Origin of the sequence: Paenibacillus sp. RC67 (genome assembly GCF_030020805.1) — a bacterium.
GTDB lineage: Bacteria > Bacillota > Bacilli > Paenibacillales > NBRC-103111 > Paenibacillus_S.
In genome coordinates this window covers 7,895,204-7,952,874 of the sequence record NZ_CP125098.1, presented here as the reverse complement: position 1 = coordinate 7,952,874, position 57,671 = coordinate 7,895,204, and the positions used below count along the sequence as shown (strand labels likewise).

Genomic DNA, 57,671 nt, shown 5'->3' with positions numbered 1-57,671 from the left:
CCATTAACCAAAGCCAGCATAATAATACCAAAGTTGGATTGCAATGCTGTGTGCTTATAAAGGTTATTCAATACAACGTTAGGGTTCACATCGCGACGCAGCTCGATAACAATCCGCATACCGTTACGGTCAGATTCATCTCGCAGGTCGGTAATGCCTTCGATTTTTTTCTCGCGGACTAATTCTGCGATTTTCTCAATCAAACGGGCTTTAATAACCTGATATGGCAGCTCATGAACGATAATGCGAGCTTTGTTGTTGTTTTCTTCTATGGTGGCTCTAGCTCTCATAGTCACGGAGCCGCGGCCCGTATTGTAAGCCTGTCGTATACCTTCACGACCTAAAATAAATCCGGCAGTAGGGAAATCCGGGCCTTTAATCGATTGCATCAACTCCATGGGAGTGACGTCTGGATTCTCTATCATTTGCTGTATGCCGTCAATAACTTCTCTTAAGTTATGAGGAGGGATATTCGTAGCCATCCCTACGGCAATACCGGAGCTGCCGTTTACCAATAGGTTAGGAAAACGAGCAGGGAGGACAACCGGTTCCTGCTCCTCGCCATCATAGTTGGGAGCAAAATCAACCGTTTCTTTGTTAATGTCACGCAAAAGCTCCATCGCGATCTTAGACAGCCGAGCCTCGGTATACCGCATGGCTGCAGCGAAGTCGCCGTCGATGGAACCAAAGTTACCGTGACCATCTACAAGCATGTAACGGAGGGAGAAATCTTGCGCCATCCGCACCATTGTTTCATATACGGGAGCATCCCCGTGCGGGTGATACTTACCGATAACTTCACCGACGATTCTCGCCGACTTCTTGTGCGGCTTGTCCGAATACATTCCAAGCTCAGACATGGCGAACAAAATACGGCGATGCACCGGCTTAAGCCCGTCCCTTACATCCGGCAGGGCACGGCTTACGATAATGCTCATTGCATAATCCAAAAAGGATGTACGCATCTCCGAGCTGATATCGATTTCTTTAACTTGTGAGCGCTGTTCGTCGGACATTGTTTACCTCCTGCAAGTTTGCCTTGGCCTAACCACTTCGTAAGCATGAACTACGTTTTTTGCGATTTGCTTACCAAGTGGCTCATGCCATTAAAGACCGTGTAATCTTTGTATAATTAAATTATTCAATGAGTTCGCTTTGACAAAAGGACTGCCTGCGTTGATCCGTGGAATTTGCATCGGATCGGTATCCCGTGAAGCGACTCCACTCACGGTAGTATAAGCGTACTGTATTCCCGATCTGTTCAATAATTCAGCTGATTTGGCATCGTATATCCCAAACGGATAGGCGAAGGAGTCAATTGGCCGGTTGTACAATTCTCCAAGCTTTTTGCGGCATAGCTGTGTATCATCTATGATTCGCTGCTCGAACTGCTGTTCTGTTTCTACTACACCTTGATCATTAGGCAGCTTAGTCGTGAATAATGCACCGCCATTCGGTGCTCGGTCATGCAAGCTGTCCGTATGGCATTGAACGTCTATCCCTGCCATTTCTTGCGTCATTTGTCGGATTTGATCTTTCGATAGGGACGGCAGAAGACTCCTCAATGGCTGATCAATATCCTTCGTAATGACAAAATTAACGGCGGGAATGTTCAATTCCTTCAAAATGGGGTAAGCACGAGTATAAAAGCTCTGATAGCCATCATCAAAAGTGACTAGAACAGCATTAGGAGGGACGGGCCCTCCTGCCAAATAGGCTTTAAATTGTGACAAGCTAATAAATTGATACCCTCGTTGCAGCATATCGGTCAGCTGCTCTCGGAATAATTCCGTCTTGATCGTTACGTCCCCAACAATTTGATCATCTATATGATGATACGCGATAACGGATACCCGATCTTTATATACAATCAGCGGGGCTTGCTGGAATATGCCTGGAGTAAGCCACAGCAAAACGACTACCAGCAGCCATAATCCGGCTCTCTGCATCCAACTCAAAGCTCCTTCAGACTTGCTAAATATCAAGGTTCTTAACGAACTTGGCATGCTGATGAATAAAGTCTCTGCGCGGCTCCACGTTCTCGCCCATCAGTGCGTCGAAAATGGAATCTGCATCAATCGCATCCTGAATATTCACTTGCAATAAGGTACGGCTGTCCGGATCCATCGTAGTCTCCCATAATTGAACAGGGTCCATCTCACCAAGACCTTTATAACGCTGCACATTCACTTTGACGCCTTCACCAAATTCCTGCATAATGACGTCTTTCTGCTTATCGTTATAGGCATAACGTATCGTCTTGCCTCGTTCTAGCTTGTACAGCGGTGGTTGGGCAATATAAATATAACCGGCTTCAACAACCTTGCGCATATACCGGTAAAAGAACGTTAGAAGCAGCGTACGAATGTGAGCGCCATCCACGTCGGCATCCGTCATAATAATGACTTTGTGGTAACGCGCCTTGGAAATATCAAAATCCTCGCCAATTCCTGTACCTAGTGCAGTAATAATCGCCCGGATCTCCAAGCTGGACAAAATTTTATCCAACCTTGCCTTCTCTACGTTCAAGATTTTACCGCGGATAGGCAGGATCGCTTGGAAATGACGATCACGACCCTGTTTGGCCGAACCGCCCGCAGAGTCACCCTCAACAATATATACTTCACTGATAGAGGCATCCTTCGAAGAGCAGTCTGCCAGCTTACCTGGCAAGGAGCTGACCTCGAGGGCGCTTTTGCGCCGTGTCAATTCCCGCGCTTTACGAGCAGCCTCGCGAGCTCGCGCTGCTTGAACGCCTTTTTCAATAATTTTCTTAGCGATGGCAGGATTTTCGTCCAAAAACTCCATCAGCTTTTCAGAGAACAACGATTCTACAATCCCTCTAACTTCACTGTTACCGAGCTTCGTCTTCGTCTGACCCTCAAATTGAGGCTCCGGAATTTTAACGGAAATAATCGCAATCAAGCCTTCACGGACATCGTCCCCCGATAGGTTGGAATCACTGTCCTTAATGGCGTTATATTTACGGGCATAATCATTCAAAATCCGTGTCAGAGCGCTCTTAAAGCCGGATTCATGCGTACCGCCCTCATGCGTGTTAATGTTGTTGGCAAACGAATAAATGTTCTCGGTATAGCTGTCGTTATACTGAAGAGCAATTTCAACCTGAATGAAATCTTTGGAGCCCTCCGTATAAATCGGCGGATGCACAGCTTCACGGTTCCGGTTCAGGTACTCGACAAAGGAGATAATCCCGCCTTCGTACATAAACGTATGCGTGACATCCGTACGTTCGTCGGTCAAGCAAATCTCAATGCCCTTATTCAGAAATGCCAGCTCTCTTATACGGGCTTGCAGCGTATCGTAATCAAATTCCGTTGTTTCCTTAAAAATTTCCTCATCCGGCCAAAAGGTAATGATCGTTCCGGTTTCATCCGTATCTCCCACCACTTGCAGGTCATACTGAGCGGTTCCACGCTGATATTCCTGCTGGTGGATTTTGCCCTCACGTTTGACTTTAACGACCAGCTTTTTGGAAAGAGCATTAACTACAGACACACCAACCCCGTGAAGACCGCCAGACACTTTATAGCCTTCGCCGCCAAATTTACCGCCGGCATGAAGCACAGTCAGAACGACTTCGAGTGTTGATTTTTTTAATTTGGTATTCTCACCGACTGGAATGCCTCGACCATTGTCAATAACCGTAACACTGTTGTCCTTATGCACGATCACTTCGATTTTAGTACAAAAACCGGCCAAAGCTTCGTCAATACTGTTATCGACAACCTCCCACACAAGGTGATGAAGGCCTTTTCCACTGGTTGAACCGATATACATCCCCGGACGTTTCCGAACGGCTTCAAGACCTTCCAGTACCTGTATCTGACTTTCATCGTACGTGTTTTGATTTACAGACATGTTGACACCCACTTTTCCAAGGTAATATCTAGTTTGTTAAAAGATGATGCGCCCGTTTCTTCAAAGTCATGGAGGAGATGGGAGAGTAGTATACTTTCGACTGCGTCACCACAAGCGACTTGCTTTCTTCCTCACCGATAACCTCGACCTTCTTCTCTTTGAGTGCGTAGCTGACGAACTGCTTTGATATTTTTGAAGATTTCTCAATGGATAAATCAAATATAGCAACAAGCTCGGATGCACGAATAATTTTTTCCCCGCCTAAATGGATGAACATCGTCGGCCATCTCCTTATAACGTGAGACTTTTCTATGTTAAGCTTCCATTCCGAACATGAATGACAGAAGCACTTTCCAGCTTGCCAAGATCCACACTTTCGATTCCGGTCGTTGTTATGAAAGTTTGGACCTTATTTTGAAACGTCTCGATAAGCTGCGTTTGTCTATAACGGTCAAGCTCGGATAAGACATCATCCAACAGCAGGATAGGATATTCGCCTACTTCCTCCCGAATTAGTTCAATCTCAGCCAGCTTCAAAGAGAGTGCGGTCGTTCTTTGCTGACCCTGCGAGCCGAACGTTTGCACTTCCTTGTCGTTAATATAAAACAATAAATCATCCCGATGAGGGCCTACCAAAGTCACACCACGCCGCAATTCCTGTTCTTTCACCTGTGATAACTTTATCATAAATTGGTCAAATAAAACAGTTTCATCTTCCAAAGCCGCGGAATCGAACGCTGTAGAATAGGCGATCCGCACCTGTTCGTTACCCCCGGTAATGCCCAAATGAATCTTTTCCGCCCAGGATTGCAGCTTCTTTATAAAGCTTTGACGTTTTTTAATAATTTTAACACCAAAAGTCGCCAATTGTTCATTCCAAACTTCCAGCATACTGGCTTTACTGTCTCGAGATGCGAACAGCTGCTTTAAATAATTGTTCCGCTGCGCCAATATTTTTTGATACTGGGACAAGTCGTACAAATAGGCGGGATGAACCTGACCGATCTCCATATCCAAAAACCGGCGGCGCACGGATGGTGAACCTTTGACAATTTCCAGATCTTCAGGAGCAAACATAACAACGTTCAGAGAACCTATAAAATTACTGAGCTTTTTTTGCTCCAGACCGTTGATTTTCGCTTTTTTCCCTTGCTGCGAAATAGTCAGATCCAACTGGCACGTACCGTACTTTTTGTCCACCTCGGCATGCAGCAGGGTATGAGAGGAATCCCACTGGATGAGTTCCTTATCCTGATGAGTACGATGCGATTTGGTCAACGCCAGCACAAAAATAGACTCCAGCAAGTTCGTTTTCCCCTGTGCGTTAGGGCCTACAATGATATTGACCATATGTCCGGTTTCAAAATAAACCTCGTCATAGTTACGGTAATGCTGTAATGACAGCTTTTTCAATTGCAAAGCATTTCCTCCTACAGGCTCACGCCAAAGGCATGGCCGCTTCGAAACCTCTTAGCTGCGTACAACCTGGAATTCGCCGCATCCTTCGACGCGAACTTGGTCTTGATGTACCAGTTTTTTGCCGCGACGGTTTTCTGGTTCTCCGTTCACATAAATCTCCGCTTCTTGAAGAAAGCTCTTGGCTTGTCCACCTGTGGATATACAGTCCGCCAGCTTCAGAAACTGACCTAACGTAATGTAGTCTGTATGAATTTGGATCATTTTCATGTTGTTGAATGGCTCCTTTTTCCGTGCTTAGCTTGGGTCCCACTGTTTCTATAAGTTAATTGGTTGTCCGATATGGCAAGATGAGCTGCAGCAAGGTTGAAGTTTCTTCAGGACGAATGATAATCGGCTGCATGGCGCCGGTAAATCCGATTCGTATTAGTTCTCCGTCCATGACTTTTAACGCATCCAGCATGTATTTGGAGTTAAACGATATTCTTAGCAATTCACCGGTTAAGGTGGACACTTCCAACTGCTCTGTTACTTTACCGAGCTCGGAGGAGCTGGACGAAATCTCGATCGTATGATCCTCACGCATAATGAGTTTGACGATATTCGTTTTCTCTTCCCTGGACAGCAAGTAGGCACGGTCTATCGCTTCAGCAAGCTGTTGGGCGTTGATGACAAGCTCAGTCTGATAGGACTGGGGAATCAATTTGGAAGTATCAGGATAAGTTCCGTCCAAAATGCGAGTGTAGAACAAGATGGAGCTTAACTTAAACAACACTTGGTTTTCAGCAAAAATGATATCGATCAGCGTATTTTGGTCAGGCAAAATTTTGGACAGCTCGTTCAACGTTTTACCAGATATCGACACGTTATTCAGTTGGAAATCAGCATCCACTTCGATATTGGTTTCACGACTTCCCAAACGGTGACGGTCACAGGCGGTAAATTTAAGCTTGCGATCAGCAATAGTCCACAAGATCCCTGTCAAAATAGGTGTGGATTCGTTCGTTGAAACGGCAAAAGCCGTCTGCTTGATCATCGTCTTTAACAGATCACTCGGCATTTGTATCCGTCTGTTTTCTTCAATGCTTGGAAGGGTAGGGTACTCCTCCGGATCCAAGCCAACGAGTTGAATCTCTGACGAACCCGAACGGATTGTTGTTTGAAAATGGTCTTTAACCTCTATCTCAACGACTTGAGCAGGAAGTTTACGTACGATTTCTACGAAAAACTTGGAAGAAAGGACTACGCTCCCCGGGCGTTCCAATTCTATAATGCTAAGTTCGTTTTTCTCAATAGGTATAAAGCTTTGAATAGAAATATCCGTATCGCTAGCCGTCAATGTCATGCCCGTAGCATCGGCATCTATTTTAATCCCGGTTAAAATGGGAATCGTTGTTTTGTTGGAAATCGCTTTGGATACGTGTTGAATAGATTCATTCAGATGTTCTTTCAAGATTGTTAACTTCATTTTGTCACTCCTATGGTTACGAAAATGATGGAGATGCCATATACATCTATAATACCTTTTTTTTATTAGTAATAGTAGTAGGGGCTCTGGATATGTGGATATGTGGAGAAAAGTAGCAAAGCAAAAGCCTATCCACATGTGAATAGTTTGTGCATAGGCTTATAGTTATACAGATGCGAAAAGTCACCTCCAAAACGAAAAAATTCGTTGGAGATGCTCTCCGTACCACAAAACGATATAAAATTTTGAAAAAACAACAGGCGAGCCCCTTAGGCCGTGATGTTTTTTACTTTCTCCATAAGATTTTGAATAATTTTGGTTAATTCGTGATCGTTTTTCAGTGCCTCTGAAATTTTCTCATGGGCATGAATGACGGTCGTATGGTCACGCCCGCCAAAAGCTTCGCCGATCTTCGGTAATGAAAAATCGGTCATCTCCCTGGCCAGGTACATAGCGATTTGCCGTGGATAAGCAACCATTTTCGTCCGTTTCCTCGCCTTGAAATCCTCCATCTTCAGACCGTAAAACTCCCCGACTTTTTGCTGAATATCTTGAATCGTAATGACTTTAGGCCGGCTGCTTGGGATGATATCCTTCAGAGCTTCAGCTGCCAGGTGAGACGTGATGTCCTCATTGATTAACGAAGAATAGGCAACGACACGAATTAAGGCGCCCTCAAGCTCCCGGATATTCGTATCAATCTGATTGGCTATGTAAACCATGGCCTCATTAGGTATTTCAAGGTTTTCCGCTTTTGCTTTTTTTCGTAAAATAGCAATTCGTGTTTCTAGATCAGGCGGCTGGATATCGGTAATCAAGCCCCATTCGAACCGCGAGCGCAGACGTTCCTCCAAGGTAGGAATCTCCTTAGGGGGACGGTCACTTGAAATAATGATTTGTTTGCGTTCTTCGTGCAATGCGTTAAACGTATGAAAAAATTCTTCCTGCGTTTGTTCTTTTCCGGCAAGAAACTGAATATCATCTATGAGCAGCACGTCGATGTTGCGGTATTTGTTGCGGAAGCTCTCGCCGCGGTTGTCGCGGATCGCATTAATAAATTCATTCGTAAATTTCTCGGAAGAGATGTAAAGCACCTTGGCACTTGGATTATGCTCCAGCACATAATGACCGATGGCATGCATTAAGTGGGTTTTTCCAAGTCCTACGCCCCCGTACAAAAACAGCGGATTATAAGCCTTCGCCGGCGCTTCGGCCACAGCAAGAGAAGCCGCATGAGCAAAACGATTCCCGGATCCGATAACAAACGTATCGAAAGTATATTTCGGGTTCATCATATGGCTGAACGTTTCTTCTGGGACAGCGGACTGGGCTTTCACCGGGATGCTCGGCGTGGAGGAGGGAGTGCTTGCAGCTTTCTCTTCTTCGGATTCAATAATGAATTTCACTTCCGCCGGTTTTCCAATGTAATCGAAGATCGTATCCTTAATCAGCTTGGTGTACCGGTTTTCGAGCCATTCTCTGGCGAAATTGTTCGGTGCACAGATAACGACTTTGGATTCGTTGAAAATAACGGCTCTTGTGGATGTAAACCAGGTCTCGTAGCTTGGTTTACTCAGCCTTGTTTGAATAATGGAAAGGACTTGCTGCCATTGCTCGTTTGGATGGCTTTCCACAATGTATTCACTCCTTCAAAAAAATAAGCGGTGTGGCGTAAGCCATACGGGTGTAGAAAGAAAGCGGGTTGTGTCGCAAAATATCCACAGCATCCCAAGGCATGCGGGAATAGTTTATACAGAGGGGGTGTAAATTGTTCACAAAGATATCCACAGGCTGTTGATAAAATAGTTGATAACCGTTCTCTATCCACAGGATAAGCATTATCATAATATCAAAATATGTTCGGATTATCAATGAATTGTTTCGATTTATCCACATCTTCTATAGCTTGTGTGTAACTTTTATCAACAACACAAGATATTGTTTATAAAATGTTATTAGTTCGACAAAACCTGCGCATAAGCGCTCTTTTTTTATGCACAGGCTAGTTTTTTTCGGCGAAACATAGGGAAACGAAGTTGTGGATACATTTTTTTGACGAAAAATGGACGTCAATTTTCGCTACGGGTGTCAGTAAAAAATAGAAGAGGGATATCCACACTCAATTGAACAGAGAATATGAAGCGAAATTTCTACAAGGCGAATGCCAAAAGTTTGCAAGAGGGGCAAGTTGACTTTTCGTTAATAAAGTGGTTTAATGTTGTAAGGTATTTTTGGGAATGGATTTTCCTCAAGGAGGTGCTAGATTAATGAGACCAACATTCAGACCGAACGTTAGAAAGCATAAGAAAGTACACGGCTTCCGTAAGAGAATGAGTACGAAAAATGGTCGTAAAGTACTCGCTGCTCGTCGTTTAAAAGGAAGAAAAGTATTGAGCGCATAATACAAAAGGCCACTGTCAGGTGGTCTTTTTTGTTTGTATAGGAATTAAGCCAGTCATATGGAAGGTCCATTTGCTCGGTGTTGTAGCCGTACTTATAAGAGTGATGTTATAAAATGACCGGATTTGGCGCACGCTAGTATTGTTTTGGGCGTTTCTGATCGGGGCGAAGATGGAGAGTTCATTGTGGAAAAGAAAAATCGGTTGACGAAAAGAGAATATTTCGACAAGGTGTATCGCGGCGGCAAATCGATGGCGAATCATCAGTTTGTACTATATTATTATCCGCGGCCGCAGCAGGAGTCGTTTCGTTTAGGAATTTCAGTCAGCAAGAAGCTTGGCAATGCCGTCGTCCGCAACCGGATTCGCCGGGTCGTCAAGGAAATTGTCCGCTTGAATAAGCAGCGTTTTGCATGCGGTTACGACTTTATTTTGATTGCGCGCAAACCTGTTGTGGGATTATCTTATCAAGAAACGGAAAAGAGTATCCTCCACGTCTTTAAAAGGGCCTCGCTTTTAAAGCGAAAATAACCCGAATTCATTTCTTTTTTATTAAGAGATATGATATAGTTTATTATTGGAAAAGATAAATCTAGGAGGATATTATTTTGAATCGTCGACTTGCAACCTTTTTGCCGCTTTCATTCCTGTTTCTTCTGCTTGCAGGGTGTACTCCGGCGACAACTCCAATCGACCCGAATAACGGCGTTTGGGACAAGTATTTTGTCGGGCCATTGGCAGAAGTTTTGGACTGGTTTGCGACAGTGCTTTGGGGACAGTACGGTTTGTCCATTTTGGTCGTAACGGTTATTATCCGATTAATTATATTACCGCTTACGCTGAAGCAATATAGAAGCTCGAAGCGGATGCAGGAATTACAGCCTGAATTGAAAAAATTGAAAGAAAAGTACAAGGACGATGCCAAGAAGCAGCAGGAAGAAACAATGAAGCTGTTTCAAACCAATGGTGTCAATCCTCTGGCAGGCTGCCTACCATTGATCGTTCAAATGCCAATTTTGATCGCTTTGTACAATGCTATCATGCGTAATCACCATATTAATGAACATTCGTTCTTATGGATGCAGCTCGGAGCGAAAGATCCGTATTATATTTTACCGCTGTGTGCCGCATTGACCACTTACCTGCAACAAAAAATGATGAAGACCCAGATGAACCCGCAAATGCAAAGCTTGATGTTCATCTTCCCAGTTATGATTTTCGTTATGGCGATGAACTTCGCTTCCGCACTTCCGCTGTACTGGATTTACAGTAACATCTTCACGATCGTTCAGTCATACTTTATTTATGGTGGATCATCTCAAAATAAGGTGGGCCCTACAAAATGAAAAAAATAGTGGTTACGGGTAAATCGATTGAGGAAGCCGTTAGAAATGGCCTTCAGCAATGGAATACCACGGAGGATCGGGTTAAAATACAGGTGTTGGAGCAGCCCTCAAGAGGGCTGTTCGGCATAATCGGCGCCAAAGATGCGAAAGTTGAGCTGGAGCTGATTCCCGATGCTGTTGAAGAAGCCATTCATTTTTTACAAGAAGTTTTCCAAACCATGAGCGTACAAGTACGCATTGAACAAAAGTCTACAAGAGACGGCTTGGAGTTCCATCTATTCGGAACCGAGTTAGGGATGCTGATCGGCAGACGAGGGCAAACCTTGGATGCGCTTCAATACTTGGTCAACATTGTGGCCAATCGCTATTCCAATACGCATATGCGTATTGTATTGGATGCCGAGCAGTTCCGCGAACGCCGAAAAAAAACGCTTGAGGAATTGGCAGCCAGGCTAGCGGATAAGGTGATTCGCTCGAGAAAAGAAGTGGTGCTCGAGCCAATGTCTCCTCATGAACGAAAGGTGATTCATGCGAAGCTGCAAGATCATCCTAAAGTTCGTACGTTCAGCAGAGGCGAAGAGCCGAATCGAAGAGTTGTTATTGTTACCAGATAAACCATTGCTGCAATGATGTCATAGTTATGACTCATTGCTTTTTTTCAATAGAAGATTCATTTTGTAATAGACATGAATAGATAAGAGGTTGAATACAGCTATGATTCAAGATACTATTGCGGCTATTTCCACTCCGCTTGGAGAAGGTGGAATTGCCATCATAAGAGTTAGCGGTGAAGGAGCGGTCGCTGCGGTAGATCATGTTTTTTTCGGAAAAAGCAAGCTATCGGAAGTAGCTTCACATACGGTTCACTACGGGTTTGTTAAAAATCCGGCAACGATGGAGCGAATCGACGAAGTGCTCGTAACGGTCATGCGGGCACCGCGTTCTTTTACAACGGAAGATGTTGTGGAGGTTAGCTGTCACGGTGGATTCATTTCGGTGAAAAAAGTACTCGATCTGTTGTTAGAGTACGATGTTCGCCTAGCTGAACCAGGTGAATTTACCAAGCGTGCTTTTCTTAATGGAAGGATCGATTTGTCCCAGGCTGAAGCCGTTATCGATTTGATTCGCGCGAAGTCGGACCGTGCTTATAGTGTAGCGATGAAGCAATCGGAGGGCAGTCTTTCCAAACGCATTAAGGCGCTGCGTCATGATCTCGTTGAGCTGATGGCTCACATCGAAGTCAATATCGACTATCCAGAGCATGATGTGGAAGAGATGACGAATGCTTTTATTAAAGATAAGTGCTCGATAGCAATGGAACAAATAGAAGAGCTGCTCAGAACCGCACAACAAGGTAAAATTTTAAGAGAAGGTATTGTGACGGCTATTGTCGGAAAACCGAATGTGGGCAAATCTTCTTTATTGAATACTCTGGCGCAGGATAATCGGGCGATTGTCACTGATATCCCAGGCACGACGCGGGATGTCATCGAGGAATACGTCAATGTTAACGGAATTCCACTCAAGCTATTAGATACGGCGGGCATTCGGGAAACTTCGGATATTGTCGAACAAATGGGCGTTGAAAAATCACGCAGCGCATTAGCGGATGCGGATTTAATTCTGTTGGTGTTCAATGGTGCCGAAGTGCTTCAGCCTGATGAGCTCGCTCTAATTGAGCAGCTGAAGGAGAAGCAAACGATTATTATCGTGAATAAGCTGGATTTGCCGCAGAAGATTGAGTTGGATGTGCTGACACAGCAGTTTTCGCCGGAGCGGGTTGTGAAGATGTCGTTGTTAGAGCAGCAGGGCATTACGGATTTGGAAAAAGCTATCGCTAGTATTTTCTTTAGCGGTCAGGTAGAATCAAGTGACCTGACTTATGTGAGCAATGTGCGTCACATTTCTTTGCTGAAAAAAGCAAAAGGTTCTTTAGATGAAGCATTTAGCGCTACAGAGGCGTTCGTTCCTATAGATATGGTTCAGATCGATATTCGCAATGCCTGGGAGCATCTAGGCGAGATCATAGGCGATTCCGTTGGTGATTCATTGATAGATCAAATTTTCTCCCAATTTTGTTTGGGTAAATAATAGGTTGTTAGCGAGGAGGTATTGTGCATTATGAGTTATGTTGCTGGTGAATATGATGTTATTGTAGTCGGTGCCGGCCATGCAGGCTGCGAAGCGGCACTAGCTGCAGCGCGCATGGGTTGCGAAACGCTGATGATTACAATCAATTTGGATATGGTTGCTTTTATGCCGTGCAACCCTTCGATCGGTGGGCCTGCGAAAGGGCATGTGGTACGTGAGATCGACGCGTTGGGTGGAGAAATGGGTCGCAATATCGACAAAACCTACATCCAAATGCGAATGCTGAATACAGGTAAAGGCCCTGCGGTTCATGCTCTTCGCGCGCAAGCGGATAAGTTTTTGTACCAGCATATGATGAAGCAAACAATGGAAAATGAGAAAAAGCTGACGCTTCGTCAAGGCTTGGTAGAAGAGCTGATTGTGGAAGATGGCGTATGTAAAGGGGTCGTCACTAAAACTGGAGCCCGATATATGGGGAAAGCGGTTGTTATTACGACGGGGACTTATCTGCGCGGCAAAATTATTATGGGTGAGTTGATGTATGAAAGTGGACCTAACAATCAACAGCCTGCTGTTAAGCTGTCTCAATCCTTAAAGGATCACGGGCTGGAGCTTGTTCGTTTTAAAACGGGAACACCTCCTCGGGTTCATAAGGATACTATTGATTTCAGCAAAACCGTTATTCAGCCGGGTGATGAGAAGCCTAAGTTCTTCTCGTTCGAGACTACAGAAGAAGTGCCGAATCAGCTGCCTTGCTGGCTCACATATACTTCTGAAGAAACCCATCAAATCATAAATGATAACCTTCACCGTGCTCCAATGTTTTCTGGTGCAATTGAAGGAACGGGGCCGCGTTATTGCCCATCGATTGAAGATAAAATTGTTCGTTTCAGCGATAAACCGAAGCATCAAATTTTCCTGGAGCCGGAAGGTCGCCATACTTCTGAGTATTATGTTCAAGGGCTATCGACCAGTATGCCTGAGGATGTACAGTTAGGTATTCTGCGTTCCATTCCAGGACTGGAAAAAGTGGAGATGATGCGTACCGGATACGCGATTGAATACGATGCTGTCATTCCAACGCAATTAAAGCCGTCTTTGGAGACAAAAGTAGTATCTGGATTGTTCACTGCAGGCCAAATCAACGGTACTTCAGGCTATGAAGAAGCTGCTGGTCAGGGCGTTATGGCTGGAATTAATGCTGCACGCAAAGTGCAAGGCCAAGAAGCCGTTGTACTGGATCGTTCCGAAGGATACATTGGCGTGTTGATTGACGATTTGGTTACCAAAGGTACGAATGAGCCGTATCGTTTGTTAACTTCTCGGGCTGAATATCGGTTGCTGCTGAGACATGACAATGCGGACCAACGCTTAACACCGATCGGACATGATATCGGATTGATTAACGAGGATCGTTACCAACGTTTCCAACTCAAGCAGCAGCGTATTGCTGAAGAGATGGAGCGGCTGAAAGCAACGAAAGTGAAACCGGTCGAGGCTCGAGAAATGCTTAATTCTCTAGATAGTGCTGAGCTGGTGAACTCGGTTGATCTGCTTACATTGCTTCGCCGTCCGGAAGTGACCTATGCTCATATTCATTCGATCTCTCCATCTCCTATTGAACTTTCGGAAGAAGTGATGGAGCAAGTTGAGATTCAAGTGAAGTATACGGGATATATCGAGAAACAGCTGGCGCAAGTTGATCGATTGAAAAAGATGGAGAAAAAGAAAATTCCGGATGATATTCGCTATGAGGACATTCACGGAATTGCAACGGAAGCAAAACAAAAGCTTGCAAAAATTCGTCCTATTTCAATTGGGCAAGCATCTCGTATAGCCGGAGTTACACCTGCGGACATTTCGATCTTGCTTGTGCATTTGGAACATTACAATAAAGTGGTAGCTGCCAGAGGTTAATATGGATCCTATACAAACACAATTTCATGATTGGCTCAAGGAAAAAGGGGTTCATTTATCCGATTATCAGATCTCTCAATTCGAAACCTACTATAAGGTATTGGTAGAGTGGAATGAGAAGATGAACCTGACGGGCATTACGGAAAGAGAGCAAGTTTATATCAAGCATTTTTATGACTCGCTCTCGGTTTCCTTTTTTACAGACATGATGGAAAAACGCAGCATAGCGGATATTGGCTCAGGCGCAGGGTTTCCAAGTATTCCTTTAAAAATAGCCTTTCCACATCTTGAAGTTACCATTGTTGATTCACTGAACAAGCGAATTCAGTTTTTAAACCATCTTGTGTCAGAGCTGAAGCTTACCGGAGTTAACTGCATTCATGGCAGGGCGGAGGATATTGCTCGTCAAAGAGTGCATCGCGATCAATATGACATGGTGACGGCTCGGGCTGTTGCAAGACTTGCGGTGTTAAACGAATTTTGTTTACCTTTCACGAAGGTCCAAGGTAATTTCATTGCGATGAAGGGCAGTGAAGTTGTGGAGGAACTAGAGGAAGCCGCGTTTAGTCTCAAGGAACTAAGAAGCAAGTATTTACATACACACCGATTCGATCTACCAGATCAAGAAGCTTCAAAGAGACATCTTATTGTGATCGAAAAAACGGCAGCAACGCCGTCAAAGTATCCGCGAAAAGCGGGAACTCCTTTAAAAACACCTCTTGTTCGTTAAATTGATTTTCTATAGATGACCGCGTGTTTCACGTGGAACATTATGGAGCGATACACAAATATTTAGTTTGCGGTATGTTTCTGACCTCTTTTAGAGGTTTTCTTTTTTTGTTCACTAATTTCATACAGTTGGGCATCCATTCTTGCAGGAAATTTCATATTTTTGGAGAATTATATCAATATAGCAACTATTTAATGTATCGGTCCATATTTATGGAAAAAGATCGGGTGGTAAATTAATGAAAGAGCAGATCTCAAAGTTGTTTGGATTTACGGAAAAAACTTCAACAGATGAAGTTAAAAATATTCCTGTACGTGATATTGTTCCGAGTCCGTATCAGCCTAGAACGATTTTTGATGATGAACGAATTGATGAACTGTGTCAAACCATTAAAACTCATGGCATCATACAGCCGATCGTTGTACGGGTTAGGGACAATATATATGAATTAATTGCCGGAGAAAGAAGATGGAGAGCGGTTAAGAAGCTGGGTATGGAAACGATACCTGCTATTATTCGCGATTTCAATGATTCTCAAGCAGCCTCTATCGCGCTTATTGAAAATTTGCAGCGGGAAGGCTTGACTGCGATTGAGGAAGCAATAGCTTATCAGCAGCTGATTGATCTTCATTCGCTAACCCAAGAAAGTCTTGCTCAACGTCTTGGCAAAAGCCAATCCACGATTGCTAATAAAATCAGATTGCTGAATTTGAGCGAGCCGGTGAAGCTAGCGTTGATGGAAAGAAAAATTACAGAACGACATGCGCGTGCTCTGCTTTCCCTGGATCAGGAGGAGCTGCAGATCAAAGTTCTGGAGGATATTCTGTCAAAAGAACTGAATGTCAAACAAACAGAAGCAAGAATTCAGCTGTTGAAAGAAGCGGTTAAGCTTAAAAAGTCCAAACGCATCTCTTTTTCGAAGGATGTTCGGTTGGCTTTGAATACGATCCGCCAATCTGTCGATATGGTTACTTCTTCTGGGCTTCAGATTAATACAACAGAACAAGATTACGAAGATCACTATGAAATCGTAATCAAGATACCAAAACGGTAAAAAATATAGTATGATAGAAAAGTAGACATTTTTATATGTTATACAGATAGAAAGCTCCGTTAGGGAGCTTTTATTTCCATCAAATAAATGGGTATTATGCGGATTAACCGCAAAAAACTCAAAGACCTGCGAATACTTTTAATGAAATGGTTTTTCCAACGAGGCTCACTTTCATTTTGGTTTTCAAAGACTCAGACAGTTCTACCATGTCAGAGTGTATTAGAATGGAAAACGATCACTTGCTGAAAAGACGTCGCAAGACGTTTTTTTTCAACGAAACCTTTTATGCTGTGAAGCATAAAAATCAGTACAGGATCGTTCTTCTCAGGCGCAGCCCTACAGCATGCTTTTATCAAAGAATTTGCTTGATGAGGCTAGTCTAATCGTTCATCTTTGTTGCTAAAAACTTAAGCCTATTGTCCCGATGATCTGAAGCGTTTGTTGAGTATAATGACCTGGTTATACTCGTACTTAGTATTTTATTGAGGTGAAATGATTTTGTCTAAGATTATTGCAATAACGAATCAAAAGGGCGGTGTCGGAAAAACGACAACATCCGTGAATTTGGGAGCATCATTAGCAGCCTTAGGTAAAAAAGTACTTCTAGTAGATATTGATCCCCAGGGGAATACAACAAGCGGTATCGGGATTAATAAGGCGGACGTTGTATATTGCATTTATGATGTCATTATTAATGATATTCATCCCAAAGAAGCGATGGTTGATACGGCAATCCCTAATTTGAAGATTATTCCTGCCACCATTCAATTGGCGGGAGCTGAGATCGAGCTTGTTCCAACGATTTCCCGTGAGGTGCGTTTGAAGAAATCGTTGCACTTGGTAAAGCATTTGTTCGATTATATTCTAATCGATTGTCCTCCTTCTTTGGGTATTTTAACCGTCAATTCCTTGACGGCTGCAGACTCTGTCATTATCCCTATTCAATGTGAGTATTACGCTCTGGAGGGCTTGAGCCAATTGCTAAATACAGTTCGCTTAGTCCAGAAGCATCTGAATACAAGCTTGCAAATTGAAGGTGTTCTATTAACGATGTTTGACGCTAGAACGAATCTTGGAATGCAAGTTATTGAAGAAGTGAAAAAGTATTTCCAACAAAAAGTATACCAAACCATTATTCCGCGAAATGTTAGATTGAGTGAGGCACCTAGCCATGGTCAATCGATTATAACTTATGATCCGCGATCAAAGGGAGCCGAAGTCTACATGGAGCTCGCAAAGGAAGTGATCGCACTTTGAGTAAACGTTTAGGAAAAGGACTGGATGCGCTGCTGCCTGCTTTGAGCATCAACGACGATGATAAGGTTGTAGAAATTCCGCTTCCGCAGCTGCGTGCGAATCCGTATCAGCCAAGAAGAACTTTCAATGATGAGTCTATTAATGAATTGGCTGCATCGATCAAAGAACATGGTGTCATTCAACCTATTATCGTAAGAAGCGTGCTGAAGGGGTATGAAATTATTGCGGGGGAACGCCGTTACCGCGCCTCTCAAGTATGTGGATTAGCGACAATTCCAGCTGTGGTTAAGAAATTTTCCGACCAGCAGGTTATGGAAATTGCGTTAATTGAAAACGTACAGCGGGAAGACTTGAATGCAATGGAAATCGCCGTAGCCTATCAGGCGTTGATTGATCAATTTTCATTAACGCAAGAAGAGCTATCTGCGAAAGTAGGTAAGAGCAGATCCCACATTGCTAACTTTCTTCGTTTGATTCATTTGCCTGAAGAAGTGAAGGATTATGTTTCACGTGGAACATTAACAATGGGTCATGCCAAAGCAATTGTTAGTTTAAAGGACGCTAAGATAATCAAAGCTCTGGCTGAACAAGCGATCAAGGAACAGTGGAGTGTTCGTGAGCTTGAAGAAGAAGTGAAACGAATGGAGGAAAAGTCCTCCACTAAAAAGCCAACTGCAAAATCTAAGCGTAAAGATCCTTACATCAATCAGTTGGAGGAAAGCTTGCGTGAAGTATACCGTACAACTGTAAAAATTAAACATAACAACAATAAAGGGAAAATTGAGCTTCTATATTTTTCCAAGGATGATTTGGATCGATTATTGGATCTGCTTCAAGGTAAGATTTCTTAATCGACAAAGGATGTTGAAGACATGGACAGACCGTAGCATACCCTGTTAATGACCCTGAAATAAGGGCAAACTAGGTATGCTACTTTTTGTGAAGGAAGGGAAGGTGGAATTTGTGGAAGTAGCTTATTTTGATCATGCGGCATCATCCTGGCCCAAGCCTCCTGAAGTTCTTGAGGCGATGCAGCAATGTATACTGCATTATGCTGCTAATCCGGGCAGGGGCAGTCATCAAATGGCGGTCAAAGCCAGTCGCACATTATTTGAAACAAGAAAGAGCCTTGCCAAGCTGTTTGCAGTGAAAAACCCTAACGATATCTCGTTTGCGCAAAACACTACGATGGCTTTGAACCAGGCAATCAAAGGTTTTGTGAAAGACGGGGACCATGTTGTATGCACTTCGGTAGAACATAACTCAGTTCGTAGACCGCTGGAATTTTTGAAACGCACAAAAAATGTTGCGATTACCTATGTGTCGACCAATGAGAAGGGCGAATTAAATATCGATGATGTAGCTGCGGCTATTACAGATAAAACAACGCTTCTCGTATGCAGCCATAGCTCCAACTTGCTAGGTAGTATTCTTCCTGTGGAACAAATAGGACAATTGTGCAGACAGAAGGATATCGTACTTTTAGTAGATGCCGCACAATCAGCTGGTACTCTGCACATCGACGTTGAACAGCTGGGGATCCATATGCTCGCATTTCCGGGGCATAAAGGGCTGCTAGGTCCGCAAGGAACAGGAGGATTATATATCCATCCGGATCTTGACCTGGAGCCGCTCCTACATGGAGGAACAGGGAGTCAATCCGAAGCTATTGACCAGCCGGCAGTAAGACCGGATCGTTACGAGTCGGGAACTCAGAACACGCCAGGCATTGCCGGGTTGAATGAGGGTGTGAAGTTCGTCCTTAGGGAAACGGTGGAGAAAATACATAAAAAAGAATGGGATCTAACCCAATACATTATGTCATCTCTAATGGGAATAGATGGTGTGAAGGTGTTGGGGCCAGATTTGGGACAAAATAAAACCGGTATTATTCCTTTCACCGTACATGAGTCTGATTCATCTGAAGTTGCTTTCATCCTGGATCATTCTTTTCAAATTGCGGTTCGATCCGGTTTCCATTGTTCACCTCTGGCACATGAAAGTTCAGGTACGCTGGAACGTGGAGCTGTTAGAGCCAGTGTGGGCTATTTTACGACAAATGAAGAGGCAGAGCGATTGATTCAAGCGGTTAAAGAAATTGCGACTCATCTAAAATAAGGATAGAATATATTAGACAGCGCGCATTTTTACACAGGGGGATTGGAGTATGGGGGAACTGCTTGACTTGCTTGACATGAGGGTAATGCTTATCATCATGACTGCCGTCATTGTTATTTTTTTGATTATGGTAATTGTATTATGGAGCAAGCTGAATAAGCTTCGTAAAACCTACATGAGTATGTTAAACGGAGATAGCGGGTTAAATGTGGAGCAAGCTTTCATTGATCTGCAAAATAGAACGCAAGAGCTGCACGACCAAACGAAACAATCCCAGCAGCAAATTGCCGGGATTGCACAACAAATGAGAAAAATGAAATCCAATTTAGGTGTTTACCGCTATAATGCCTTTGCTCAAAATGGAAGTGACTTGAGCTTTTCCATCGCTTTGCTTGATGATGAATTGGATGGAGTCGTATTAACGGGGATTCATAACCGCGAGGAAACCTACGTCTATGCTAAACCGGTAACCCAAGGCCAATCCCAATATGTCCTATCACCAGAAGAAAAGGAAGCTATCCATCGAGTCGGGCAAAAGAAGTAGAGGCGGTTAAGCGTGATAGGTTGCTAATAGCGATTTGAAACGATTTTGCGATGACTTCGGACATGCTCATGACAATACTTAAACGAGTATTTTGCAAAACGAAGTATTCCATAAAGCCACCGACATTAACGATACCTGTAATGTGCATGTTACCAACAGGAGGCAAATCCTTGTTCACGCCTGCACCCGGTTTTACAGGTCCATTGCCTACTTGAATGCAGCCAACGCTTGTTAGCTGTCCTAGGCATGCATCGATAGCTATGATGAACGGGCTATTGAACTGATCCTGGATAGACGAGAGCGTATCTTTCAAGTTCATGGCATGCACCGGTTGGTCCAAAGTACCATAGAGATGAATACCGTTTAAATGACATTTTTTAAGTTGGGTTCCAACAAGAGGACCTAAGGAATCTCCAGTGGAACGGTCTGTTCCTACGCAAATGATAATAATAGGCTGATGCGTCGGAATTTGCCCGAGAATGGAAAATAGCTTTTCAGATAATAGCTCGATAATATTGCCTTCCGTATGCTGTACTTTAAACGTGTCGACGATTTCGGCTTTCTCGGGTTCTGGAGCATTGACCTTGTCTCTATGAAAAGGCAGTTTCATATAATAACCCTCCATTTACTAGGAGTATATAAACATTTTTACTAGTATACGGAAAGAGATTGTGAATTATACGTCAGAATGGAAATAAAATAGAGGAGGCGTAGGCCGTGCTGTTAATGGCGTTCGATTCGACCCAGCAGGCTCTGCGTGCGGAAATGCTGTTGGAGTATGCTGACATTGAAAATGACATGTGTCCAACACCGAAGCAGATTACGGCTGGCTGCGCATTGTCGCTTGAATTTCCTGAGGAAGCCTTCGAAGAAGTGAAGCGTATTGTAAAGGAAGAACGAGTGGAGATACGCGGCATCTATTCCAAAATAGGCGATCAGTATGTTAACATGGAACTATAAGGTGGTGTAAAGCATGGATCAGTGGTTTCATCTGTTCCTTGCTGACGAGAAGGCAGGAGCTGTCATGACAACCTGGGAGCAATTTCAGGAGCAGATAATGGGTTACATCTCGAATCCTGCGGTTTGGACTAATTTCTTATTTACAACGATTAAAATTGTATTGATCTACGTCATTGGGCGAGTCATTATCAAAGTCGCCAATAAGGCACTAGAGCACATGCTGGTTGAACGTGAAAAAAGTCCTTTGAAATTCGACACCAGAAGGACTCGGACGATTGGCAAGCTTATGGGCAACATAGTCAAGTACGCCGTTAATTTTACGATGGTGCTCATGATTCTGAATCAATTCGGCATTCGTTTGGAGCCGCTGCTAGCAGGAGCTGGGGTGGTTGGTTTGGCGGTTGGTTTTGGAGCACAGAGTCTGGTTAAGGATGTTATTACCGGATTTTTCATTATTTTCGAAGATCAATTCGCAGTAGGCGACGTTATTCAGACCGGTAACTTCAAAGGTACCGTCGAGGAAATCGGCTTGAGGGTTACACGCATTAAGAGCTGGACCGGTGAAGTACATATCATCCCGAACGGAACCATCACACAGGTTACGAATTTCTCCGTGAACAACTCCATTGCCGTTGTCGATGTATCCATTGCTTACGAGGAAGACACGGATAAAGCAATCGACATCATGAGACAAACGGTTAATAAAAACTATGAAACGAATGTCAACATGGTGAAGGAGCCGGAGGTTTTGGGTGTCCAAGCGTTGGTTGGAGCCAATGTAACGCTGCGGGCCACCGTAGAATGTAAGCCTAATATGCAATTTGCTGTAGCGAGAGAGCTGTATGCTGATATCAAAAAAGCATTCGATTCTCGCGGCATAGAAATTCCTTATCCGAGGGTCGTTAATTATCATAAGAATGAAAAGGGGGAGTGAGCATGGAACGCAAGCAGTATGAATTGGGCGATATCGTTGAAATGAAAAAGCCTCACCCCTGCGGTGTTAACGAAATGGAAATCATTCGTCTTGGCATGGATATCCGGATTAAATGTGTGGGGTGCAAGCACAGCGTGCTAGTGCCAAGAGCCAAGTTTGAAAGCAAGCTGAAAAAAGTACTGCGTTCAAACCCGAATTTTAAAGTTGAATAAAAGGCTTGCCATACAGGTATTGGTTATGATAGAATAACACTTGTCCCTTTTAAATGCGGAAAGGTACCCAAGAGGCCCAAGGGGGCTGACTCGAAATCAGCTAGGCGGCGCAAGCCGTGCGTGGGTTCGAATCCCACTCTTTCCGCCACCTAGTATACAAACGACAACGACTCTGAGAAGAGTCGTTTTTTTGTTGCTTGAGGGTTGGATATAAACTCAGATAAAATAATCGTTAATGAGAAAATAAAGTCAATGTAAGAATTAGTTCAATCGTAAGGATTGTACTTGTTCTAGATCGGATAATATAGAAGGTACAGGCATGAACAGGAAATGTGGTGAATCGAATCCACCTTGGGGATAAACAGAAGGGTGAAGGAAATCACATGTTGTGGATAAATTCAATACTCAAAGTGGATAAGTTGCGGTGTTGAGTTATTCACATGTGGATGAAAAATAAAAAACCTCCTTTGCATGAGAATGTGCATAAGGAGGTTTTTGGGCTAAGAGTGGCTTTTTCTGCGAACGGAGTAGAGATCAACGAAATATCCGATCACCGCCCAAGATAAAATAGTTAGCGTATAGAGCAGTACTGGATTTACATTCGTGGTACCTGCTATAGGATAAAACCATGCGGGTACGCTTAAGCAATAAAATAAAATGTAAATCGGCTCTGAATCATGACCGAAGTAATGAACCAGACTTAGTGCAGCTCCGATTGCGGCAAAAAGCAGGGTAACAGTATATTTCATGGATAGAGGCTCCTTTGATGATTTTTGGCCCCCTCTGAACGTTGGTAGAACCCATCCAGAGGGAGGAGTGACTAGTACTTACGTTTCCATTTGCGGTTGTGGTTGCTTGTGTCCGGGAACGTATCGCCTTTTTTCATCGTAATGATTTTAGGGTTGTTAATGCCCATATGAAAGGCGTTCTCCCCGATCTCCATATACTCGCCATCATTGGGAGCAGTGTCTCCAGGACTGAATTGGCTCCATTCGCCCATAGCTGGTCAGTCACCTCCTGTGCGAAGTGTAATGCTAGTTTTTCCAAGACAAAGGGATTACATAAGACTAAAAATTTACCAAGCTGTTTTGGCCTATAAGATGTAGGGAAATGGTCAGCTTCGAAAATAAACTTGTCATTAGGCTGTGATTTTGCTATAGTATTATGGTGCGAGTTTTGATAGTAATTGAAATTCTCGCTCCTTGCTCCTCATTAGAGGGGCCGTTAGTCCAAAAGGAGGTGAAACCATGCGCAAATATGAAGTGATGTACATCATTCGTCCGGACATCGAGCAAGAGGTTGTTCAATCTACGGTTGAGAAGTTTCAAAACATCATCAACAACGGTGGCGAAGTTACGAAACACGATGTAATGGGTAAACGCCGTCTTGCGTATGAGATCAACAAGTTCCGCGATGGTCACTACGTGTTAGTTCATTTCAATGCTAACAACGAAGTTATTGCTGAGCTTGACCGTGTGATGAAGATTTCTGATGAAGTCATTCGTTACCTGATCACTAAAGACGTAGCGTAAGACAAGGCATCCGTGCCGTAATTGACATGCTGGGAGGGTTTTAGATTGCTAAATCGTGTGATTCTGATCGGAAGGCTGACTCGTGACCCCGAATTGCGCTATACCCCGTCAGGCGTTGCTGTAACGACATTTACGCTAGCAGTGGATCGTCCTTTTACGAACCAACAACGTGAGCGTGAAGCGGACTTTATCAGTGTTGTAACATGGCGTCAGCTTGCTGAAACATGTGCCAATTATTTGCGTAAAGGCCGTCTAGCAGCAGTGGAAGGCAGACTTCAGGTACGTAATTACGATAATAACGAAGGTCGACGTGTATATGTAACCGAAGTTATTGCCGATAACGTTCGTTTCTTGGAATCTTCCAATAGCGGTGCAAATCGTGAAGAGGGTATGGGTGGCGGAGGCTACAGTCAAGGGCAGCAAGGCCAAGGACAGAGCCAAAGTCAACAGCGCTACGGCGGACCACGTGATAATCAAGATCCATTCCAGGATGATGGAAAACCGATTGATATTTCTGATGATGATTTGCCATTCTAACGTAGAAAGGACTGAATTCGATGAGTTTCCAAAGAAGAGACAACGGCGGCGAAGAGCGCGGCGAGCGTAAATTCGGCGGTCGTGGTGGAAAAAAGGCGGCAAACGCCGTAAAGTGTGTTACTTTACAGTAAACAAAATTAAACACATTGACTATAAAGACATCGAAACGCTGAAGAAGTTTATCAGCGAGCGCGGTAAAATTCTTCCGCGTCGTGTCACTGGTACTTCCGCTAAGTATCAACGTATGTTGACGATTGCGATCAAACGCTCCCGTCAAGTAGCGTTGCTTCCATACACAACGGAGTAGGCTTTGTATCGAAAAAGACAGTTGGGAAACCAGCTGTCTTTTTTGACGTACAAGAATATATAAGTTTCGAGGTCCCCGCAAAGTCCTGAATGGACTTCGAAGCTAAGAGCTCCACTCTGTGAGGTTATTTTGCTAGGTCATACAGCTTTAACCAATGCCGAAATCTGGATGAGTGGATAGATGAAGCCGGTCTGAACTTTTGGTAAAATAGAGGAAGATCTCCAAAAGATCGTTGTATATCTTCCTTCTGAATCATAGTGTATGATAATGAGTATGGCACCAAGGAAGTTTAGATTGGAAAGGGTGGCTTCAAGTGAACATCGCTTTTTTTCTACTGCCAAAAGACGACGTTATTTATTTATCCCCGAATTCTACGATGCGTCAGGCATTGGAACGAATGGAGTACCACCGCTATTCAGCGGTTCCGCTGGTGGATGAGGGCGGGAAATATGTAGGCAACATTACAGAGGGAGACTTGCTGTGGAAGCTGAAGCATTCCCCAGAGGTCGGGTTTGAAAATACGCATAAAGTCCAACTGAAGGATGTTCCACAGCATATGAACATTAAACCGGTTCGGATTGATCAGCAAATGCAGGATCTGATTACACTTGCAACTAACCAAAACTACGTTCCCGTCATCGACGATAACGAGGTATTTATTGGTATTATACGCAGAAGAGAGATTATCGATTATTGCTTCAAACTGTGGCAGGCCGAACAAAAGGTATAGAATTGTGGTATAATTAACTAAAGTGTCACGTTAAAAGAGGGGCAGTTGTCCATGATGGATCGGGAGATGGATTTGGCAAAGCGGGCCAAGATCATTGAATGGCTCAAAACGGAGATTGTCGATCAAGTGGCACACTTGTTAAAGGGCATATGGGAAGGCAGCCATCACAAAATGGTAGACGGCCTAGCAAGTCTGGTTGCCTACTGCTACATTCTCGGAAGACGTCTCGGCATCTCATTGCACAGTTTAGACGAAGCGGTTTTGGAGAAAATGAAGAAGCATAGGCAAGATGGACATCAGTTAGAGGAATGGTACGGGGATATATCCGCTTTGGAAGAACATTTGCGTAAGAGGTGAAGGTGTTGGGGAAAGGTTCCGTACGAATGCTCGGCTGGAGCGTAGCGACGATCTTATTGCTCCTTTCGGTGATTACACCGCTTAGTATCATTACATTTTGTTTATTGATGATCCCGGTGATTGTACAGTTCGTTAAGCTGGATACGAAGCGGTTTCTGCTGCATTACGGCGTGAGCCTTGCGATTGTGTATGTGTTGACCTCCTCGGTATTAGGTGGGTGGGCAGGTATTCTTTTGGTATCCATGTCGCTGTTCTTTTTGCCTCCTGTTATTCAAATGGGGAATTTGTATAAAAAGAGGGCACCTGCACGCTCGGTAGTGACCGTAGGTACAGTGACCTTGCTGGCGGAGCTGCTGTTAAGCTTGATCGTCAGTTACATGTTTGGACTTAATTTGATTGATAAAATCAAGCAATTCATGCAGGAGAGCATCAATACGCTGCCGGAGCAGCTTAAAGGTATGATCGCTTTGGATCAAGATATGTTGATTCAATTGATGAGCCAAATGCTGCCGCTCTATATGATTGGCATGTCCTTGGTGCTCGTGGTCATTGCCCATTGGTTGTCCAGAAAACTATTGAACCGTTCTGGCGAGGCTATTCCGGCCTTTAAACCGATGCGGGAGTGGATGCTGCCGCGTTCTTTTGTCTGGTACTATATGATTGCTTTGTTTATGGAGTTTTTCGTCAAGGATACGAACTCCATATTTTTCACCATATTGATTAATTTGCTTCCCTTGCTGACAGCAGCTTTTGCAATTCAAGCTCTGGCGTTTTTGTTTTTCGTGGCTCATACGAATCGCTGGAATCGGACATTGCCCATAGCCGGCATTGTGCTGCTGCTTATTTTTTGGCCAGCTTATTTTATTTTCAGCATGCTCGGGGTTTTTGATGTAGCGTTTCCGATCCGTGAACGTATGACGCGAAAATAATGAAGGATTAGGGGCGAGTGGAATGCCAAAGTTCCTGTTAAAGCGATGGCACGGCTTGCATATCGTATGGATATTTGCTCTTTTGATCGTTTTAACTTTCATTTTGATGATTTACCAATGGGTGATCGGTGTGATCGCCTTGTTTATATGTGCTATATTAGCCTACTACACACTGCAGGCGGAACAGGCGTTTCGCAAAGATTTTAATCATTATGTGACCACACTGTCCCACCGGATTAAAAAGGCGGGCAATGAGGTAGTTCATGAGCTGCCGATAGGGATTCTGCTCTATAACGAAGATAAGATTGTGGAGTGGCACAATCCATTCGTAGCAAAAATGCTCAGCAAAGAAACTTTGATCGGCGAGTCGGTCAACGAATTGTTTCCTTCTTTAAAGACACGCAAGGACAAGGATCTGAGGCTGGAAATAACGGTCGGTAAGTGCATTTACCTTGTGCAGGTCAAGCCGGATGAAAGACTGCTTTATTTCACCGATATTACCGATTACAAGACGTTGTCGGCTCGGTACGAGGAAGAGCGGCTCGCTATTGGGATTGTCATGATGGACAATCTGGATGAAGCAACACAAGGAATGGACGACCAAACGCGCAGCATCATGATGGCGAGGGTCACCGGCGAGATTACGGAATGGGCACAAAAAAATAACGTTCATCTTCGGCGTACCGCGTCAGACCGTTATTTGATATTAATGAATCAAAAAGGATTAAAATCGTTGGAGCAGTCCCGGTTTGAAATATTGGACGAGGTTCGGGATTTAACGATCGAGAACAAACTGCCTTTAACGCTTAGCATAGGGATTGCCTCTGGCATAGATTCGCTAACAGAGCTTGGACAGCTCGCTCAGACGAGCTTGGATATGGCATTGGGACGTGGTGGTGACCAGGTCGCCGTTAAGGTAGGGGAGAGGCTCTCTTTTTACGGTGGGCGTTCCAATGCAATTGAAAAACGTACTCGCGTTAGGGCCAGAGTCATATCTCATGCCCTAAGGGATTTGATTAAGGAATGCGATAAGGTCATCATCATGGGCCATCGCTATCCGGATATGGATGCCATCGGTGCGGCGATAGGGGTACTGAAGGCTGTTCACGTAAGCAATAAGGAAGGCTATATCGTCCTGGAAGGTGTGAATCCTTCGATTCAAAAGCTGATGGATACGATCTATGAGGACGAGAAGCTGAACCGCTGGTTTATTACACCGGAGCAGGCGATGCAGATCACTAATGGACGTACGCTGGCTGTTGTCGTAGACACGCACAAGGCCTCTATGGTAGCGGAGCCGAAGCTGCTGCAGCAGACGCAACGGAAATTCGTTGTCGATCATCACCGCCGCGGTGAGGAGTTCATCCAAGATGCGACGTTGGTGTATATGGAGCCTTATGCATCTTCCACGTGCGAGCTTGTGACGGAGCTGCTTCAGTATTTTAACGACCGTCTGACGATGGGGGTGCTGGAAGCTACCGCACTACTGGCCGGGATTGTCGTTGATACGAAGAGCTTCAGTCTTCGTACGGGAGCCAGGACGTTCGAGGCTGCATCTTTCCTTCGCCGGAATGGAGCGGATTCGTCGTTGATCCAACGGCTGCTGAAAGAGGATTTGGACGCGTTTATTCAGAGGTCGGAGGTCATTAAAAATGCGGTCATCCTGTATGACCACATCGCTCTGGCCGTGACAGAGCCAAATCGCAAATATTCTCAGTTGCTCATTGCTCAAGCAGCTGATACATTGTTAACTATGACGGGTGTAATGGCTTCTTTTGTCATAAGCGAACGTCCGGACGGATTGATCGGCATCAGTGCGAGATCACTTGGACAAATGAACGTTCAGGTTGTCATGGAACGAATGGGCGGCGGAGGTCATTTGACTAACGCAGCGACCCAATTGGAAAGCACCATTGGTGAAGCAAAAGAAAGATTAAAACAAATTTTAAGTGACATAGAAGCAGAGGAGGGGCTTTTCGAATGAAAGTGATATTGCTGAAGGACGTAAAAGGCCAAGGAAAAAAAGGGGAAGTTAAAAACGTATCCGAAGGGTATGCAAATAACTTTTTGTTTCCGCAGCAGCTTGCTGCACCTGCCAACGATTCATCCATGAAAGTATTGGAGACTCAGAAAAAAGCGGAGCAGCGCAAGAAGGATCAGGAGAAGGCCGACGCTGTGGAGTTGGGTAAAAAGCTGGAGTCTCTAACTGTAGAATTGAAAGCAAAATCCGGTAAGGACGGCCGTCTGTTCGGGGCTATTACAAGCAAGCAAGTAGCAGAAGAGATGGAAAAGCAGCACAAAATCAAGCTGGACAAGCGTAAAATCATTATGGATGAGCCGATCCGTACGTTAGGTGTAACCGAGATAGCGGTTAAGCTTCATCCAGAAGTTACTTCCAAGCTGAAGGTTCATGCAGCGGAAGAATAAGTTGTTAAGTCGATTAGTTGAGGCGCTGATCCCTTGTGGTTCGGCGCTTATGAGTTAAGTTTTCCCCAAGGAAATGTTTAGGAGGAGACGAACTTGAACGAAGGTATGTTTATGGATCGAATCCCTCCGCAAAATTTGGAAGCCGAGCAGGCCGTGCTCGGCGCTATTTTGCTTGACAGTGATTCGTTAGTCACTGCGATGGAACGCATCACGAACGATGACTTCTATCGCACCTCGCATCAACGCATCTATGAGGCAATGATCGAGCTGGCGGAGGGGAATGAGCCGATAGACTTGATCACACTCACCGCGCTGCTGCAAAACAAACAGCAGCTCGAGGAGATTGGCGGGATCAAGTACTTGTCGGAGCTTGCGAATGCAGTGCCGACAGCGGCGAACATCGACTACTATGCGCAGATCGTAGAAGAGAAGTCGATGCTGCGGCGGTTGATTCGCGCAGCAACGAATATTGTAACTGAAGGCTATGCTGCCACAGATGATGTAGGCGACTTACTGAGCGATGCAGAGAAGCGGATCCTTGAGATTTCACAGCGCCGCTCGAGTACAGGCTTCATCGCCATACGTGATGTTCTGATGGAAGTGTTTGATAAGGTCGAGTTCCTTTATAACAATAAAGGGGGAACGACCGGTGTCAAATCAGGATTCCAAGATTTGGACAAGATGACGTCCGGCTTTCAACGGTCGGATTTAATTATTGTAGCGGCCCGTCCTTCTGTAGGTAAGACGGCGTTCGCATTGAATATCGCGCAAAACGTAGGTGTGCGCGAGAAGGAGACCGTCGCTATCTTCAGTTTGGAGATGGGTGCCGCCCAGCTCGTTCAGCGTATGATTTGTGCCGAGGCTAATGTGGATGCAGGACGTATGCGGACAGGCTTCCTCGAGTCGGATGACTGGGAGAAGCTGACGATGGCGATCGGCGCTTTGTCTGAGGCCAACATTTATATCGACGATTCCCCGTCGGTTACTGTTGCCGATATTCGCGCTAAATGCCGTAGGCTGAAGCAGGAGAGGGGACTTGGTATGATTCTGATAGACTATCTCCAGCTCATCCACGGTCGCGGTAAAGGTGACAACCGTCAGCAGGAAGTATCAGAGATTTCACGTACGCTTAAGCAAATCGCCCGTGAGCTTGACGTTCCAGTTATCGCTCTGTCCCAGCTTAGCCGTGGCGTAGAGCAGCGTCAGGACAAACGTCCGATGATGTCTGACTTGCGGGAATCCGGTTCGATCGAGCAAGATGCCGATATCGTCGCTTTCTTGTATCGCGACGATTACTACGATAAAGAATCCGAGAAGAAAAATATTATTGAGATTATTATCGCTAAACAGCGGAATGGTCCCGTTGGAACCGTAGAGCTTGCCTTCTTGAAAAACTTCAATAAGTTCGTCGGGCTGGATAGAACCCATCAGGAGTCTGCCAGCTAAAAGCACCATGTTGCACGGGGAACATATGAAACTAGCATATATGAATGATTTCCGAACAATGCTACAAGCCCCTGTAGCATTGTTCGTTTTTTGTTGACTTTGCACTAGCAGACTGATAAAATATTCATGGTGCTTAAGGCCTTTTGGCCAATTATAGGTGAAGGTGAAACTCACCTGATGGGGGTTATGTGCATGTCTACGGTAGTGGTTGTAGGAACCCAATGGGGCGATGAAGGAAAAGGGAAGATTACAGATTTCCTTGCTGAATCTGCTGAAGTGGTAGCACGTTACCAAGGCGGTAACAATGCTGGCCATACGATTTTAATTGACGAAAAGAAATATAAATTGACGATGATTCCATCGGGCATTTTCTACAATGATAAAGTATGCGTTATTGGTAACGGTATGGTTATTAATCCAGGCGCATTGCTCGAAGAAATCGCATATATTCACGAGAACGGCTTTACGACAGACAACCTGAAAATCAGCGATCGTGCACATGTTATTATGCCGTATCATTTGCTGTTGGACGGACTGGAAGAAGAGCGTAAAGGCGATAATAAAATCGGAACGACACGCAAGGGGATCGGCCCTTGCTATATGGATAAAGCGGCAAGAAACGGTATTCGTATTGCCGACCTGATGGATGCGAAGGAATTCGAACGTAAAGTTCGCCATCTGGTTGCTGAGAAGAACGTTCTGATCGAACAAGTATACAATGGCGAAGGCTTGGATGCTGAAGCTATTATCACCGAATACCTTGGCTACGCTGAACGTATTCGTCATTACGTTACGGATACTTCGGTTGTGCTGAATGATCTGATCGACGACGGTAAAAAGGTGCTGTTCGAAGGCGCACAAGGCGTTATGCTGGATATCGACCAAGGAACGTACCCGTATGTTACATCTTCGAACCCTTCTGCTGGCGGCGTATGTATCGGTTCCGGAGTAGGTCCGACGAAAATTAAGCAAATCATCGGTGTTGCCAAATCCTATACCACTCGTGTCGGCGATGGTCCTTTCCCTACAGAGCTGCATAACGAAACAGGGAACTGGATTCGTGAAAAAGGCCACGAGTACGGTACAGTGACAGGCAGACCACGTCGTGTCGGCTGGTTCGACAGCGTTGTTGTACGTCATGCTCGCCGCGTAAGCGGAATTACAGGATTGTCCTTGAACTCATTGGACGTTCTGGCTGGACTGGAAACGGTAAAAATTTGTACCTCTTATAAATTCCGTGGTGAAGTGATCGAGCATTACCCTGCGAGCCTGAATATGCTGGCAGAATGCGAAGCTGTATATGAAGAGCTTCCAGGCTGGAGTGAAGACATTACAGGCGTTCGCAAGCTGGAGGATTTGCCGGCTAATGCTAGACGTTATGTTGAGCGCGTATCCGAGCTGACAGGTATTCCGATTGCTATCTTCTCTGTAGGTCGTAACCGTGAGCAAACGAACCTCGTAAAATCTATCTACTAAGATTAACTATACGAACCTCTGAAGTCTTGTATCTAAGGCTTCAGAGGTTTTTTGTTTTTGAACCGTAAAGTTTCCTTATCCTATGGTTGTTTTTAACTAATGTCGTCAATACTGAATGAGGGAGATGCATAATAGTCTGACGGGAGAAGTGGAATATGAAAGGAATACAATGGTTGCTGAAGCTGGTTTTGAGCGCGCTGATTACGTCTACGGTCTGTATCGCCTCTACCTTTTGGGCTGTGAGCACTTATGCGGATATGTTGTTGGAGCAGTATAATCTAAAGTCGGCTGTAAGCGCGACACCTAATTGGTCTCAGTTCGTAGGCCAAATGAGTAAACAAATGGCGGGTTTATTCGCTCCAAATTCAGTCGCCCCCTCTCAACGTAAAGTGGCTTCTACCGCTACAAAAAGTAATTCTCCGGTTGATGTTCCTGCATCAGGATCTGTTGCCGATGGAGGTTCCACGAGTTCTACTGCCTCTAACGGTTCTGGAACGACGGACGGGAATTCTTCCGATACTTCCTCATCCTCGACAAAAGGAGGCGGCTCGACGACCAAGAAACCGCCTGAGGACGCAATTGCCGTGTTTGGCCAACAGAGCGGTCAAGCCTCAACAGATAAGTCAGGAAGCGGGATACCAGGTGTCGAGGATAATAAGAAGATTGTTGTTTCGAGTGAGGAGTTTACCAAGAAGAAAGAACAGCTGTCCAATGAAGAGAAAAATAAAATTTTCAATATGCTCGTAACCCGTGTGCCTCAGAATGAAATGCAGACCATCTCGTCATTAATGGAAGATGGAATTACAGCTGGAGAATTGAAGCAAATCGAGAGCATACTGCAGAAATATTTGAAGCCTGATGAATACGCGCAGCTGCTTGCTATGATAAAAGTAGATCCATAGATCTGAAATTTGATTGCTAACGTCTATGTTGGATTGTGAGTAAATGAAAATGCCCTGGCACTCCATGTGCCGGGGCTTGTTTATGTTCGTCCATCCTTTTAACGCTGTCCTCCAAAAGAAGCTAAAGTATCCTCCGCCTGCCGATAGCGGGACGATTCGACGACAACTTGCATCACATAGCCGAAGATTTCCTCGTTATTTTCCTGGCTGGATTGGAGAAGTGACAGCATGCTTAATGAATCTGAAGCAGCGTTTTCCCCCGAATGCAGCTGGATATCTATGGCTCCTTGCTCACGCAGTGCCTCCGCCGCTAGATTCATATCCGAGCTATTTTTGAAAAATGCCGTTATGTTTTCCATTGTTTTACTTCACACCCCTGCCACGAAACTGTGGATTTGACTCACAGACCCGTGAATATTGTTGAAAAAAGAAGACGAATTGTGGTAAATTGATAAAAGGAGTCATCTTATATGGTTATTGTGCCTAGTTTTAGGTTTATTTATGTATTTTTCGTAGAAAACGGCTTAAAAGGAGTAGATTATGACAGTTTTCAAGGGAATGAGTTGGATCAAGGAGAAATTGGACAAGTCCAAGCAGAAGCTCTCTTCCATTCAATTGCGCAACTTGACTGCCAAGACGAGAGTCGAGCCAACAACGGAAGATCAAATAGAGCCAGTTGCTCAACAAACGAATAATAATTCTTTTTTACATAAATGGACTTTGGTTAAGACCATCTCTGTATTGGGCGTAGTTACCGCAGTAGTATGGGGTGGCAATACATTTGTACATGCAGGATTGAAAAATGTGTACCACGTTTCTATTGATGGGGAAGACGTCGGAACCGTCGAGAATACGACAGAAGTAGAAGAAGCTAAGCAAGCGAAGACGCAAGAGCTGACGAATAATTCGTTTGTTCGGATGAAGGTCAAGGAGCCTGAGGTCACATTCCAGGTTGAAAGGGTTTTCATGCCGGAGACGAATGATCAAAAGGTATTGGAAAAAGTAGCTGATTCGGTTACAGCCTATCCGGTTGGAACCGAGCTTGTTGTTGATGGAAACCCGATGGGTGTCCTCAAGGATGAACAGACGGCGGACCAGTTGTTGGAGGATATTAAGAGCACAGCGCTAGAGAAGAAGAAAGACTCCGGGAAAGTCAGAGTTCTATCGGCGTCACCAGCAGCACCTGCTGAAGTAGAATTACAAAAGGTAGAGTTCGTACAAAAGGTAGAGTTGAAAGAAATCAAGATTCAACCACAGGATGTCATGAGTCCGGAGGAGCTTAAGAAAAAGCTGGAGACCGGGGACGTGCAGCCGACCAAGTATACAGTTGAAAAGGGCGATTGCGTATCCTGCATAGCTAAGAAGCTCGATATTCCAAAGCAGGTCATCTATCAGAATAACCCTAACATTAGCGATGATATGATTAAAGTAGGCCAACAGCTCGACTTAACCGTATTGCAGCCAAAGCTTGCTGTACGAACAGTGGAGAAATTTGCCGAGTCCCAAGAGATTCAGTATGATACGGAATATCAGACGGACGATAGCATGCGTGCAGGGACTACACAAGTTATTAAACAAGGCCAGAATGGAATGAAACAGGTCATGATCCAGGTTACGAAAGTAAACGGATTGATGACAGATGAAACGGTGCTGAGCGAGCAAGTGACTCAAGAACCGATCAAAGCTGTTGTACGTAAAGGAACGAAGGTCATTAAGGGTGAAGGCTCGGGGAAATTCGCTTGGCCGGTCCTATCTTCCACCATTACGAGTACATTCGGTACCCGGTGGGGCGTGTTCCACAAAGGAGTCGACTTAACGTCTCCTAACAAAAATATTATGGCATCCGATAACGGTAAAGTCATCTTTGCCGGCGTAAAAAGCGGTTACGGCAATTGCATCATCATTGACCATATGAACGGTTATAAGACGCTTTATGGGCATTTGAGTCAGATCTATACAAGTGTCGGCAAAATCGTCGAGAAGGGCGAAAAAATCGGTTATATGGGCAGTACAGGCGATTCCACTGGAGTTCACTTGCATTTTGAAGTTCAGCAAAGTGATTCACCGCAAAATCCTTTGAAATATCTGAGTCGTTAAGCACTCATTCATCGTTTATATAAGAGATACTATTTGCAGAAAAAGAGGCATGGAAAAAGCAGGGAAACCTGCTTGACCATGTCTCTTTTTGCATCAAGGTGTGGTAAGATAGGAATACAGTTATTTGGGTAAAGAAGGTCATTTAGGTTAAGTTTGTTCATAGGCGGTGATCGAAAGAAATGGCGAAAATACTCGTTGTCGATGATGAACAACCGATTGCGGATATATTGAAGTTTAACTTGGAAAAGGAAGGGCATGACGTCATCTGTGCTTACGATGGAGGGACGGCGGTTGAGCTTGCCTTCAAGGAAGAGCCGGATCTGATTCTGCTCGACCTCATGCTTCCGGTGAAAGACGGGATGGATGTATGCCGTGAAGTGCGTGTTCGGCTCAATACACCCATCATTATGCTGACAGCCAAGGATAATGAAATTGATAAAGTGCTTGGGTTAGAGCTTGGGGCTGACGATTATGTGACCAAGCCCTTTGGAACACGCGAGCTGCTGGCTCGTGTGAAAGCGCATTTGCGGCGGCAAACGAAAGCGCAGAATGCCCCACAGGCGGAAGCTGAAGCAAGGCAAGGCTTTCGTATTCAAGGCTTGTTTATCGATACCGATATGTATGTCGTATATAAGGATGAAGCTGCGTTGGATCTGACGCATCGGGAGTTCGAGCTGGTGCAGTACTTGGCTAAAAACAGCGGTAAAGTGATGACCCGGGAGCATTTGTTGCAGGCAGTCTGGGGTTTCGAATATTACGGTGACGTCAGAACGGTCGATGTAACGATTCGCCGGCTTAGGGAAAAAATCGAGGATGATCCGAGCCGTCCTGAATATATACTGACCCGCAGAGGGCTGGGATATATGATGAGAAATCCGAAAAACGGAGGCTTCTGACGCCATGAAAGGAATTCGTTTCTTTCAATCCATTCAAGCGAAGATCATCATTATCTATGTGCTGTTGATCCTTATAGCGATGCAGCTGATCGGGGTTTATTTTGTCAGGACGCTGGAAAGCTATTTTAAAAACGATTTTATTGAATCTCATAATATCCAGGCAGCATTGCTAACTCAGTGGGTGGAGAAGTACTTAAACGAGGAGACCCCGCAAGGAGATACTAAGAAGAATGCCGAGATGAACGATGTGGTGAACAAGCTGTTCGCTAACAGCGGATCGGAGATTCAGGTCATTGACCAGAACGGATTTGTTCTGACCACTTCGATGGTAACGCATCAGGCTATTATAGGACAAAAGAATACGCAGCCCGAGGTCACTCGCGCTCTGCAGGGAATCAAGGACAATCAGCGGATGTTCACCGATTTTGACGGCGCTCGCAAAATGATTATAACGAAGCCCGTCGCTTCGGGAGTTAAAGTCAACGGCGCAGTTTACATCATTGCCTCAATGGAAGAGCTGTATAATACGATCAACCGGATTAATCAATTTCTTATTACGGGTACTATTATTGCTCTTGGTTTGACGGCTGCCTTGGGCATCATGCTCTCCGCTACGATTACCAGCCCAATTAAAGCGATAACCCGGCAGGCTACAGCTGTTGCTGAGGGACGATTTAATGACAAAGTTCCTGTGCTGGGTAAGGACGAGATCGGACAGCTTGGGCAAACGTTCAATTTTATGATGGAGCGGCTTAAGGATGCCTTGTCGTTGAATGAAGAGGAAAAAGAGAAGCTGGCTTCCATCTTGACCAACATGAATGATGGGCTGATTGCAACCGACGATGATGGAAGAGTGATGGTCATCAACCGGAGAGCGAAGCAAATTCTTCAGTTGAATGAAGATACGACGCTGGGACGACCACTTCCGGAGGTACTCGGTATAACTAGAGAAACGATGAGGGAGCATCAAACGGTCGAGGATTCGACGATGATGCTGCAGTTTTTTCATGAAGTTGAAGAGGAGCATTTGTCCGTTAGAGTTAGCTTTACGACGGTTTACAGTAAGGAAAAGGGTTCGGCAAGCACCATTGCGATGCTTCAGGACGTAACGGATCAGGAGAAGCTGGAGGAATCCCGGCGGGAGTTCGTTGCTAACGTCTCACACGAGCTCAGAACCCCGTTGACGACGATAAAGAGCTATCTGGAGGCATTGGAGGACGGAGCGTTAGAAGAGCCCAAGCTGGCAGGCAAATTCGTCAGTGTAACGCGCAATGAAACCGAACGAATGATTCGCCTTGTAACGGACTTATTGCAGCTGTCACGCCTCGATTCGAAGCAGGCTATTATAAGCAGAGAATTGACGGATGTTGAAGAGATGCTGGAAGAAGTGGCAGACCGCTTCTCATTCCAAATGGAGCATCGTGGCATTGAGATAGAAATGGATGTAGAGCCTTCTGTAGATGAAATAATGCTGGATCGGGATCGTATCGATCAAGTGCTCGACAATCTGGTTTCTAATGCGATCAAGTATACGCCGGATGGGGGGCATATCTCGATTCGTGCTCACCGTCCTGAGCCCAATCTGCTGGAAGTTAATGTGCAGGATACGGGCATCGGTATTCCTAAGAAGGACTTGAACCGTATTTTTGAACGGTTTTATAGGGTGGACAAGGCAAGATCGCGCAGTATGGGAGGCACTGGACTAGGTCTATCGATTGCCCGGGAAATAGTAAGGGCACATGGAGGAACGATTTTGCTTGAGTCCGAATTGGGACAAGGAACGAAGGTCACCTTCACGCTTCCTTACACAATGGAGGAGGCTGCGATATGATCGATAAGCTGAAAACATGGCTGCTGGTGCTCCTTGTCGGGCTTAGCTTGGTACAAACGTACTACCTGTCCTATAGCTCTCCGAAGTTTGATCCTCTTGTTCAACAAGACTATGTAAAAACAGACCCAATTGGCACGCAGGCCAAGCTGGAAGACTTATTGTTCGCGGATCAAGTTGTTCTTCATATGGGGAATCAGGTGCATACGGTGCTGTATCCGAATACGGCCGCTTACAATCAAGTGCTGGATAGTGTGAAGCAGAGGACACTTTCGGGATTTCGCAAAACAACGGTCTCCGCCTTAAACATGAATCTGGATGAGGTTCGGGGTAAACAGCAGGGGATTGAGCTGTTTTTCCGCGATGGAGTGCCGATTAATATTTTACAACGCATTATGCAGCTGAAAGGCGATTTGCCTACGGATAACGATATTATTACGCGGATTTGGATTATCGCCAGAGAAGCGAAGGACGAGGTTCGTACAATATTGTTCACGGATACGGCCAGCACGGTGTATGAGGTGCAGAAGGCGGATATTTCCGCTAAAGATATTGAACGCTTGATGGCAGTGGAAGGCACGGTTCCGTATAAAGTCGACAGTGATTTTTATTTGCCGACCAAGCCGATCACATTCCCCAGCTACAAACTTACCTACACTCAATTTACAGGCGATCAGCTGAAGCGGACGTTCTTCGTGGACCCAGCTATAACAAGGAACTTGTCGGAATGGGACGGTACGGAGATTTATACCGATGCGAAGCGGGGATTGCAGTTGAAAAACGACCAGCATTGGCTTATTTACTCTGACCCGGTCGCACCGGCTGACAGTAAGATCGATGTGCAGGAGAATTTAATTTCGGCGGTGCAGTTCGTCAATCAGCACGGAGGCTGGAATGGCCAGTTTGGGGTGCAAAAGGTGCCGCAGCGGTTACTTCCTGTGAACCAGGCTTTCATTTTCAGGCAGTATTACGGATCACTCCCGATTATAAATCAACACAGTGAAAATATTGGATTTATAAAGATGGTGCTGCAAAAGGGCATCGTTTCAAGCTATGAGCGATCAACGATTATTCCGGACTCTCAAGGGGTTATGAGCAAAGAAGTATCGCTAAGCTATGGCGAAGTGCTCGATGCCAAGCTGAACCAATATCCGAAGAAAAATGCGGTGATCTCCATATTTCCGGGATATCGCCCGATCGTAGGGGAACAAAAGATGGAATTAGTGCCTGCATGGACGGTGGAGCTAAGAGACGGCACGTATGAGTTTTTGGAATAAGAATGAAGGAGGGAACCCATGGACTGGAGTCGAGCTAAAACTATATTGATCCTTTCGTTTTTTTTACTGAATTTGGTGCTCGGCTACCAGCTGTGGACGACCCGTTCGGACCTTCTGGAGTTCGATCCCTCTACAGCAAGCTCAACAGAAGAGATTCAGCGGCTAATGAAGAGCAAGAATATTCAGATTAATGCAGAAATGCCTAAGGAAGTACCGCGTATGAAGGAGATTGTCGTTCAATTCGATGAGAAGCTGACGATGGACAAACCGGTTCCGCTGGAGATGCCGTTTAAATACAGTCCTCTGCTAAGCAAAGGGACATCTAAGGATGCCGCTGCGCGGGCTGCTATTCCGAATATGGATAAATATTTATATGACCCGGTTCTAAGTGCTAATGGAACCTATGTATTTCATGAGCTGTACGGAGCGTACCCGATGTTCGAAGTAAGGCTTGAGCTTACGGAACAAAACGGGATGATCGTAGCCTATCGTCAAGAATACGCGGACGTTAAGCAGGAGGGGGATCAGAAGGAACAGAAGGTCATTTCCCCTTACACGGTGCTTGGCAGTCTGATTGAAAATTATTTCCCGAGCGGAACGGTCGTCAGCAGCATCAAGCTGGGGTACCATGGGCAGACGTTTAATTCCCAAACCATGTTTTTGGTGCCTTACTGGCGGGTTGTCGGCAATGGGGAAATCTATTATGTTCATGCTTTGAACGGGGCGGTTGATCCGCCGCAAAAAAACAAAAAGTAGCTTTTGCAGGTTGTAGGATGGGAGTTTAGAGTTATGGGGATGCGCTTTACAGTATTGTCCAGCGGTTCTACAGGGAATGCGCTGGTGGTTGCGACAGATGAGGGTAAAGTATTAATCGATGCAGGGCTCAGCGCCAAGAAGATCGATCAGCTGCTGAAGGAGAAAGACATGGCTGCCTCAGAGCTGGATGCGATTCTGGTGACGCATGAGCATGCGGACCATATTAAAGGCTTAGGCGCTGTAGCGCGAAAATACGATTTGCCAGTATACGCGAATGAGAAGACTTGGGAAGAGCTGAATAAGCATATCGGTGAGATTGCTGATGACAAGCGATGTGTGATGGAAACTGGAGAGGTGCGCAATTTTGGCTCCCTGCAGGTGGAATCGTACGGCATCTCTCATGACGCAGCGGAACCGGTGGGGTACTGCTTCTATCATGAGGATCAAAAGCTGAGCTTGGCTACCGATTTAGGATATATGAGCTCCAAGGTGAAAGAGAAAATTCAAGACAGCGACGCGCTGATATTGGAGTCCAATCATGATATCGAGATGCTGCGGATGGGGAAATATCCATGGAATATTAAGCGGCGTATCCTAAGTGACTTGGGGCATTTATCCAATGAAGCTGCTGGGATCGGTCTTGTCGATATCATGACTTCCAGAACAAAAAGAGTCTATCTGGCTCACTTGAGTCGGGATCATAACATGATGGATTTGGCCAGGCTGACGGTGAATAGTGTAGTAGAAGAGCGACTCGCTGCTGACGACCACCGCGCCCGGCTGATGGATACATATTATGACCGCGCTACGGAGTGGGATCGCTTGGATGAGGAGTAAGCTCCGGTTCGGGAGTAAAAGCTGCGTCTAATTGTTTGGACATCGATGCAATGTCCTGAGCGGTGATAATTCCTTTTTCTACGAGTACTTCGATCAAGGCGCTGACTAGCAGTGCGTTCTGGTAATGGGCGTTCTTCAAGTCGGCTACCTTGGCAATCAAATCTACTTGTTCTAAATGGTTGGAAATACGATTCATAGGGTTCGGCATCCTTTCCGGAAAACGAGTTTTGGGCGCTCCCCTTGAAGCAACAGAGTTTACGGCCGGGTGTGCTTCTGTAGGATTGCTACCGGGTTCATACTCTTATTCTAGTCTTACGATGGGTAAAACATTCCTATTATTTCGTAAAAGTTTGAAAGATTACTAGAATGGCGGCTCTGCATTGAGGCAGAGAAGGGAGCGGGTTGCGATGAGTCTGTTCGATGATGATTTTTATTCCACTAAGGTTTCGCGATGGAATGGGTGGACGCCACCAGGCAAGCAAGGCGGAAACCGGTCAAAAGTGCTTAACGCCCCTTGGCTGCTGCCTGCGCTTGGTGGAGCGGCTGTGATGCTGGCGCTGGTACTCCTATTCGGAACAGGGGGCAAGACCACGGATCAGGCTTTTCCGGCTGTTGCTTCTACAGATGCTGGTAAGTCGAGCAGCTCGGCGGGTGCACTAGATGAGCAGCAGCTCGCAAGCGATTCCGTTGTTCGTGCGGCAGCTAAAGTGAGTCCTACCGTCATTAGCGTCGTTGCATCCAACAAGGAAAGCGACAAAAGTGTTATGTCGGGAGCTGTAGGACTCGGTTCCGGCATCCTCTTTCAAAAGGCGGGAGATAAGGTCCGTATCGTGACGAACAATCACGTAGTGGAGGGCTTCAATCAGTTAGAGGTAGTGACATCGACCGGGGAACGGAAGACGGCTACTCTTCTAGGTCGAGATCAAATGACCGACTTGGCGGTGCTGGAGATGGACGGAAGCGGGATTAAGCAGGTAGCTGAATTCGGGGATTCTGATGCATTGAAAGCTGGAGAAACGGCGATTGCGGTAGGCAACCCTTTAGGTCTGGGCTTTGCTCCAAGTGTAACTAGAGGGATTATTAGCTGGCCTAAACGCACGATACCGGTTTCCCTAGGCCAACAAGGAGAGTATGATTGGGAGATGGATGTTATCCAGACAGATGCGGCCATTAATCAGGGAAACAGCGGCGGAGCCTTGGTGAATTTGGAAGGTAAGGTCGTTGGAATCAATACATTGAAGGTAGCGGACATGGGAGTCGAAGGGCTTGGCTTCGCTATTCCTATCAATTCAGTCAAACCGGTTCTGGATACGTTGATTAAAGATCATAAGATTAAAAGGCCCTATATCGGTGTTGTGACGCAAAATTTGCAATCTTTTAAAGGGACCGAAGTATTAAAGCTGCCTGCGAATGTGAAAACTGGTATTATCATTATTGATGCGACCGGACCAGCGAAGGATGCCGGCTTGAAAACCAATGATGTTATCGTCGAGCTGGACGGTAAGCCGGTAGACAGTACGCTTGCGCTGCGCAAGTACATTTACAGCCAGAAAAAGATCGGTGATAAAATCAGCATTACCTATTACCGTGCCGGTAAAAAAGCAACGGCTACGGTCACGATGGCTGAGCTGACTGACCGGTAACAGAGGAAGTACACAGAGAAGAATGGGGTCTTATTATGTATGTAGTGTGTAAAGAACATTTGGAATTAGCTATTGATCAATTTGTCGATGAATACGAGGATGCTCCAGATATTGTCGACCTGGATGAAACACGCTTTCCGGCTTGGGAGCCTCCGGCGCATTGTGAGCGCTGCATGGAGCGTGCAAGGTTCTTGGTCGTATAGCGGTGGCAGGATAAGCAAGTATGTTGGAGGAGGTCCTACGTTCGGATGAAGACGGGGCCTTCTTTTTATTTTGCTGGCGATAATTGCGATTTAAAGAAACTGATAACAAAAGAGAGAAAAGGATGTTGTGGGTTATGCAAATACAGATTGTCGCAGTAGGTAAGCTGAAAGAATCGTATCTGGTGCAGGGCATTGCAGAGTATGTCAAGCGCCTTGGGCCGTATGCCAAGGTGCAGATCAGCGAGGTACCTGATGAGAAGGCACCGGAGAACATGAGCGCCGCGGAGGAGGCGCTCGTACGTCAACGCGAGGGCGAACGCATCCTCGCGCAGATCAAGAGCGACGCCTACGTCGTGGCGCTCGCTCTTGACGGCAAGCCGCTATCGAGCGATGAGCTCGCGCGGCATGTGGAGGGCCTGGCCACGTATGGGCGCAGCCACGTGGCCTTCGTCATTGGGGGCTCGCTAGGGCTAGCCCCCGCGGTGCTGGCACGCGCCGAACTGAAGCTGTCGTTCGGGCGCATGACCCTGCCGCACCAGCTGATGCGGCTGGTGCTGGTGGAGCAGATTTATAGGGCGTTTAAGATTATGCGGGGGGAACCGTATCATAAGTGACACAAATTTTAATACGGGGAAACAACGGGGTTTATCATATCCCAGACGTGAACGTTTATATTGAATTATTTTTGGTATAATATTTGGTAGACAAGAAGATAATGAAATTTCTATTTTTGGGAAATAGTTGAGAGGAAACGGGGAATGAAAATGTCGTATATCGTTGATTTTAAAAATGTGTCTACGGTTGGTTTAGAGTCTTCACCTGTAGTAGAAGCGCTTGCTGGTTTACGTGCTAATGAAGCCCGTTACTTTATGACCAAATACAAGCATGAATTTACGGTTGTACCAGCTAGCGATAGTCAGGAGAGCCTTGATTATGTAAACCGAATTTTGAAAGAAGAACGAAATATTGCGTTTGCGGCCAAACCTTTAGAAACATCGCGTTTTCAAGTGGAAAATATAAAATTTACCTACGTCTTTTATGAGGACGGGCTTGCGGTGAATGTCATGTATACGGTTGATGACCCTAAGAAGCGGGCCGTTGGTTTTAAGCTTTCTGAGGGGATGGACGTACCAAAGGAGCTAGAAGAGAAGTTTAAGTTTGCTAGGCAGAAATCTAAACTAGCCGGAACCATTCGGGGTTCGTATTTTGTAATTAAAGGACAATATTAAAGCAAGCAAAGGTGCAAATGGAGGAATCTAGCCATTGTGGTCTGTCAGAAGGCTTGGAAAGGCGCATTGCAGGGCATGGGCTTGGAATAGGCCACGCTCGGCGGGCAAGTTGGCGCAATCGGGCTTTTTGCGGCAGGATATAAAGATGCTGCGAATAGATTTTTTAAGGCAGATGGGAGAGGTAATAATGGGAAATACGGATAAGTTTGAAATGATAGCAAATATATATGACACTTCTGAAAGAATTCATATTGCAAAGGTATCATCAGATGCCATCCGTGAATATTTAGTTGACGCTAAAAGTAAGAATGCTATTGATTTTGGGTGTGGAACGGGTCTAGTCGGAATGAACTTGTTAAACGAGTTTAATTCTATGCTTTTTCTGGATACATCACAAAATATGATTAATCAAATAAAGCAAAAAATCTCTGAATTTAATATTCAGAATGTAGATACATTATGCTTTGATTTTGAAAAGGAAGGTCTACAGGATTTACATGCTGACTATATTTTTATGGCTCAGGTCCTCCTCCATATTAATGATGTTGAATTGGTATTATCAAGATTATTCGATGTTCTAAATGAAGGAGGACATTTACTAATCGTAGATTTTAATGAAAATGAAAACATAGTTTCAGATATCGTTCATAACGGATTTAATCAAGAAAAGCTAACTGACATTATGACTAAAATAGGGTACAGGGATATTCAATCCAAAATTTTTTATAATGGAAGTAAAATATTCATGGGGCAAGATGCATCTATGTTTATTCTTGATTCTCAAAAATAAGCTTTTTATGCAGAAATTATCCCGTTAGTAGATTTGGGCACCCACAAGGGTGTCCTTATTTTTTTGCCGTTAGACGCGAAATTCAGCGAATGGATATTCCAAGTTCCTCCGTTGCACTGGAATAAATATTCTGATATTATCTAGATATCTAATAATTAGATATCTAACAATTAGACATAGAAATATCGAGCATACTCTAGTTATGAGTTTCTATAAGAAAGGAGCCTACTAATGGAGAGAATGAAAGACAAGGTGGCGCTTATCACTGGAGGGGCTTCAGGCATAGGCTTATCCACGGCTAACCTAATGGCAAAAGCAGGAGCTAAAGTAGTCATTGCGGATTTTAATACGAATGGTGCAATAGAAGCCGCTGAGAATATTAAAGCCCAAGGTGGCGAAGCAGTGGGCGTATTTCTTGATGCGGGAGATGGAGATTCGATCAAGGAAGCTGTTGAATTTACGGTACAACAATATGGTAAAATAACGAGCCTATTCAACAATGTGGGTTCGACCAACCTCAGGAAGGACCTAGATATTCTTAACGTTGATCTTGATGAGTGGGACCGGCTCATGAATGTTAATTTAAAGAGCGTATTATTGGGATGCAGATTCGCTATCCCTCATATGATGAATACTGGTGGAGGCTCGATCATCAATACAGCTTCCATGGCGGGCTTTACTGGAGATGCTGTTCGGGTTGCATACGGGGCATCGAAGGCAGCTGTCGTAAATCTTACTAAATATATTGCTACCCAATATGGGAAGAATAACATTCGTTGTAATGCAGTCGCGCCTGGATTGATTCTGACGCCGGCCGCCAAGAATAATATGCCTTCGGAGGTATTGGATACCTTCGCGAAATATAACGCGCTGCCTTATCACGGAGAACCGGATGATATTGGACATACTGTTCTGTTCCTGGCTTCAGATGAATCCAAGTTTATTACTGGACAAACCATACAAGTAGAGGGCGGACATTATATTGCCAACCCAACCGTCCCTGATTTCGAATCATTTATGAAAATGGCAGAGCGTTAATAGCAGCTGAAACCTACAACCGAAAATTGAAGCGAAAAGCATAATGAGCCACTACAAGAGGAAAATGACTGACAACGTTCAACCACACCATTAGGGTGGACGGCGGTTCAATCAAATTACGTTAGGAGCATGTACTATGGGGAGATTAGACAATAAAGTAGCTATTATTACTGGCGGAGCTTCGGGTATTGGCGAAAGCATGGGTGATCTGTTTGCACAAGAAGGCGCCATTGTTATCGCCGCAGATATTAATGAGGCAGCACTTGAGAAAGTAAGTCAGAAACAGAACATTTACGGAATGAAATTAAATGTCGCTTCGGATGAAGATTGGCAGGCGCTGGCCAAGGAAGTCCATGATCGTTTTGGCAAAATTGATATTCTTGTCAACAATGCAGGCATCTCTTCGGAGAAACCATTTGAGGAAATCAATGCTGAGGATTGGCAGAAAATGCTTTCGATAAATGGCTTTGGTCCATTCGCAGGCATGAAGCATGTTGCTCCTTATATGGCAGCCCAAAAGAAAGGCTCCATCATCAATATTTCTTCGTACACGGCTTTGATCGGACAAGGCTTTAATCACTACTCGGCATCTAAGGGCGCGGTACGCGCTTTATCTAAAGCGGCTGCTACAACCTTTGGCCGTCAAGGCATTCGGGTAAACGCTCTATTCCCTGGGATCATTGAAACGCCAATGACTCAAGCTTTAAGTACCTCAAAGGACTTGCTGGGCCGATTAATCCAGGCAACGCCTCTGCAGCGTTTAGGCCAAGCCATTGATATTGCCCAAGCAGCGCTGTTCCTGGCTTCAGATGAATCCTCGTACATTACAGGTTCAGAAATAGTCATAGATGGTGGATACTCAGCTCAATAACGTGTAAGATTATAGGATAGCCCTTAATATTAATTAAGGGCTATCGTTTATTTTACCCAGGAGGATTTTATGGAAGAACAGACCCTTTTCGAACTCATACACAATATGGATAAGTTCACCAATCAAATGATTATCCAGTGGAACAAAACATTCAATGAGGACCTCGGTATCTCTCATGTTCTTGTGCTCGGCCATCTTAAGAACAACGGAAAGAGCCGGCCCTCGGACATTGCAAAAATATTAGGACTTACCCCCCTACGCTCAGTTATTTATCGGAAAAGCTTGTCGCTAAGGAATTAGCCGTTAGAATGGTGGATGAGTCTGATCGTCGAATTATTTATTTGGGCATTACCGATAAAGGTACCGATGTCCTTAAAAGAGCATCACTCGAGGGGCAAAGGCTGCGTAAAGATTTATTCGAAAAGTTAACGGAACAGGAGCGGACCCAGCTAGCAAATCTTTATAAAAAGCTGAATAGTGAATAGGAGAACATTACGCTAAGTAAGCGGAATTATAAAAGATGTTAGACTTGAATAAAAGGAGTAACCGAAGGCAAAATGAGCAATAACTATTCTTTAAAAGACGCTTATAACCACACAAAATATCCGCTTGCTGGCCATGGAAAAAGAACCGTTCAAGTGCTGAAGGAAGCTTTGGACGGATTTGATGGCTCGACGGATAGCGATATGTATGGAACCGGGCAAATCATAGAAGGATTTCAAAACAAAATGGCAGATTACCTAGGCAAAGCGTCAGCTGTCTTTTTTCCTAGCGGTACCATGGCCCAGCAAATTGCCTTGCGTATATGGTGCGATGAAAAGCAGCTTAAAAAAGTAGCCTACCATCCATTATGTCATCTGGAGATTCACGAGGAGGATGGGTTGAAGGCACTGCATCATATTGAACCTGTCTTACTCGCGGATAAAGAAAGAACGATCGAGTTGAATGACGTTCTGCAGATGAAGGAAGAGATAGCCTGTTTATTGCTAGAGCTGCCTCAGCGTGAGATCGGTGGACAGCTGCCGGCGTATGAGGATTTGGTAGCCATAGCTGCCCATTGCCGAGATAAAGGGATTAGGCTGCATCTCGATGGTGCGAGGCTGTACGAGATCTTGCCATACTATAAAAAAACGGCTGCCGAGATTTGCAGCTTATTTGATAGTGTTTATGTCTCCTTGTATAAAGGAATTGGCGGGGTAGCGGGTGCGATTCTTGCGGGGGACGAGGCATTTGTGAGTCAATCGAAAGTGTGGAAAAGACGCCACGGCGGTGATTTAATCAGCTTATATCCATATATCGTCAGCGCAGATAAGTACCTTCAGGATAGATTGTCCAAAATGGATCAGTACTATCATGAAGCAATGGAGCTGGCTTCGTTCTATAACGAATGCGATGCGCTTACGACGAGACCTATTATACCTGTATCCAATATGTTTCATGTTCATGCTGCCATGCCGAAAGAGGCTATGGAAGCTATCTTAATTGCCGTTTACGAAGAGACCGGGGTTGGATTGACCTCTAATGTGAAAGCAACGAGCGAGACGACTTGCTATTATGAGGTCAGTATCGGAGATAGGTACGCAGAACTTCCAAAAGAAAAGTTGCGGAACGTCTTTCAAATGCTGAATGAGAAAATGAAAGCCAATCTAAACCTATAGAATGCTAATACTAGGAGCTCCACAGGCATAAGCCCTTCTGTAATCTCAATCAGAAGGGTCTTTTTGCTGCCCAGATCAAGCAGCCGCCTATATAGTACAGACCACAAAAGATATTTTTTCATTGAGGACATATGTCCTTCTCAAACCACCTGAATCTATCCTTTAATAATAGAGAAGTCTTAAGTGAGGGGTGAGACTATGAAAGGGAGTCTGTTCGCGTGTCTAGGAGGGGCTTTTATAGCTCTGCAAGGAGTAGCTAACTCCCGGATTAGTCAGGGGATTGGCACTTGGCAGACAGCCGCTATGACTCAATTGACTGGATTCATTGTGGCTTTGCTAATTACGATCCTGGTCAGGGATGGACAGTGGAGAAAGCTTAAAGAAGTAAAACCGTTGTATCTGATCGGCGGCGCCTTTGGAGCCGTCATTGTCTATAGCAATGTCACAGCAATCCAGCAGATTGGCGTTACTCTGACCCTATCTATTGTATTGATTGCTCAACTAAGTCTGACCTTTATCATCGATATTAACGGATGGTTTGGCATGGTTAAGCAGAGGATGAAGCTGCCGCAGTTCATTGGCATCGGGATAATGGTAGCTGGCGTGGTGATACTAGGTCTATAATTGCAATTGCATAATCTTCCGCTAGATTAATGTTAAAGGCTGGAGGTGAAACCGAGTCATGAAAGAAATTAAAGATCGTGAGCAGCTCGATCATTTTTTGCAACTTCATCAAATTGAATCTATTTTTAATGAGCATGTAATGCCCCATTTGTCGCTTTACAGCTTCAATCAAGGAGAGGTGATCTGCACCTGTGGTGAGACTTCACAGTATTTGTATGTGCTGGTTAAAGGGAAGATTAAAATCTATACCACCTCTTCAGAAGGCAAAACGCTAATTCTCTCTTTTAAAAAACCGTTGGATGCAGTTGGAGATATTGAATACGTTCAGGGTACGGATATTCTTAATACGGTTGAGGCCGTCTCCTCCGTCTATATGATCGGTATCCATTACCGCTGGCTGAAGAAATACGCGTCAGATTACTCACCCTTGCTGCAATTTTTGTTGAAAATTATTTCACAAAAGTTTTTCATTAAATCCAACTCATTGAGCTTTAATCTGATGTATCCAGTAGAGGTGCGGTTGGCCAGTTACTTATTATCTGTTTCTTTTGATGAATCCGACTCTCAATTTCAAGGGCAGCTAAGCACAGCCAGTCTAGGAGATGCGGCGAACTTGATTGGAACCAGCTACAGGCATTTGAATCGGGTGATTCAGCAATTTTGTACGGAGGGTCTGGTTGAGCGGAATAAAGGATTTATTCTAGTTAAGAACAGAGAGGGACTAAATGCGCGGGCGAATCGCAATATTTACGAATAGGGATGCCCGATTTAGATGGGGAGAGCAACATATGGCAGTATACAACGTTCAAAAGCGGGGGAGTGAAGTAATGTTTCCAGGACTGTTATTGGCATTGATCGCAGGTGCGCTAATTGGTTTGCAAAATATGTTTAACAGCAAGGTAAATGAACGTGCAGGGTCTTGGGCAACAACCGCAATGGTATTAGGTATGGGCTCCTTGACTTCACTAATTCTTGGTTTGATGATAGAAGGAAAGCAAATGCTGGACTTGCAAAATATGAAGCCTTGGTATTGGATCAGCGGCTTGATCGGAGTCGGTGTGGTAATCTGTTTGATGGAGGGAATAAGACGACTAGGCCCAACCTTTGCCATCTCTATCGTTATGATATCTCAACTCGGGTTTGCCCTATTGTGGGACTCGCAAGGGTGGTTAGGTCTGGATAAGGTTCCGTTTACTCCTAAACAGTTGATAGGTGTGCTGGTCATAGTCGGGGGTATTATTGTTTTTAAATTTGGCGGGAGACGCAGAGGTCGAGTGTCCTCTTATATGAATTAGATTAGTTGTTCGAGTATGATAATAAGAAAAATGGGGAGATCTTTATGAAAGAATATCAGACTTTATTATTTGATGTAGATGACACTTTATTGGATTTTGGAGCAGCCGAAAAATTAGCGTTACGCTTGCTATTCGAGGATCAACAGGTTCCTTTAACCGCGGCAATCGAAGCTCATTATAAACAAATAAATCAAGGTCTATGGAAGTCCTTTGAAGAAGGCAAGATAGATCGTGAGGAAGTACTGAATACTCGTCATTCCTTGCTATTTAGGGAATATGGACATGAGGTTGATGGTATTATGTTGGAGCAGAAATATCGCAGTTATTTGGAAGAGGGGCACGAGCATGTTCTTGGAGCTTTTGAATTAATATCTGCCCTTCAAGATAAATACGATTTATATATTGTGACTAATGGTGTCTCCAAGACACAGATTAAACGCCTGCGTGATTCTGGATTGTATCCTTTGTTTAAAAATGTTTTTGTGTCAGAGGACACGGGTTATCAGAAGCCGATGAAGGAATACTTTGATCATGTTTTTGCCAGAATTCCAGGGTTTGCGGTGGATAAGGGATTAATTATTGGTGATTCCTTAAGCGCGGATATTAAAGGCGGACAGCTAGCGGGTCTAGATACCTGTTGGTTCAATCCAGCCAAGAAACCTAATGACACGGAAATAGCTCCAATTTATGAAATACAAAAGTTAGATGAATTGTATCGAATTTTGAACGTGGAGCGGGTATAGAGTACGCTTCCAAAGCTGCATCCGTGATTTATGCGGATAGCAGCTTTTTTGTGTTGAGATGTTGGATTTGACAACAACGGATTACACTTGTAATATTATTAATGTATTACATATGTAATCAATAAGTGTCAGGAGGCAAAAGGATGAACCATATTCCCCAAATTTCGGACGCGGAATGGGAAGTAATGAAGATTCTCTGGTCTAAATCACCCAGTACGGCCAATGAGGTCATTGAAGCTTTAGAAGATCAAACGGATTGGAAACCCAAGACCATAAGAACGCTTTTAAACAGACTTGTCCAAAAACAAGCTATTTCCTACTCGCAAGAAGGTAAGGTATATGCCTATTTTCCATTAGTGTCTGAAGATGAGTGTGTAAAATCCGAAACTGCATCCTTCTTGAAAAGAATTTACGGCGGCGCATTTAAGCCTTTACTGGTCAACTTTTTGAAAGAAGAGCAGCTATCTCCGGAAGAGATAAAAGAATTGAAAAATATTCTGGATGACAAAACCAAAGGATAGAGCTGATGTGTGTGTTTGCACCATGCCTGCTGTTATCTCATCGACTTGATTAAGGAAAGGGTAGGGTGAATGTGAATCAATTAACAGAACCCCTTGTGAGTCTCTTCGATTGGGTTTGCTCTGTCTCGATCATGGCAACCGTTTTGGTTGCGCTGATTCTGGTGATGCAGCGAGTACTGAAGAATCGGTTGAAACCAAGATGGCTTTATTTAATGTGGCTGCTGGTTATTTTACGGCTAATTCTGCCATGGGGCCCGGAGAGCGAATTCAGTATTTATAATTGGATCGGTTATACCCACTCTGTTAACTCGGATGTACCAATGAATCAGGAAGTAATGCTTCCAGGAGTTGATGTACAGGAAACGACCGCTCAGTCTGTTTACCGTAATCTATTTGTTGTTATATGGCTGATTGGTGTGTGCTTATTGGGGATTTACACAGTTTGGGTCAACAGGAAGTTCGCCAAAAAGATGAAAAAAGAGAAGGTGCCAATTACAGATGTAAGAATGCTCGAACTGTTCAAGCAATGTAAAAACATGATGGCGGTTAATAAGCCTATCGCGCTTGTTGAATCGCGCCATCTGGCAACACCGACACTTTTTGGCTTTATAGCACCTCAGTTGATCTTGCCACGTAATATTTCAAGCAGTTTGAACGACGATCAATTGCGTCATGTGTTTCTACATGAACTGGCTCATAGCAAGCGAAATGACATTGGGGTCAATTGGTTCATGCATGTACTGCTTATTATTCATTGGTTTAATCCGGTTCTGTGGTATGGTTATCGCCGAATGCGGGATGACCAGGAAATTGCGAGCGACGCTCTAGCGCTTAGCTGCCTGACTCCTGACAAACGCCAAGACTATGGGTACACTCTCATCCAACTGTTGGAAAGCTTCTCGCAGCCTGCTCGAGCTATTGGAAACGTTAATCTTATGGGAAGCAAAAAACAATTGCAAAGGAGAATTAGAATGATCAAACAATTTAAATCGAATTCATACCGCTGGTCGTTTCTTGGAATCGCGACTATAGTTTTCATAAGCGGTTGTACATTAACGAATCCCAAGGTCAGTCCGACATCGTCACCATTGGCTAGTTCAACAGTCTCCGAAGGAAAATCAGCTGGAGCCGATTCCGTAGAACAGCAGTCAAAGGTCTCGGATGACACATCAAAACAGACAGCCTCAGGAGAGCAGCAGACAGTACAGGATGATGCAACAAAACAGGTAGCTTCCACGGGGCAAGCGGGTTCCGATAATAAGCTGGAGCCAAAGACTTCTCCAGCACCACTACCAGTTGCTCCGAGTGACACGTTGAAACCGGCACCTTCTGCGGGGGTTCAAGCAACAGCATCAGAAGAGAAGCCTAGACCTGTACCTGCGGTAAAGGAACAAGTATCAGCACCGGCAGAGCAGCCGATACTAGTGCCCTCTGAAGGTGTACGGACAACAGTATCGGAAGAGAAGCCTAGACCTGTGCCCTCGGTAAGGGAGCAAGGGTCAGCACCCGCAGTACAACCAAGTCTTGTGCCTTCTGAAGGCCGAGGCTCAGCAGCAGCGGAGGAGAAGGCAAGACCAGCTCAAGCGTCCGATGGAAGCTTTTTTAAAGAGGATACTGCAGTAAAAGACCCAGGCTGAGCTCTACCTCAAACGACAGCAGAACAACTTTGGAAATCTAACGGATTCCTCTAGCATTTCCAGCATAGAACATGGTTTTAGGTCAAGTTATGTGATAAGATTTACTTCTAAATAGAAGAAAGAAGTGAACCATACCTTGATAAATATTACAATTCCAGCAGCGGATGTTTCCATTGACAAACAGATTAACCCCGAGCTCAGCAACATTTACGGATTTACGGATTTTCACCTGATTTCTAGGGAAAAAGGCGGCATTTTTATGTTTTACAATGCCAAGGATGAGCTGTTGTTTGTTGGGAAGGCTAGGAAGCTAAGACCAAGAATTAAGAAGCATTTCGAAGATACGGTGTCTCCAATGAAGGATCATAGGAATGAAGTAACTAAAATTGATGTTTGTATTGTTGAGGACCCCGTTGATAGAGAAATTTACGAGACCTATATCATCAATAAATTAAAAGCAAAGTACAATATTGAGAAAGTGCTGTACAAATAAAAGGATACTTAAAAGGCAATAAGTGAAGTCCCGCGGAGGGAGGATCTTATTGTTTTTTTGTATGGCTTGCTGTTTAGTCCATGGATTGACTCTAGGCTAATGACAACGCCAAAAGTATAAAAAAGTAAGTTGAACAAGTGGAGCTGTTATTATGATAATGGAGCGTAACGCATGCTGATTTCAAGCCATTTCCCAATGTATAAACCAGCGATACTTTCCCTCCCTAAGGACACGGCTCTATCCAAAGAAGAGCTGTTGGTAGACAAGTTTTTAATGGAACGTAGCGGGAAACTCGAAATGTACTATGCACCGCACAATGAGTATATGAATCCTTCTGCCAAGGTGGTCATTGTCGGGCTAACACCTGGTTGGGCTCAAATGAGAATAGCCATTCAAGAGGCAAGAAGGGGCCTAGAAGAGGGTCTTTTGGATGAGGAAATATGCAGAAAAGCAAAAGAGGCAGCAAGATTCGCGGGTACAATGAGGAATGAATTGATCCGTATGCTGGATGCTCTTGATCTGCATCGGCATTTGAACATACCGTCCTGCGGGACATTGTTTCAGGAGGAGCATAAAATACTGCTGCATACTACCTCTTTGTTGCGATATCCGGTTTTTGTTGAGAAGAAAAATTATAGCGGGACTCATCCTAATCTGTTATCAAGCGAATTCCTTATGAAACATGCGTTATCATCATCTGTACAGGATGAGCTTGAAATTATGAAGCATACGCTCATCATACCGTTAGGAAAAAGGGTAGAGGATATTCTTCAGCTTCTCGTAAGTGAAGGCAGGCTGACTGCCGAACAATGTCTATGGGGGTTCCCACACCCGTCTGGGGCCAATGGGCATAGACACAAGCAGTTTGCCTACCATCAAGAATCTATGCAAAAGAGGATAAAGACTTTTCTCTAGTTCTGCCGCGCGAAGTAAAGCCGATTACAGCTATTTTACAGGTAATGTAAATTCAAGCTCAGGAATGTACTCTTTGGATATATTCGTAAGCTCTACTCTTCCGACTGCACCGGCGGGTGCTTCTCCATCTGATAGCATCAGGTAAGGCTTTATGGTTACAGATTTAGGCATTGTCTTGAAAGGCTCGAATCGTAAAAGCATAGATTCTACTCTAAAAGCCGAGCCGCCAAGAGGCTTGAGATAAACGCCTTGATCATCCACTACATCGTAGTGAAGGGCTATGAAACTGCCGCTTTCATGCTTATATTTGGCTGGAACGGAGGCAAGCATATCGTTGATATTTTGCCCTGGCTTGGTTGTATAGCTAATATCCAATTGAGTTGTGAGTGGTGTCATCTCAAGCTTGTTAATCTTCAAGTTGATGTTATCGAAAGACTTGGTCTCTTTGGATGTTAATACTGTGTTCTGGGTTGTCTGGATTACCGGCACGACGAGCTGAAAGGGTTTCTCATAACCTTTTAGTTTTACATTCATGGTCAAATCAAATCGTTTCGGAAATGAAACCCGCTTTAATGCAGAGCTGTCATCGGGACTTTGCTCAAGAAGGGTTCCAGATACTTCCATGAGTAAATGATTGGAGCTTTCCATATCCAGAGTTCCGTAATCGACTGCGAGAAGCTGTCCCTTGTAGAGAGCTTCGATCTTTTCAACAGATCCTTTCGTCGAAGGAGAGTCTACTGCTGTAGGATCAACATATAATCGATTGCCCGGAGTATTTAATTCCATTACAACGCGGGTGCCATCAAAAACGGAGGTTGAAATATTCATCGTCAAACCGCCCTGCGTCACACTTTTGTTGACGTTGGTAAAGTAGTTGTCAGCCTGTTGAATTCCCGGATCTCCATTATTTTGCCCCCATAAATTAAAAATGCTGCTTAAAATCGGGATTTGTTTTAAAGCTTCAGCCATGACTGGCGATACGAAGCCGGATCCAATAGTGACGGTTCCTAATACTGCTGCAGCAGCTGCGGACAGTCCGGCTTTCTTAAGCAAACTCATTTTATTCCTTACGGGCTCCTGCTTGCCCCTTACAGGCAGCTCCATTTGCTTAATCATTTCGTAAGTTTCGTCCAATTTGGAACGTACAATTGGCGGCATTGGGTCAGGCAGCATGTCCTGAGCCTCTTTGAGTTTATCGTCTAAAGAACTATTCACCGTGCCTCAGCTCCATTTCTTGATGGATTTGAAAAAAAATGCTGCAATTTCTTCCTCGCCCTATGCAGACGGGTCTTGACTGCTTCTGCTGAAATATCAAGCACTTCTCCAACCTGACTAAGGGGCATGTCCTGAAAATAATGAAGAACTATGACGATACGCTGACCTTCCTCCAGGTGGCTGACCGCTTCCCACAAATCAATTTTTTCATAATCGGCTGATACGGTCGGAACATCAGGAAGTTCACCATACGGTACGGATCGTGCCTTTTTTTTCAACATCTTGTTACACTCGTTTATAAGAATTCGGAATACCCATGTTTTGAAAAATGCGGGTTCTCTTAAAGAATGTATAGACTTGAAAGCATTCAGCATTGTCTCCTGCAGGGCATCCGCGCAGTCTTCTTCTTGTTTCAGAATCGACCGTGCCGTTCGATATAATGGCGATTCCAGTTCCCTCATGAGTTGAATGAATGCTTCCCGGTCACCAGCTTGGGCTTTTACAACGATGTCCACATGCGAATCCAGGTTAATCACCTTCTTTTTTTGTAAATGTGCTCTTGTTTTTTGTTTACATGTATTAGAACTTGCAGGCTACAGAAAGGTTACATGGAAATAAATGCAACAATCCAACCCTGTAAAATGGTATCTTCTTGACAGTGGTGGCATGTGTTACAATAGGATAAATAATCGCCAGAATGCGCTTCCACCGGTTGAACAAGACAAAGGGTGAACACACAGTACATGAAGAAGCAGCCGAACCGTTATTATGTGAGATGGGTATTATTATGCTTTATTATTACCACGATGCCAGTCGTGCTGCTTGGTTTATTTTCCTATATCAAGTCTTCTGGTGTCGTACTGGAGAAAATGAATAAAGAAACGGCGCTAAGCCTTCAGCAAACGCAGATGAACGTGGAGCATTCCTTGAAGGTAGTAGATCAGGCGACAACTCACTTCCTTGGCTCCAAAATTATTCAAACGGCACTCAATGAGCCGCTAAATCCAGATCAATTCCAACTGTATACCCAGGTGAAAACAGAGCTTAGCAGTCTTCAGCGTCTCGATACAGGGATAGATGATATCCAGATATGGAGTACGGCCGGCAACTGGCTTATTAAAAATGACGGCCTATATCGGCTGGATGCCTGGATAAAAGGAAACACATCGGCCATGCCTAATCCGGCCGCGCCCTCCGTCTGGGAAATTGGAAGTTCCAAAGCTTCATCCGGTTCAAAAGACGCTAGCATCCCAACGGCTATGCCGTCAGCCAACCAGGTTGATGAAAGCGCTATCCGATCATCCTTGGTGAACAACTGTCAGACGAATGTCAATTTGCTGAAAAAGCTTCCTCTTACGGCTTACAGGAGCCTCGGAACCGCAATGATTCAAATTCCGGCCTGTAGCTTGAGCCAATTGATCTCCGTCAATGCAGATCATGAAGCCGTACTGTTGTTTGATCAAGACAGACGCTTATTTGTACATAAGGGTGTAACTCTGGAAGGTCTGGACGAATCGCTGCGGCAATCCGTAAGGCAGCTCCCCGAGGAGCGGACAGGCCAGTATAACATGAACATAGATCACCAATCCTTTATGGTTACGTACCGCAAATCGGATTATAACGGTTGGACGTATGTGTCCGTCGTTACACTGGATCAACTAACCCGTTCATCTCGGGAGATCGGTTGGTTCACCTTGTATATTTGCATCGGACTGTTATTGCTGTCCATTATTGCGATCTTGCTGTGGACGAAGCGATTGTACCGACCTATTGCCCAAATATACAATGAGGTTTTGTCCCAAATGGGCATGACAGCCTCCAAGAAATCGTTGGATGAAATTCAAGTGATAGGGGAGCAGGTTCATACGTTATTTGATACGAAAAGACGCTTAGAAAGCAGGCTGGAGGGCCAGACCGAGCTGCTGCGTACGTTTTTGATGGTCAAGCTGTTCTTGTTTGGCATGAAGGAGGGGGAGATTGTCGAACGGATGGAAAGCCTCGGCATGCGCCAGGATTTCTCGCGCTTCTATGTGCTGGCCCTACAAATCGGCAGTCTGGAGAATACCCGATTTTCGGAAAAGGATATCGATCTGCTGCTATTTGCAGTTAACAATATGGTCGAGGAGCTCATTGG

64 protein-coding genes, 1 tRNA gene and 1 pseudogene (2 of these 66 running past the window's edge) are annotated in these 57,671 nt (G+C 44.7%); 51 read left to right on the top strand and 15 right to left on the bottom strand.

The genetic code is table 11. The features are described from left to right. The 8 genes from gyrA to dnaA form a co-directional block, all read right to left on the bottom strand. On the bottom strand, positions 1-1,016 hold the 5' end (the start) of the coding sequence (gyrA, locus tag QMA13_RS36265; protein ID WP_282938699.1) for a DNA gyrase subunit A. Its footprint begins 1,480 nt before the window's first position; 1,016 of the gene's 2,496 nt are visible here — the first part of the coding sequence; the start codon lies at positions 1,014-1,016; its stop codon lies off the left edge, out of view. Positions 1,017-1,106: 90 nt separating this feature from the next. Beyond that, positions 1,107-1,949 (bottom strand): polysaccharide deacetylase family protein, encoded by an 843-nt coding sequence (locus tag QMA13_RS36260; protein ID WP_282938697.1) that lies wholly within the window; start codon positions 1,947-1,949, stop codon positions 1,107-1,109. 25 nt (positions 1,950-1,974) lie between these two features. Next, complete coding sequence (gene gyrB, locus QMA13_RS36255; RefSeq protein WP_282938695.1) at positions 1,975-3,882, bottom strand: DNA topoisomerase (ATP-hydrolyzing) subunit B; 1,908 nt, start codon at positions 3,880-3,882, stop codon at positions 1,975-1,977. A 28-nt stretch (positions 3,883-3,910) separates the two neighbouring features. Beyond that, positions 3,911-4,159, bottom strand: coding sequence for an extracellular matrix regulator RemB (gene remB / locus QMA13_RS36250; protein ID WP_282938694.1), 249 nt, complete (start codon positions 4,157-4,159; stop codon positions 3,911-3,913). Positions 4,160-4,191: 32 nt separating this feature from the next. Continuing rightward, positions 4,192-5,301, bottom strand: coding sequence for a DNA replication/repair protein RecF (recF, locus tag QMA13_RS36245; RefSeq protein ID WP_282938693.1), 1,110 nt, complete (start codon positions 5,299-5,301; stop codon positions 4,192-4,194). Between the two features lie 51 nt (positions 5,302-5,352). Then, the gene (gene yaaA, locus QMA13_RS36240; RefSeq protein WP_282938692.1) at positions 5,353-5,568 is read right to left on the bottom strand and encodes a S4 domain-containing protein YaaA; all 216 of its coding nucleotides are present in this window, start codon (positions 5,566-5,568) and stop codon (positions 5,353-5,355) included. A 55-nt stretch (positions 5,569-5,623) separates the two neighbouring features. Next, positions 5,624-6,766, bottom strand: a complete 1,143-nt coding sequence (dnaN, locus tag QMA13_RS36235) for a DNA polymerase III subunit beta (protein ID WP_282938690.1) — start codon at positions 6,764-6,766, stop codon at positions 5,624-5,626. A gap of 269 nt (positions 6,767-7,035) precedes the next feature. Beyond that, positions 7,036-8,400, bottom strand: a complete 1,365-nt coding sequence (gene dnaA / locus QMA13_RS36230) for a chromosomal replication initiator protein DnaA (protein WP_282938688.1) — start codon at positions 8,398-8,400, stop codon at positions 7,036-7,038. A gap of 633 nt (positions 8,401-9,033) precedes the next feature. Here dnaA and rpmH point away from each other — a divergent pair. From rpmH to QMA13_RS36170, 12 genes are all read left to right on the top strand, one after another. Then, positions 9,034-9,168 carry a 50S ribosomal protein L34 gene (gene rpmH / locus QMA13_RS36225; RefSeq protein WP_282938687.1) on the top strand — a complete coding sequence of 45 codons (135 nt, stop codon included), beginning with the start codon at positions 9,034-9,036 and terminating at the stop codon, positions 9,166-9,168. Positions 9,169-9,351: 183 nt separating this feature from the next. Next, a complete protein-coding gene (rnpA, locus tag QMA13_RS36220) occupies positions 9,352-9,696 on the top strand; it encodes a ribonuclease P protein component (RefSeq protein ID WP_282938685.1) in 345 nt (114 codons plus the stop codon). A gap of 77 nt (positions 9,697-9,773) precedes the next feature. Next, positions 9,774-10,511: a membrane protein insertase YidC gene (gene yidC, locus QMA13_RS36215; protein WP_282938684.1), complete on the top strand. Its 738-nt coding sequence runs from the start codon at positions 9,774-9,776 to the stop codon at positions 10,509-10,511. Then, positions 10,508-11,125 (top strand): RNA-binding cell elongation regulator Jag/EloR, encoded by a 618-nt coding sequence (gene jag / locus QMA13_RS36210; protein ID WP_282938682.1) that lies wholly within the window; start codon positions 10,508-10,510, stop codon positions 11,123-11,125. The genes yidC and jag overlap by 4 nt, the downstream gene beginning before the upstream one ends. A 100-nt stretch (positions 11,126-11,225) precedes the next feature. Next, positions 11,226-12,602 carry a tRNA uridine-5-carboxymethylaminomethyl(34) synthesis GTPase MnmE gene (gene mnmE / locus QMA13_RS36205; protein WP_282938680.1) on the top strand — a complete coding sequence of 459 codons (1,377 nt, stop codon included), beginning with the start codon at positions 11,226-11,228 and terminating at the stop codon, positions 12,600-12,602. A 30-nt stretch (positions 12,603-12,632) separates the two neighbouring features. Further along, on the top strand, positions 12,633-14,519 hold the full coding sequence (mnmG, locus tag QMA13_RS36200) for a tRNA uridine-5-carboxymethylaminomethyl(34) synthesis enzyme MnmG (protein ID WP_282938678.1): 1,887 nt from the start codon (positions 12,633-12,635) through the stop codon (positions 14,517-14,519). Position 14,520: 1 nt separating this feature from the next. Then, a complete protein-coding gene (rsmG, locus tag QMA13_RS36195) occupies positions 14,521-15,249 on the top strand; it encodes a 16S rRNA (guanine(527)-N(7))-methyltransferase RsmG (protein ID WP_282938676.1) in 729 nt (242 codons plus the stop codon). Between the two features lie 238 nt (positions 15,250-15,487). After that, positions 15,488-16,303 (top strand): nucleoid occlusion protein, encoded by an 816-nt coding sequence (noc, locus tag QMA13_RS36190; RefSeq protein WP_282938675.1) that lies wholly within the window; start codon positions 15,488-15,490, stop codon positions 16,301-16,303. Positions 16,304-16,801: 498 nt separating this feature from the next. Next, complete coding sequence (locus QMA13_RS36185; RefSeq protein WP_192703193.1) at positions 16,802-17,560, top strand: ParA family protein; 759 nt, start codon at positions 16,802-16,804, stop codon at positions 17,558-17,560. Next, entirely contained in the window at positions 17,557-18,411 is an 855-nt protein-coding gene (locus QMA13_RS36180; RefSeq protein ID WP_282938673.1) for a ParB/RepB/Spo0J family partition protein, read from the top strand. Before QMA13_RS36185 ends, QMA13_RS36180 begins: the two co-directional genes overlap by 4 nt. A 112-nt stretch (positions 18,412-18,523) precedes the next feature. Continuing rightward, the gene (locus tag QMA13_RS36175; protein ID WP_282943705.1) at positions 18,524-19,678 is read left to right on the top strand and encodes an aminotransferase class V-fold PLP-dependent enzyme; all 1,155 of its coding nucleotides are present in this window, start codon (positions 18,524-18,526) and stop codon (positions 19,676-19,678) included. 49 nt (positions 19,679-19,727) lie between these two features. Continuing rightward, positions 19,728-20,222, top strand: coding sequence for a DUF4446 family protein (locus QMA13_RS36170; protein ID WP_282938672.1), 495 nt, complete (start codon positions 19,728-19,730; stop codon positions 20,220-20,222). Here the strand turns inward: QMA13_RS36170 and yyaC are convergent. Continuing rightward, positions 20,194-20,832: a spore protease YyaC gene (yyaC, locus tag QMA13_RS36165; RefSeq protein ID WP_282938671.1), complete on the bottom strand. Its 639-nt coding sequence runs from the start codon at positions 20,830-20,832 to the stop codon at positions 20,194-20,196. The genes QMA13_RS36170 and yyaC overlap by 29 nt on opposite strands. A 107-nt stretch (positions 20,833-20,939) precedes the next feature. Here yyaC and QMA13_RS36160 point away from each other — a divergent pair, with 107 nt between their 5' ends. From QMA13_RS36160 to QMA13_RS36145, 4 genes are all read left to right on the top strand, one after another. After that, positions 20,940-21,182, top strand: a complete 243-nt coding sequence (locus tag QMA13_RS36160) for a putative Se/S carrier protein (RefSeq protein ID WP_282938669.1) — start codon at positions 20,940-20,942, stop codon at positions 21,180-21,182. A 13-nt stretch (positions 21,183-21,195) separates the two neighbouring features. Then, positions 21,196-22,116 (top strand): mechanosensitive ion channel family protein, encoded by a 921-nt coding sequence (locus tag QMA13_RS36155; protein ID WP_282938668.1) that lies wholly within the window; start codon positions 21,196-21,198, stop codon positions 22,114-22,116. A 2-nt stretch (positions 22,117-22,118) separates the two neighbouring features. Next, positions 22,119-22,328 (top strand): DUF951 domain-containing protein, encoded by a 210-nt coding sequence (locus QMA13_RS36150; protein WP_028550646.1) that lies wholly within the window; start codon positions 22,119-22,121, stop codon positions 22,326-22,328. Between the two features lie 57 nt (positions 22,329-22,385). After that, positions 22,386-22,476 (top strand) — tRNA-Ser (locus tag QMA13_RS36145). Positions 22,477-22,828: 352 nt separating this feature from the next. Here QMA13_RS36145 and QMA13_RS36140 read toward each other — a convergent pair. Continuing rightward, positions 22,829-23,077 (bottom strand): hypothetical protein, encoded by a 249-nt coding sequence (locus QMA13_RS36140; protein WP_282938666.1) that lies wholly within the window; start codon positions 23,075-23,077, stop codon positions 22,829-22,831. Positions 23,078-23,148: 71 nt separating this feature from the next. Further along, the gene (locus QMA13_RS36135; RefSeq protein ID WP_282938664.1) at positions 23,149-23,328 is read right to left on the bottom strand and encodes a YjzC family protein; all 180 of its coding nucleotides are present in this window, start codon (positions 23,326-23,328) and stop codon (positions 23,149-23,151) included. Between the two features lie 247 nt (positions 23,329-23,575). Between QMA13_RS36135 and rpsF the strand changes: the two genes are divergently transcribed. The 11 genes and pseudogenes from rpsF to QMA13_RS36080 all read left to right on the top strand — a co-directional run bounded on the left by rpsF (position 23,576) and on the right by QMA13_RS36080 (position 32,971). Next, on the top strand, positions 23,576-23,860 hold the full coding sequence (gene rpsF / locus QMA13_RS36130; protein WP_282938662.1) for a 30S ribosomal protein S6: 285 nt from the start codon (positions 23,576-23,578) through the stop codon (positions 23,858-23,860). 45 nt (positions 23,861-23,905) lie between these two features. Beyond that, positions 23,906-24,397, top strand: a complete 492-nt coding sequence (ssb, locus tag QMA13_RS36125; protein WP_282938660.1) for a single-stranded DNA-binding protein — start codon at positions 23,906-23,908, stop codon at positions 24,395-24,397. Positions 24,398-24,417: 20 nt separating this feature from the next. Beyond that, positions 24,418-24,704 (top strand): annotated as a pseudogene (gene rpsR / locus QMA13_RS36120) (30S ribosomal protein S18). 313 nt (positions 24,705-25,017) lie between these two features. Further along, on the top strand, positions 25,018-25,434 hold the full coding sequence (locus QMA13_RS36115; protein WP_282938658.1) for a CBS domain-containing protein: 417 nt from the start codon (positions 25,018-25,020) through the stop codon (positions 25,432-25,434). 54 nt (positions 25,435-25,488) lie between these two features. Next, positions 25,489-25,791 (top strand): MazG-like family protein, encoded by a 303-nt coding sequence (locus tag QMA13_RS36110; protein WP_282943704.1) that lies wholly within the window; start codon positions 25,489-25,491, stop codon positions 25,789-25,791. 5 nt (positions 25,792-25,796) lie between these two features. Beyond that, positions 25,797-26,720, top strand: coding sequence for a DUF2232 domain-containing protein (locus QMA13_RS36105; RefSeq protein WP_282938656.1), 924 nt, complete (start codon positions 25,797-25,799; stop codon positions 26,718-26,720). Positions 26,721-26,742: 22 nt separating this feature from the next. After that, positions 26,743-28,704, top strand: coding sequence for a DHH family phosphoesterase (locus QMA13_RS36100; RefSeq protein ID WP_282938655.1), 1,962 nt, complete (start codon positions 26,743-26,745; stop codon positions 28,702-28,704). Further along, positions 28,701-29,147, top strand: a complete 447-nt coding sequence (gene rplI, locus QMA13_RS36095; RefSeq protein WP_282938654.1) for a 50S ribosomal protein L9 — start codon at positions 28,701-28,703, stop codon at positions 29,145-29,147. Before QMA13_RS36100 ends, rplI begins: the two co-directional genes overlap by 4 nt. A 105-nt stretch (positions 29,148-29,252) precedes the next feature. Beyond that, entirely contained in the window at positions 29,253-30,593 is a 1,341-nt protein-coding gene (gene dnaB / locus QMA13_RS36090; protein ID WP_481858270.1) for a replicative DNA helicase, read from the top strand. Between the two features lie 192 nt (positions 30,594-30,785). Beyond that, on the top strand, positions 30,786-32,069 hold the full coding sequence (locus QMA13_RS36085) for an adenylosuccinate synthase (RefSeq protein WP_282938650.1): 1,284 nt from the start codon (positions 30,786-30,788) through the stop codon (positions 32,067-32,069). A gap of 155 nt (positions 32,070-32,224) precedes the next feature. After that, positions 32,225-32,971, top strand: coding sequence for a hypothetical protein (locus QMA13_RS36080; protein ID WP_282938648.1), 747 nt, complete (start codon positions 32,225-32,227; stop codon positions 32,969-32,971). 98 nt (positions 32,972-33,069) lie between these two features. Here QMA13_RS36080 and QMA13_RS36075 read toward each other — a convergent pair whose 3' ends face one another. Continuing rightward, the gene (locus QMA13_RS36075; RefSeq protein WP_282938646.1) at positions 33,070-33,330 is read right to left on the bottom strand and encodes a hypothetical protein; all 261 of its coding nucleotides are present in this window, start codon (positions 33,328-33,330) and stop codon (positions 33,070-33,072) included. Positions 33,331-33,511: 181 nt separating this feature from the next. On the opposite strand from QMA13_RS36075, the gene QMA13_RS36070 reads away from it, so the two are divergent. The 6 genes from QMA13_RS36070 to QMA13_RS36045 all read left to right on the top strand — a co-directional run bounded on the left by QMA13_RS36070 (position 33,512) and on the right by QMA13_RS36045 (position 40,662). Further along, on the top strand, positions 33,512-35,068 hold the full coding sequence (locus QMA13_RS36070; protein ID WP_282938644.1) for a peptidoglycan DD-metalloendopeptidase family protein: 1,557 nt from the start codon (positions 33,512-33,514) through the stop codon (positions 35,066-35,068). Positions 35,069-35,247: 179 nt separating this feature from the next. Next, entirely contained in the window at positions 35,248-35,964 is a 717-nt protein-coding gene (gene yycF, locus QMA13_RS36065; protein ID WP_282938642.1) for a response regulator YycF, read from the top strand. Positions 35,965-35,968: 4 nt separating this feature from the next. Beyond that, positions 35,969-37,795, top strand: a complete 1,827-nt coding sequence (gene walK / locus QMA13_RS36060; protein ID WP_282938640.1) for a cell wall metabolism sensor histidine kinase WalK — start codon at positions 35,969-35,971, stop codon at positions 37,793-37,795. Next, entirely contained in the window at positions 37,792-39,069 is a 1,278-nt protein-coding gene (locus tag QMA13_RS36055; RefSeq protein WP_282938638.1) for a YycH family regulatory protein, read from the top strand. The genes walK and QMA13_RS36055 overlap by 4 nt, the downstream gene beginning before the upstream one ends. An 18-nt stretch (positions 39,070-39,087) precedes the next feature. Beyond that, positions 39,088-39,825, top strand: a complete 738-nt coding sequence (gene yycI, locus QMA13_RS36050; protein ID WP_282938636.1) for a two-component system regulatory protein YycI — start codon at positions 39,088-39,090, stop codon at positions 39,823-39,825. A 33-nt stretch (positions 39,826-39,858) separates the two neighbouring features. After that, positions 39,859-40,662, top strand: a complete 804-nt coding sequence (locus QMA13_RS36045) for an MBL fold metallo-hydrolase (RefSeq protein ID WP_282938634.1) — start codon at positions 39,859-39,861, stop codon at positions 40,660-40,662. Here QMA13_RS36045 and QMA13_RS36040 read toward each other — a convergent pair. Further along, a complete protein-coding gene (locus QMA13_RS36040; RefSeq protein ID WP_282938633.1) occupies positions 40,631-40,858 on the bottom strand; it encodes a hypothetical protein in 228 nt (75 codons plus the stop codon). The genes QMA13_RS36045 and QMA13_RS36040 overlap by 32 nt on opposite strands. Positions 40,859-41,069: 211 nt before the next feature. Between QMA13_RS36040 and QMA13_RS36035 the strand changes: the two genes are divergently transcribed. The 17 genes from QMA13_RS36035 (at position 41,070) to QMA13_RS35955 (ending at position 54,322) form a co-directional block, all read left to right on the top strand. Further along, complete coding sequence (locus QMA13_RS36035; RefSeq protein ID WP_282938631.1) at positions 41,070-42,305, top strand: S1C family serine protease; 1,236 nt, start codon at positions 41,070-41,072, stop codon at positions 42,303-42,305. A 35-nt stretch (positions 42,306-42,340) separates the two neighbouring features. After that, on the top strand, positions 42,341-42,508 hold the full coding sequence (locus tag QMA13_RS36030) for a CxxH/CxxC protein (protein ID WP_282938629.1): 168 nt from the start codon (positions 42,341-42,343) through the stop codon (positions 42,506-42,508). A gap of 134 nt (positions 42,509-42,642) precedes the next feature. Next, positions 42,643-43,122 (top strand): 23S rRNA (pseudouridine(1915)-N(3))-methyltransferase RlmH, encoded by a 480-nt coding sequence (gene rlmH, locus QMA13_RS36025; RefSeq protein ID WP_028550624.1) that lies wholly within the window; start codon positions 42,643-42,645, stop codon positions 43,120-43,122. Positions 43,123-43,272: 150 nt separating this feature from the next. Beyond that, positions 43,273-43,737, top strand: a complete 465-nt coding sequence (locus QMA13_RS36020; RefSeq protein WP_282943703.1) for a phage tail protein — start codon at positions 43,273-43,275, stop codon at positions 43,735-43,737. Positions 43,738-43,924: 187 nt separating this feature from the next. Further along, positions 43,925-44,527, top strand: coding sequence for a class I SAM-dependent methyltransferase (locus tag QMA13_RS36015; RefSeq protein WP_282938626.1), 603 nt, complete (start codon positions 43,925-43,927; stop codon positions 44,525-44,527). Positions 44,528-44,758: 231 nt separating this feature from the next. Continuing rightward, complete coding sequence (locus tag QMA13_RS36010) at positions 44,759-45,565, top strand: SDR family NAD(P)-dependent oxidoreductase (protein WP_282938624.1); 807 nt, start codon at positions 44,759-44,761, stop codon at positions 45,563-45,565. Positions 45,566-45,701: 136 nt separating this feature from the next. Next, a complete protein-coding gene (locus QMA13_RS36005; RefSeq protein ID WP_282938622.1) occupies positions 45,702-46,436 on the top strand; it encodes an SDR family NAD(P)-dependent oxidoreductase in 735 nt (244 codons plus the stop codon). A gap of 308 nt (positions 46,437-46,744) precedes the next feature. Further along, positions 46,745-46,921: a helix-turn-helix domain-containing protein gene (locus QMA13_RS36000; RefSeq protein ID WP_282938621.1), complete on the top strand. Its 177-nt coding sequence runs from the start codon at positions 46,745-46,747 to the stop codon at positions 46,919-46,921. 72 nt (positions 46,922-46,993) lie between these two features. Beyond that, positions 46,994-48,094: a threonine aldolase family protein gene (locus QMA13_RS35995; protein WP_282938619.1), complete on the top strand. Its 1,101-nt coding sequence runs from the start codon at positions 46,994-46,996 to the stop codon at positions 48,092-48,094. A 198-nt stretch (positions 48,095-48,292) separates the two neighbouring features. Beyond that, complete coding sequence (locus QMA13_RS35990) at positions 48,293-48,718, top strand: DMT family transporter (protein WP_282938618.1); 426 nt, start codon at positions 48,293-48,295, stop codon at positions 48,716-48,718. Between the two features lie 58 nt (positions 48,719-48,776). After that, positions 48,777-49,475, top strand: coding sequence for a Crp/Fnr family transcriptional regulator (locus QMA13_RS35985; protein ID WP_282938617.1), 699 nt, complete (start codon positions 48,777-48,779; stop codon positions 49,473-49,475). Positions 49,476-49,545: 70 nt separating this feature from the next. Further along, positions 49,546-50,013 carry a DMT family transporter gene (locus tag QMA13_RS35980; RefSeq protein WP_282943702.1) on the top strand — a complete coding sequence of 156 codons (468 nt, stop codon included), beginning with the start codon at positions 49,546-49,548 and terminating at the stop codon, positions 50,011-50,013. Positions 50,014-50,057: 44 nt separating this feature from the next. Next, positions 50,058-50,756 (top strand): YjjG family noncanonical pyrimidine nucleotidase, encoded by a 699-nt coding sequence (locus tag QMA13_RS35975; RefSeq protein WP_282938615.1) that lies wholly within the window; start codon positions 50,058-50,060, stop codon positions 50,754-50,756. Positions 50,757-50,899: 143 nt separating this feature from the next. Continuing rightward, positions 50,900-51,277 carry a penicillinase repressor BlaI gene (blaI, locus tag QMA13_RS35970; RefSeq protein ID WP_282938613.1) on the top strand — a complete coding sequence of 126 codons (378 nt, stop codon included), beginning with the start codon at positions 50,900-50,902 and terminating at the stop codon, positions 51,275-51,277. A 71-nt stretch (positions 51,278-51,348) separates the two neighbouring features. Further along, on the top strand, positions 51,349-52,914 hold the full coding sequence (locus QMA13_RS35965) for a M56 family metallopeptidase (RefSeq protein ID WP_282938611.1): 1,566 nt from the start codon (positions 51,349-51,351) through the stop codon (positions 52,912-52,914). 136 nt (positions 52,915-53,050) lie between these two features. Continuing rightward, entirely contained in the window at positions 53,051-53,407 is a 357-nt protein-coding gene (locus tag QMA13_RS35960) for a nucleotide excision repair endonuclease (protein WP_282938609.1), read from the top strand. A 171-nt stretch (positions 53,408-53,578) separates the two neighbouring features. Next, complete coding sequence (locus QMA13_RS35955; RefSeq protein WP_282938608.1) at positions 53,579-54,322, top strand: uracil-DNA glycosylase family protein; 744 nt, start codon at positions 53,579-53,581, stop codon at positions 54,320-54,322. A gap of 30 nt (positions 54,323-54,352) precedes the next feature. On the opposite strand, the gene QMA13_RS35950 is transcribed toward QMA13_RS35955, so the two are convergent. Together QMA13_RS35950 and QMA13_RS35945 are read right to left on the bottom strand one after the other, a co-directional pair. After that, positions 54,353-55,537, bottom strand: a complete 1,185-nt coding sequence (locus QMA13_RS35950) for a DUF4179 domain-containing protein (protein WP_282938606.1) — start codon at positions 55,535-55,537, stop codon at positions 54,353-54,355. Next, positions 55,534-55,998, bottom strand: a complete 465-nt coding sequence (locus tag QMA13_RS35945) for a sigma-70 family RNA polymerase sigma factor (RefSeq protein WP_481858269.1) — start codon at positions 55,996-55,998, stop codon at positions 55,534-55,536. The genes QMA13_RS35950 and QMA13_RS35945 overlap by 4 nt, the downstream gene beginning before the upstream one ends. 282 nt (positions 55,999-56,280) lie before the next feature. Between QMA13_RS35945 and QMA13_RS35940 the strand changes: the two genes are divergently transcribed. Continuing rightward, positions 56,281-57,671 carry the 5' portion of a helix-turn-helix domain-containing protein gene (locus QMA13_RS35940; RefSeq protein WP_282938603.1) on the top strand. Its footprint extends 997 nt past the window's final position, so only the first 1,391 of its 2,388 coding nucleotides appear in the window; its start codon is at positions 56,281-56,283; its stop codon lies off the right edge, out of view.

Coding starts and splice junctions, on each gene's coding strand:
- QMA13_RS36260 (WP_282938697.1), bottom strand. CDS start 1,949: ATGCAGAGAGCCGGATTATGGCTGCTGGTAGTCGTTTTGCTGTGGCTT.
- gyrB (WP_282938695.1), bottom strand. CDS start 3,882: ATGTCTGTAAATCAAAACACGTACGATGAAAGTCAGATACAGGTACTG.
- remB (WP_282938694.1), bottom strand. CDS start 4,159: ATGTTCATCCATTTAGGCGGGGAAAAAATTATTCGTGCATCCGAGCTT.
- yaaA (WP_282938692.1), bottom strand. CDS start 5,568: ATGAAAATGATCCAAATTCATACAGACTACATTACGTTAGGTCAGTTT.
- dnaN (WP_282938690.1), bottom strand. CDS start 6,766: ATGAAGTTAACAATCTTGAAAGAACATCTGAATGAATCTATTCAACAC.
- rpmH (WP_282938687.1), top strand. CDS start 9,034: ATGAGACCAACATTCAGACCGAACGTTAGAAAGCATAAGAAAGTACAC.
- jag (WP_282938682.1), top strand. CDS start 10,508: ATGAAAAAAATAGTGGTTACGGGTAAATCGATTGAGGAAGCCGTTAGA.
- mnmE (WP_282938680.1), top strand. CDS start 11,226: ATGATTCAAGATACTATTGCGGCTATTTCCACTCCGCTTGGAGAAGGT.
- mnmG (WP_282938678.1), top strand. CDS start 12,633: ATGAGTTATGTTGCTGGTGAATATGATGTTATTGTAGTCGGTGCCGGC.
- rsmG (WP_282938676.1), top strand. CDS start 14,521: ATGGATCCTATACAAACACAATTTCATGATTGGCTCAAGGAAAAAGGG.
- noc (WP_282938675.1), top strand. CDS start 15,488: ATGAAAGAGCAGATCTCAAAGTTGTTTGGATTTACGGAAAAAACTTCA.
- QMA13_RS36170 (WP_282938672.1), top strand. CDS start 19,728: ATGGGGGAACTGCTTGACTTGCTTGACATGAGGGTAATGCTTATCATC.
- yyaC (WP_282938671.1), bottom strand. CDS start 20,832: ATGAAACTGCCTTTTCATAGAGACAAGGTCAATGCTCCAGAACCCGAG.
- QMA13_RS36155 (WP_282938668.1), top strand. CDS start 21,196: ATGGATCAGTGGTTTCATCTGTTCCTTGCTGACGAGAAGGCAGGAGCT.
- QMA13_RS36150 (WP_028550646.1), top strand. CDS start 22,119: ATGGAACGCAAGCAGTATGAATTGGGCGATATCGTTGAAATGAAAAAG.
- QMA13_RS36140 (WP_282938666.1), bottom strand. CDS start 23,077: ATGAAATATACTGTTACCCTGCTTTTTGCCGCAATCGGAGCTGCACTA.
- QMA13_RS36135 (WP_282938664.1), bottom strand. CDS start 23,328: ATGGGCGAATGGAGCCAATTCAGTCCTGGAGACACTGCTCCCAATGAT.
- rpsF (WP_282938662.1), top strand. CDS start 23,576: ATGCGCAAATATGAAGTGATGTACATCATTCGTCCGGACATCGAGCAA.
- QMA13_RS36110 (WP_282943704.1), top strand. CDS start 25,489: ATGGATCGGGAGATGGATTTGGCAAAGCGGGCCAAGATCATTGAATGG.
- QMA13_RS36100 (WP_282938655.1), top strand. CDS start 26,743: ATGCCAAAGTTCCTGTTAAAGCGATGGCACGGCTTGCATATCGTATGG.
- rplI (WP_282938654.1), top strand. CDS start 28,701: ATGAAAGTGATATTGCTGAAGGACGTAAAAGGCCAAGGAAAAAAAGGG.
- dnaB (WP_481858270.1), top strand. CDS start 29,253: ATGTTTATGGATCGAATCCCTCCGCAAAATTTGGAAGCCGAGCAGGCC.
- QMA13_RS36085 (WP_282938650.1), top strand. CDS start 30,786: ATGTCTACGGTAGTGGTTGTAGGAACCCAATGGGGCGATGAAGGAAAA.
- QMA13_RS36080 (WP_282938648.1), top strand. CDS start 32,225: ATGAAAGGAATACAATGGTTGCTGAAGCTGGTTTTGAGCGCGCTGATT.
- QMA13_RS36075 (WP_282938646.1), bottom strand. CDS start 33,330: ATGGAAAACATAACGGCATTTTTCAAAAATAGCTCGGATATGAATCTA.
- QMA13_RS36070 (WP_282938644.1), top strand. CDS start 33,512: ATGACAGTTTTCAAGGGAATGAGTTGGATCAAGGAGAAATTGGACAAG.
- yycF (WP_282938642.1), top strand. CDS start 35,248: ATGGCGAAAATACTCGTTGTCGATGATGAACAACCGATTGCGGATATA.
- walK (WP_282938640.1), top strand. CDS start 35,969: ATGAAAGGAATTCGTTTCTTTCAATCCATTCAAGCGAAGATCATCATT.
- QMA13_RS36055 (WP_282938638.1), top strand. CDS start 37,792: ATGATCGATAAGCTGAAAACATGGCTGCTGGTGCTCCTTGTCGGGCTT.
- yycI (WP_282938636.1), top strand. CDS start 39,088: ATGGACTGGAGTCGAGCTAAAACTATATTGATCCTTTCGTTTTTTTTA.
- QMA13_RS36045 (WP_282938634.1), top strand. CDS start 39,859: ATGGGGATGCGCTTTACAGTATTGTCCAGCGGTTCTACAGGGAATGCG.
- QMA13_RS36040 (WP_282938633.1), bottom strand. CDS start 40,858: ATGAATCGTATTTCCAACCATTTAGAACAAGTAGATTTGATTGCCAAG.
- QMA13_RS36035 (WP_282938631.1), top strand. CDS start 41,070: ATGAGTCTGTTCGATGATGATTTTTATTCCACTAAGGTTTCGCGATGG.
- QMA13_RS36030 (WP_282938629.1), top strand. CDS start 42,341: ATGTATGTAGTGTGTAAAGAACATTTGGAATTAGCTATTGATCAATTT.
- rlmH (WP_028550624.1), top strand. CDS start 42,643: ATGCAAATACAGATTGTCGCAGTAGGTAAGCTGAAAGAATCGTATCTG.
- QMA13_RS36020 (WP_282943703.1), top strand. CDS start 43,273: ATGTCGTATATCGTTGATTTTAAAAATGTGTCTACGGTTGGTTTAGAG.
- QMA13_RS36015 (WP_282938626.1), top strand. CDS start 43,925: ATGGGAAATACGGATAAGTTTGAAATGATAGCAAATATATATGACACT.
- QMA13_RS36010 (WP_282938624.1), top strand. CDS start 44,759: ATGGAGAGAATGAAAGACAAGGTGGCGCTTATCACTGGAGGGGCTTCA.
- QMA13_RS36005 (WP_282938622.1), top strand. CDS start 45,702: ATGGGGAGATTAGACAATAAAGTAGCTATTATTACTGGCGGAGCTTCG.
- QMA13_RS36000 (WP_282938621.1), top strand. CDS start 46,745: ATGGTGGATGAGTCTGATCGTCGAATTATTTATTTGGGCATTACCGAT.
- QMA13_RS35995 (WP_282938619.1), top strand. CDS start 46,994: ATGAGCAATAACTATTCTTTAAAAGACGCTTATAACCACACAAAATAT.
- QMA13_RS35990 (WP_282938618.1), top strand. CDS start 48,293: ATGAAAGGGAGTCTGTTCGCGTGTCTAGGAGGGGCTTTTATAGCTCTG.
- QMA13_RS35985 (WP_282938617.1), top strand. CDS start 48,777: ATGAAAGAAATTAAAGATCGTGAGCAGCTCGATCATTTTTTGCAACTT.
- QMA13_RS35980 (WP_282943702.1), top strand. CDS start 49,546: ATGTTTCCAGGACTGTTATTGGCATTGATCGCAGGTGCGCTAATTGGT.
- QMA13_RS35975 (WP_282938615.1), top strand. CDS start 50,058: ATGAAAGAATATCAGACTTTATTATTTGATGTAGATGACACTTTATTG.
- blaI (WP_282938613.1), top strand. CDS start 50,900: ATGAACCATATTCCCCAAATTTCGGACGCGGAATGGGAAGTAATGAAG.
- QMA13_RS35955 (WP_282938608.1), top strand. CDS start 53,579: ATGCTGATTTCAAGCCATTTCCCAATGTATAAACCAGCGATACTTTCC.
- QMA13_RS35945 (WP_481858269.1), bottom strand. CDS start 55,998: ATGAGGGAACTGGAATCGCCATTATATCGAACGGCACGGTCGATTCTG.